This is a genomic window from Aquabacter albus (genome assembly GCF_040049275.1).
Taxonomy (GTDB): Bacteria; Pseudomonadota; Alphaproteobacteria; order Rhizobiales; family Xanthobacteraceae; genus Aquabacter.
Map to the genome: position 1 here is coordinate 669,694 of NZ_JBDZDT010000002.1, position 51,585 is coordinate 721,278.

Consider the following 51,585-nt stretch of genomic DNA (forward strand, 5'->3'; position numbering starts at 1 on the left):
ACTCTTCATCCGAGACCGAGAGGTGGATGCGGCGGTTCGGGATGTCGATCTCGATGGTGTCGCCTTCTTCCACGAGGCCGATGGCCCCGCCCTCGGCGGCTTCCGGCGAGATATGGCCGATGGAGAGGCCGGAAGAGCCGCCGGAGAAGCGCCCGTCCGTGACCAGGGCGCACTGCTTCCCGAGGCCCTTCGACTTCAGATAGGACGTGGGATAGAGCATTTCCTGCATGCCGGGCCCGCCGCGCGGTCCCTCATAGCGGATCAGCACGATGTCGCCGGGCACGATCTTGCCGGTGGAGAGGATGGCCTCCACCGCCGCGTCCTGGCTCTCGAAGATGCGCGCCGGGCCGGTGAAGGTGAGGTTCGAGGCGTCCACCCCCGCCGTCTTCACGATGCAGCCCTCTTCGGCGACGTTGCCATAGAGCACGGCGAGGCCGCCATCCTTGGAATAAGCGTGCTCCACGTTGCGGATCACGCCCGCCTCGCGGTCGAGGTCGAGGTCATCCCAGCGGCGAGCCTGGCTGAAGGCCACCTGGGTGGGCACCCCGCCGGGGGCGGCGCGGTAGAAGGTCTGCACCGTGTCGCTCTTGGAGCGCACCACGTCCCAGCGATCCAGCGCCTCGGACATGGTGGCAGCATGGACGGTGGGCAGATCGTTATGGATCAGGCCGCCGCGGTCCAGCTCGCCGAGGATCGCCATGATGCCGCCGGCGCGGTGCACGTCCTCCATATGGATGTTGGCGACCGCGGGCGCGACCTTGCAGAGCACCGGCACCTTGCGGGAGAGCCGGTCGATGTCGGCCATGGTGAAGCCCACCTCGCCCTCGTTCGCAGCGGCGAGGAGATGCAGGACCGTGTTGGTGGAGCCGCCCATGGAGATGTCCAGCGTCATCGCGTTCTCGAACGCCTTGAAGCTCGCGATCTTGCGCGGCAGGACGCTTTCGTCCTCCTGCTCGTAATAGCGGCGGGCGAGATCGACGATGAGGTGCCCGGCTTCCACGAACAGGCGCTCGCGGTCCGCATGGGTGGCGAGCACCGAGCCATTGCCCGGCAGCGCGAGGCCCAGGGCCTCGGTCAGGCAGTTCATGGAATTGGCGGTGAACATGCCCGAGCAGGAGCCGCAGGTGGGGCACGCGGAGCGCTCCATCACCTTCACGTCTTCCTCGGAGACGCGGTCGTCGGCGGCGGCGACCATGGCGTCGATGAGATCCACCGACTTCTTCTCGCCGGTGGAGAGGATCACCTTGCCGGCCTCCATGGGGCCGCCCGAGACGAACACGGCCGGGATGTTGAGGCGCATGGCGGCCATCAGCATGCCGGGGGTGATCTTGTCGCAATTGGAGATGCAGACCATGGCGTCGGCGCAATGAGCGTTGACCATGTATTCCACGCTGTCGGCGATGATCTCGCGCGAGGGCAGGGAATAGAGCATGCCGTCATGGCCCATGGCGATGCCGTCATCCACCGCGATGGTGTTGAACTCCTTGGCGACGCCGCCCGCCTTCTCGATCTCGCGCGCGACCAGCTGGCCAAGGTCCTTCAGGTGCACGTGGCCCGGCACGAACTGGGTGAAGGAATTTACCACCGCGATGATGGGCTTGCCGAAATCGCCGTCCTTCATGCCGGTGGCACGCCAAAGGCCACGCGCGCCCGCCATGTTGCGGCCGTGGGTGGAGGTGCGGGAGCGATAGGCAGGCATGTCCTCTTGACCTTTTGTGTGCGGCGCAGGGGCTCCCTACGCAACTCTATTATCGCGCTCTTCTTAGAGCGAATTCAGGCAGAGTGAAATCTTTTCAAGGGAAGGGCTGGGGCGGAGGTTATGCGCTGGAGGCATTGCCCGTCGAGGTGAAGGAGCGGTCGTCATGGCCGGGCTTGTCCCGGCCATCCACGTGGCTCCGCCAAGTGTGAGCTTAGGGGGCGGGCGTGGATGCCCGGGTCAAGCCCGGGCATGACGACTGAGAGGAAGGGGGGCGCACGTACGCCAATTGCGCTTGCGTGAATGCAATGAAATCAGAATGGCGAAACGCCACTCCTTTCCCTAAATCAATCCCAAGCAAATTCTCTTCGCTTTGGAGGATTGAACCATGACCCACGGCATCCATCACGTCACCGCCATCTCCGGCCCCGCCCGGCGCAATGTCGAATTCTATCTCGACACGCTCGGCCTGCGCCTCGTGAAGAAGACGGTCAATTTCGACGATCCCGGCACCTACCACCTCTATTACGGCGATGAGGCCGGCCAGCCCGGCAGCATCCTCACTTTCTTCCCCTGGGAGCATGTGGCGCCCGGACGGCTCGGCGTCGGCGAGACGCAGGAGACCACGTTCCGCGTGCCGGCAGGCTCCATCGGCTACTGGACGCAGCGCCTCGTGGAGAAGGGCGTGAAGCATTCGACGCCCGTCCGCCGTTTCGGCGAAACGGTCCTCGCCTTCACGGACCCGGACGGCATGCGCCTCGCGCTCGTGGGCGTTCCCGGCGCCGATGCGGAACCGGCCTGGAGCGTGGGCGACATCCCGGCGGAGCACGCCATTCGCGGCTTCCATGGGGTGAGCCTCCTGGTGAAGGAAACCGCCCCCACGGGCGCCATCCTCACCGACGTGCTCGGTTTCACCGAGGCCGGGACCGAGGGCGCCTATGTGCGCTTCAGGTCCGGCGCGCCCATGGGCGGCTTCGTCGACCTGCGGGTCGCCGGCGACTTCCTCAGGGGCCGCCAGGGCGGGGGCAGCGTGCATCACGTGGCCTTCCGGGCGGCGGATGATGCGGCGGAAGCCGAGATGGTGCGCAAGCTCCAGGAGAACCACGGCATCCGCACCACGGAGCAGAAGGACCGCAACTATTTCCGGTCCGTCTATTTCCGCGAGCCCAATGGCGTCCTGTTCGAGATCGCCACCGACATCCCCGGCTTCGCCGTGGACGAGCCGGCGGCCACACTCGGAGAAGCCCTGAAGCTGCCGTCCTTCCTCGAAGGGCGCCGCGCCGAGATCGAACGCGTGCTGCCCGAACTTACCTGAAGCCGTCGCGCCGCCTTCCCAGGCGGCGCGCCTTCGGAGATCAAGGAGACAATCATGACCGCTTTGACCGCACCTGCTTTCGTCCACCGCTACGAGCCCGCGACCGTGCCGGGCCTGACCCCTCTTCTGCTCCTTCACGGCACCGGCGGGGACGAGAACGATCTCCTGCCGCTCGGCCGCATGCTCTCGCCCGGCGCGGCGCTCATCTCGCCCCGCGGAATGGTGGACGAGCACGGCATGCCGCGCTTCTTCCGCCGCCTCGCGGAAGGCGTGTTCGATGAAGAGGACGTGCGCCGCCGCGCGGACGAGCTTGCCGACTTCATTACGGCCGCCCGCGCCACGTGCGGGCACCCGGCCCCCATCGCCGTGGGCTTCTCCAACGGCGCCAACATCGCGGCGGCGGTGCTCTATCGCCGGCCCGAGGCGTTGTCCGGGGCCGTGCTGATACGGGCCATGGTGCCGCTTGAGGAGGCGCCCGCCGTTGATCTCACCGGCAAGCCGGTGCTGATCCTGTCCGGCAATGCGGATCCCATCATGCCGGCCGAGAACCCGGCCCGTCTGGCGGCGCGGCTGAAGGCGGCGGGGGCGGATGTGGAGCATCGTATCCTGCGGGCCGGGCATGGGCTCACGGAGAATGACGTGGCGCTCGCAAGGGCTTGGATTGCCGGCAAATAAAACCCCTGTCGCATCGCCGATGCGATCGCGGCATAGTCTCCGCCGGGGGACAGGCGCGGGTGGATCGCCCGCGCCTGTCGATATCCAACCCAGCAAGAGGAATGCGTCATGTCCACTTTCGGCTCTGCGGTCTGGTCCGGCGGCATCAAGGATGGCAAGGGCGCCATCTCCACCAAGAGCGGCGCGCTCGACGCTTACCCCTATGGCTTCGCCAGCCGCTTCGAAGGCAAGCCCGGCACCAATCCGGAAGAACTGATCGGCGCCGCCCATGCGGGCTGCTTCACCATGGCGCTCTCGCTCATCCTGGGCGAAGCGGGCTTCACCGCCGAGCACATGGAGACCAAGGCCGACGTCACCCTGGTCAAGCAGGCCGACGGCTTCGCCATCACGGCGGTGGCCCTGACCCTGCGCGCCAAGATCCCCGGTGTGGACGATGCCAAGTTCCAGGAACTGGCCGGCATGGCGAAGGCCGGCTGCCCGGTTTCCAAGCTGCTGAAGGCGGACATCACGCTGGACGCCGCTTTGGTGTGAGCCCTGGCGGGGATGTGTCCTCTCCGCAGCGCGGTTGCGAAATACTGATCGCCGCGCTGCGGGGAACTTCGCGGAGGCCCGGCTGTTCTTCACCGGAGGGGCCATTTACACGAAGGATATGTCCCATGGGCAGCACCGGCGACAAGATCAAGGGCACTGCGAACGAAGCCGTTGGCAACGCGAAGCAGGGCTTCGGCAAGGCGGTCGGCAATGAGCGCCTGCAGGCCGAGGGCAAGATGCAGGAATTGAAGGGCGAGGGTCAGAAGACCATGGGCAAGGCCAAGGATGCGGTGAAGGACACCGTCAACCGCAACCTCTGATCCGGTCTTCCATCATCGGGATAAGCCGCCCTTTTCGGGCGGCTTTTTCGTGTCGATGGGCCACGGTACCCGGCCGGCTTCACCTCATCGGGCTCGTTGAGGGCAACCCGTCGCAGATCGCCTTCCAGGCCGCTTCCCGCTGCGCCCTCTGTGCCGGCGTGCCCTGGATCAGCTCGTGGACGAACTGCAGCTTTTCCACCGCCGGCTGGGACAGGATGAAGGGGTAGAGGTCCGGTTGGCCCATGCTGCGGTTGACGCTGTTGAGCGCGACCGTCAGCGGTACCCAGGCTTCCACCAGATCCTCCGCGTCGCGGGCGCGATAGGGGTCGAAATCCACCTCCACTTCCAGGTCAGCCGCCTTGCGCACCCGCGGGCGGACCCGGATGCCGAAGGAGGCGGCGGTCTCCAGCGCATCGGCCATGTGGAAATAGTGCGCCCAGGTCTCGGCGAAATCCTCCCAGGGGTGGGCCGTGGCGTAGGAGGAGATGAAGCTGTTCTGCCAGCCGGGCGGCGGGCCATTCTGGTAATGGCGCTGGAGCGCCGCGCCGTAATCGGCCCGCTCGTCGCCGAACAGCGCGCGGCAGCGATCAAGTGGGCCGCCATTGGCCACCAGCAGGTCCCAGAAATAATGCCCGAGCTCATGGCGGAAATGGCCGACGAGGGTGCGATAAGGCTCGTTCATGGAGGTGCGGCGCTTCTCGCGCTCGGCATCGTCCGCTTCTGCGATGTTGAGGGTGATGAGGCCGTTATTGTGCCCGGTCAGGATATTGGGCGCGGTGTAGGTATCGGCGAGAAAGTCGAAGGCGAGGCCGTGCTGGGGGTCCTCGATGCGGTCGTGCACGGGCAGCTTCCACATGAGGATGGAGTAGAAGACGTGGCGCTTGGCCTGCTCCACGCGCCGCCAGAGGTCCATCTTGTCCAGCCAGGAGATGTCCGGCACCGTGTGATTGTGGCGGCAGGCGGGGCAGAAGGCGTTGCCGCCCTCCGGCACCAGCCAGTTGCACACGTCGTGCTCGGCATTGACGCAGAAGACGTAGGGCCTGGATCGGTCGGCCAGCGCCATGAAGGCGAGGCCCACCGGCTCCAGCGCGCTCATGCGACATTGTTCCGGCAGAAAGCCCAGGCGATAGCCGCAGTTCAGGCACGTGCCATTGTCGAAATGGATGGGGTTTCTGCAGTTCTGGCATTCAAAGAGTTTCATGGCCGGCTCATCCTGGCTGTGCGCGCACGGCAAGAATCGCGGCGGACACGACAGTTTCCATCAAAAGACGCTTATTGCGCGGCTATGGTTTCAGGCAGGGCCAGATAATCGGCCTGGGTGTTGCGGGAGTGGGAGCGCAGCAGGCTCTGCAGAGCCTCGGTCTTTCCCTCCCGCGCCAGCTTCAGCATGGTGCGGTGCTCGGTGAGCGAGCGGGCGTTCAGCACCTGGTCGCGGGAGAGGCGCGCGCGCAGCGCCTGGATGCGTAGCGAGATGAGGGAATAGGCGCTCACCAGATAATCATTGCCCGAGAGCGAGACCATGAGCTGGTGATAGGCGGCGTCCAGCGTGCGGTAGCCGACGATGTCGCCGCGGGCGAACGCATCCTCCATCTCCGCGAGGCCCTTCGCCATGCCGGTAAGAAGGCGCTTGCGGTTGCGCTCCAGCGCCAGCTCGATGGCGGCCACCTCCAGCACGGCGCGCAGTTCCGAGATGGCGACCACCTGGTCCGGCGCGAGGGAGAAGACGAAGGAGCCGCGCTGGGGCTGCACATCCACCAGCCCCTCGGTGCGCAGCTGCATCAGCGCCTCGCGCACGGGGGTCTTGGAGATGCCGAGATCGTCCGCGAGCGCATTCTCGGACAGCGCCTCGCCCAGCGCGACGCGGCCGTCGACGATGCGCTGGCGCAGTTCGTCGACCACCATTTCCTTCAGCGACTTGGGACGGACGAGGACCATCGGACTTCCTGGAAAACGCGTGCCCCCAGTGGGCGACTCGGGGGATGCCGTCAAGCTTCCCTTGCGTCTCACATCTCATATCTGATATTCCAGTTGATAGGGATGTCGCAAGAAGCATCCCATCGTGCGGTCGATGCGCCGCGCTCAGGGAGGATCGGAACATGAAGATTGCCATGGCGCTTGCCGCGGCCGGCCTTGTGCTGGGCCTCGGCGCGGGCGGAGCAGTCGCCCAGCAGAGCATGACGCTGAAATCCGCCGACGTGCACCCCAAGGGCTATCCGACGGTGGAAGCCGTCGAGAACATGAGCAAGAAGCTGGAGCAGGCCACCAATGGCCGCCTGAAGGTCCAGGTGTTCCCCTCCATGCAGCTCGGCGGTGAGAAGGAGTTCCTGGAGCAGGCCCAGGTCGGCGCGCTGGCCATGGCCCGGGTCTCGGGCGGCGTGATGGGCCCGGTGGTGCCCGAGATCAACGTGCTGAACCTGCCCTACATGTTCCGCGACAGCGAGCACATGTACAAGGTGGTGGACGGCCCCATCGGCGACGAACTGCTCCAGAAGATCACCGACAATCCCAATATCGGCCTCATCGGTATCGCCTGGATGGATGGTGGCGCGCGCAACATCTATGACCGCGTGCGCCCCGTGGCCAAGATGGAGGATCTGAAGGGCCTCAAGATCCGCGTCATCGGCAACCCGGTCTTCGTGGACATGATGAACGCCATGGGCGCGAACGGCGTCGCCATGGGCTACGACCAGCTCATCAACGGCCTTCAGACCGGCGTGGTGGATGGCGCGGAGAACAATTATCCGAGCTACGCCACAGGCCAGCACTACAATTACGCCAAGTATTACTCGACCACCCAGCACCTGATGGTGCCGGAGATCCTGGTCTTCTCGAAGCGGGTCTGGAACCAGCTCTCGCCCGACGACCAGAAGCTCATCATGAAGGTGGCGAAGGAAGCCCAGCAGGAGCAGCGCAAGCTCTGGCAGGCCATGGAGAAGAAGTCCCTCGACATCATGAAGGAGAACAACGTGGTCCTCACGGAGGTCTCCGCGGCCGAGAAGGCGCGCTTCAAGGACGCCATGAAGCCGGTCTGGGACAAATACGGCGCTGCCAACCAGGCGATGATCGACCGCATCCAGAAGGTGCAGTGAGGGCGGACTAGGTGCAACCAGCCCCCTCTCCCGCTTGCGGGGGAGGGTGGGGGAGGGGGCGGACGCCAGCCTCTCCATTTCCCCGCGCTTCCGGCCTTCGGCCGGCCCCCCTCCCTAGCCCTCTCCCGCAAGCGGGAGAGGGAATCCCGCAAAGGTATTGTTCCGCGAAAGGCGCGACATGCTTTCCTATGTGCGTGCGATGGATGGATTGCAGCGCCTCTGCATGATCGTGGCGGGCGCGTGCCTCGTGGTGATCACCCTCATCATCCCCTACGGCGTCTTCATGCGCTATGTGCTCTCCACCGCCTCGTCCTGGCCGGAGCCCATGGCGGTGATCCTGATGATCTGGTTCTCCTTCCTCTCGGCGGCCATCTGCTATCGCGAGAACCTGCACATCGCCGTCAACGTCTTGCCCGCCATGCTCACCGGGACGGCGCGAACCGCTCTCGGCTGGGTCATCGAGCTGTGCATGGCCGGCACCAACCTGTTCATGCTCATCTATGGCACCAAGCTGGTCCAGACCACCTGGTACCAGTCGGTGGCCGAGTTCCCCGGCCTCTCCGTCGGCATCACCTATCTCCCCATCCCCATCGGCGGCCTCGTCACGACCCTGTTCGTGATCGAGCGCCTGTGGACCGGCAAATTGTTCGCGGACCCGCCCGGCGACGAGCTCGCCCCCATCAGCACCGAATAAGCGGGCCGCCATATGGATCTCGCCATTCTCCTCGGGAGCTTCACGCTCCTCTGCCTCGTCGGCATGCCGGTGGCCTATGCGCTGGGGCTCGCCGCCATCTTCGCCGCGCTCTGGATGGACCTGCCGCTGGAAGCGGTGATGCTGAAGGTGTCGGACGGGACCGACGATTTCGCCCTCCTCGCCATTCCCTTCTTCATCCTCGCCGGCGGCATCATGGCCGAGGGCGGCATGGCCGAGCGGCTCGTCAATCTCGCGAAGATCTTCGTGGGCTGGATCCGGGGCGGGCTGGCGCTGGTGAACATCCTCGCCTCCACCTTTTTCGGCTGCATTTCCGGCTCGTCGGTGGCGGACACCGCCTCCATCGGCTCGGTGATGATCCCGCAGATGATCAAGGAGGGCTATCCGCGCCTGTTCGCGGTGAACGTGACAGTCTCCGGCTCGCTGCAACCCCTTCTGATCCCGCCCTCCCACAATGCGGTGATCTATTCGCTGGCGGCGGGCGGCTCCATCTCCATCGCCGACCTGTTCCTGGCCGGCGCCATTCCGGGCTTCCTGCTCGGCTTGAGTCTGATGGTGCTGGTGCTCGTCATCGCCCGGCGCCAGAATTTTCCGAAGGGCGAGGTGATCGGCCCGCGCCGGGCGGCGAAGATCGTGGTGGAGGCGTTCTGGGGCCTGCTCACCGTCTTCATCATCCTCGGCGGCATATTGGGCGGCGTCTTCACCCCCACGGAATCGGCGGCGGTCGCCTGCGTCTATTCCTTCATCATCACCATGTTCGTCTATCGCGACTACAAATGGAGCGAGCTGCACATACTGGTGGGCCGGGTGGTGCGCACGGTCGGCATGGTGATGCTGATGATCGGCTTCTCGGTGGCCTTCGGCTACATGATGGCGCTGATGCAAGTGCCCATGCGGGCGGCGGAATTCTTCCTCGCCGTGGCGGACAACAAATATACCCTGCTGCTGGTCATCAACATCGTGCTCCTGGTGCTGGGCACCTTCATGGACCTCGCGCCCATGCTGCTGATCTGCACGCCCATCTTCCTGCCCATCGTGAAGCAGTTCGGCATCGATCCGGTGCAGTTCGGCATCATCATGATCCTCAATCTCGGCATTGGCCTCCTCACGCCTCCGGTGGGTCCTACTTTGGCGGTGGGCTGCGCCATCGGCCGGGTGTCCATGGAGGCGGTGTCGAAAAGCATCATGGTGTTCTACATCCCCATGCTGGTGGTCCTCGCTTTGGTCACCTATTGGCCGCCGCTCACCCTGTGGCTGCCCCAGGCATTCAAGTGAACCTTATTCGGAGCGTTTCATGACCGGTCTCGACAGCCTCCCGACCTTCCCCGACCTCGCCGGCAAGGCGGTGCTCGTCACCGGCGCCTCCACGGGCATCGGCGCCGCGGTGGCGGAAGGCTTCGCCCATTCCGGCGCGAAGGTGGGGGTGCATTTCAATGCCAGCCGCGAGAAGGCGGAAGAGGTGGCCGGCCGAATCCGCGCGGCGGGCGGGGAGGCCGTGCTGATCGGCGGGGACGTGACGCAGGCGCGCCAGCCCAAGGCCATCGTGGAAGCCATGGTGGAGGCGTTCGGCGGGCTCGACGTGCTGGTGAACAATGCCGGCGGCCTCGTGAAGCGCGTGATGATCGCCGATTATGACGACGCCTTTCTCGATCAGGTGATCGATCTCAACATCCGCCAGGTGGCCCATTTCATGCGCGAGGGCGCGGCCCACATGAAGGGGCGGGGCGGCTCCATCATCAATGTCTCCTCCATCGCCGCCCGCAATGGCGGGGGCAACGGGGCGGTGATGTATGCTTCCGCCAAGGGCTTCATCTCCACCGCCACGCGCGGCTGGGCGAAGGAACTGGCGAAGGACAATATCCGCGTGAATGCCGTCTCCCCCGGCACCATCGCCACGCCCTTCCACGAGCGCTTCTCCACCGCCGACATGCTGAAGGCCGCGCAGGCCACCATTCCGCAGAACCGCATCGGCGTGCCGGAGGAGTGCGTGGGCACCTTCCTCTACCTCGCCTCGGAAGCGGCCTCCGGCTACGTGACGGGGCAGATCATCGAGGTGAATGGCGGCCAGTACATGCCCTGAGCGGGCGGACCTTCTTCAATACGGGATTGTCTCATGCACCATATTGCCATCGTCGGGCTCGGAATGGCCCATAAGCCCCATCTCGCCAGCCTGCGCGATCTGTCAAAGCGCGTCTCCATCGCCGCCTGCTATGCCCCGAGCGCGGAGCGGCGCGCGGCCTTCGCCGCCGCCAATCGCGACCTCAACGTCACGGACGATCTGGACGGCATCCTCGATGATCCCGGCATCGGCATGCTGCTGCTGCTGACCCCGCCGCGCACCCATCTCGATCTCATTGAGCGCTGCGCCAAGGCGGGCAAGCATGTGCTGCTGGAAAAGCCGGTAGAGGTGGACCTTCATCGCTCGGTGAAGGTGGTGGAAGCCATGGAGAAGGCGGACAGAAAGCTCGCCATCATGCTTCAGCACCGCTTCCGGCCCACCTCGCTGAAGGTGGCGCGGATGCTGAAGGAAGGGGCTTTCGGCGCGCTCATCTCCGGCTCCGCCTCCATCCGCTGGTGGCGGCCGCCGGAGTATTTTGCGCAGCCTGGACGCGGGACGCTCGCGCGCGACGGCGGCGGCGTGCTGCTGACGCAGGCGATCCATACGCTGGACCTGTTCCTGAGCCTCACCGGCCCGGTGAAGCGGGTCGCCGCCATCACCGGCACCTCGCCGCTCCGGGCCATCGACACGGAGGATGTGGCCGCTGCGGCGGTTCAGTTCGAGAACGGCGCCATCGGTACCATCGATGCGACCACGGTGGCCTATCCCGGCTTTCCCGAGCGCCTCGACCTCGCCTGCGAGAAGGCCACCGTCATCATCGCCGCCGACACGCTTGATATCTTTTGGAAGGACGGCCGGCACGTGCACGAGGAGGGCGCGCAGGGCGGCGGCGGCGGGGCGGATCCCATGGCCTTCTCCCATGAGGCGCACAAGGCGCTGCTGGCGGATTTCCTCGATGCGGTGGACGAGGGCCGCGAGCCCATGGTGAGCGGGCGCTCGGCGCTGCGCGTGCAGGCGCTCATCGACGCCATCATCGCCTCCTCCGCCCAGGGCGTTCCCGTCGAGCTGAAGGCGGCCTGACATGACCACCACCCCGCGCCTCACCGCGCCGCCCGATGCGGTGGACACCAACATCCACATCTTCGACAAAAGGTTTCCGCTCGCGCCCACCGCCCTCATGCAGCCGCCGGATGCGAGCGTGGGCGAATATCGCATGGTGATGCAGACGCTCGGCATCGCGCGCGCGGTGGTGGTCCAGCCCACTGCCTACGGCACCGACAACCGCTGCACCACGGACGCGGTGGCGGCCTTCGGGCTCGACGTGGCGCGGGGCGTGGGCGTGGTGGATGCCTCGGTCTCCGATGGGGAGCTGGAGCGGCTGTCGAAGGCCGGCATCGTCGGCACCCGCTTCCACCTCATGCCCGGCGGCGCGGTGCCGCTGGAGCAGTTCGACACCATCGCCGCAAGGGCCCATGAGGTGGGATGGCACATCCAGTTCCAGACCGACGGGCGGCGCCTGCCGGAATTTGCGGCGCAGATTAAGTCGTGGCCCGGCACCATCGTCATCGACCATGTGGGCAAGTTCCTGGAGCCGGTGACGCCGGAGCACGAGGCCTTCCTCGCCTTGCTGGACCTCGTGGAGACCGGCCGCGTCTTCGTGAAGCTCTCGGCGCCCTACGAGGTCTCAAAGGCCGGGCCGCCCTTCTATGACGATGTGGGCACGCTCGCCAAAGCCCTGGTGAAGGCGGCGCCCGATCGCCTCGTCTGGGCCACCAACTGGCCGCACCTCGCGCTGAAGGAGAAGCCGGACGACGCGCATCTCCTCGACCTTCTTTTGGACTGGGCGAGGGACGAGGGCGTGATCCGCCGCATCCTGGCGGACAATGCCGCCGACCTCTACCGCTTTTGAGGAGATGACATGGGACGTCTCGACGGATTGCGGGCCCTCATCACCGGGGGCGGACGCGGCATCGGCGCGGCCACGGCGCGCCGCTTCGCCCGCGAGGGGGCGTGGGTCGCCATCATGGGCAAGGGCGAGGCGAGCCTCGCCGGCAGCCGGGCGCTGGCCGCCGACGAGGGGCTGGAACTGGAGACCTTTGTCGGCGACGTGACCCGCGAGGACGATGTCAAGCGGGTGATCGATCAGGTGGTGGAGCATTTCGGCGGGCTGGACATCCTCGTCAACAATGCCGGGGCCAGCCATTCCAAGCCCTTCGAGGAAAAGACTCGCGCCGACGTGCTGGAGACGCTGGAGACCAACTTCGTGAGCGTGTTCCTGTGCTGCCAGAAGGCGGCGCCGCATCTTTTGGCATCCGGGCACGGGGCCATCGTCAACATCACGTCCGTGCGCGCGCTGGAGCAGTGCGGGCGGGAAGGGGTGATGGATTATTCCGCCGCCAAGGCCGGCGTGGTCAGCCTCACCAAGACGCTGGCGAAGCAGCTCGCGCCCAAGGTGCGGGTGAATGCGGTGGCGCCGGGCCATACCAACACCGACATCCTGCGGGGGCTCCCCCAGGAGGTGCGCGACCGCATGCTGGCCGGAACCTATCTCCAGCGCTTCGCCGAGCCGGACGACATCGCGGCGGCGGCCCTGTACCTCGCCTCGCCCGAGGCGTCGTTCGTGACGGGGCAGCAGATCGTGGTGGACGGGGGCTTCTCGCTGAAGGCGGGTTAGCCGGCTGGATGGACCCGTCTCCCGCTTGCGGGGGAGGGCTGGGGAGGGGGAAGGGCGCTTTCCGCGGGGGCGCGCCGCTCTCTCGCTTCGCTCACCCCCTCCCAACCCTCCCCCGCAAGCGGGAGAGGGCTTTGAGTCAGAAGCGAATCACACCGCCTGTGCGGCTGCCAGGACCTCTTCCGCATGGCCGGCGACCTTCACATTGGGCCAGGCCTTCGCCACCTTTCCGTTGCGGCCGATGAGCAGGGTCGCCCGCCGTATCCCCATGAATTTTCGCCCGTACATGCTCTTTTCGACCCACACGCCATAGGCTTCCAGCATTGCCTGGGTTTCGTCGGAGGCGAGCGGGAAGGCCAAGTCGTACTTGGCCTTGAACCTGTCCTGTGCTTTGACCGGATCGGCAGATACACCAAGAATCGCCGTATCCGCGGCCTCGAAAGCGCCCCGCAAGGCATTGAACGCCATAGCTTCCTTGGTGCAGCCTTCGGTATTGGCCTTCGGGTAGAAGTACAGGACCAGCTTGCGCCCTTTGAAATCCTTCAGCGACACTTCACCGCCGCCGTCGCGAGGCAGCGAAAAAGGCGGAGGTTTCGATCCTTCGGTGGGAAATTCGGCCATCTGCCTTCCTTTCGACGTGTCTGCGTCATACCGGCAGGGGTCACGGCCCTTGCCTGATGGCAGGGATGGTACATTCTGCACCGCTTGCAAACCCGGCGCGGGGGCGCCTCGGCGGAGCCAGAGGATCGGGTGAGGATGAAGGACGATACGGCTGAGCTCAAGCCGACGGGGCGGCATGTCCGCAGAGGGCGCCTGCAGGGGATTGCAGGCGCGCTGGTTCCCCGTGGGCGCGTCGCGCGCATCGCCGTGTGGTCCCTCGTCTCCCTCGTGGCGCTGGCCGGCATCACCGCGCTCGCGCTCTATGGCCTGATCTCCACTGGCATCGTCAACGCCAACCTCGCGACCCCCTATATCGAGCGCGCCATCGAGGAGCGCCTGGGCGGCAAGTATGACGTCCAGATCGGCTCCACCACGGTGGAGACCATGAGCCACGGCGCCACCGCCGTGATCGTCCACGACATCCGCGTCCTCGGGCCGGGCGACGAGCTCATCGCCGCCGCCCCGAGCGCCGAGGTGGAATTGGAGGGCAGCCTCCTCACCTTGTCGCCCAAGGCACGCCGCATCGACCTCGTGGGCGCGGAGATGACGGTGAAGATTGCCGCCTCCGGCGTCGTCGCGGTCGCGACCGGCAAGGGCGCGAAGCCGCTCACCTCCACCCCCGTGCCCCAGTCGCCGGCCGATGCCGCGCCCGCGCCCGGCGTCACCTCGGACGCCGCAGCCGTCGCCGCGCAGGCGGCGAGCCGCACCAACCCCTTGGAACTGCGCGCCCTTGCGGGTGTGCTGAACGATCTGGAGCGGGGCGGTCTAGGGGGCGGGGCCCTCCAGGATGTAGGCCTGAAGGACGGCACGGTCAGGGTCGAGAACGAATCCAGCGGTAGGAGCTTCACTTTCCAGCACCTGTCCATCCGCATGTCGCGCCCCGCGCAGGGCGGAGCGGTGCTGGACTTCGCTGTCCAGGGGCCGAGCGGCACCGCGACCTTGGTGGCCACCATCGGCGCCGTCCGGCAGCGCGAGCGCACCATCGACATGGTGCTGAAGGACGTGGCGACGCAGGATCTCGTGGGCGCCTTCAGCCAGGATTGGCGGCGCTTCTACATGGACATGCCCCTCGCGGCGACCATGCGCGCGCGCATGACCATCGACGGCGAGGTGCTGGCGGCCAAGGCGGAAGTCCAGTTCGGCGCCGGCCAGATCGGCAATGGCGAGGATGTGCTGGAGCGCTTCGTCCTCGACTACATGCGGCTTGGGCTGACCCTCGACCCGGCGCGCCGGGTCATTGTGATCGACCCGCTCGAAGCGGCGAAGAACGCCAACAAGGTGGCGCTCCAGGGCGAGATCAACATTCCCGCCCGGGCCGCTGAGGACTGGACCTACACGCTGCGCCAGCAGCAGGTGGTGCTGGCCGGGCCGGAAATGCCCGATCCGGCGCTTGTGATCGATCAGGTCAATATTTTCGGGCGCTACATTCCCGCCGATAAGCGGCTGACCTTCGAGAAGGGCACACTCCAGAGCGCCGCGGGGGGCCTCGCTTTCTCCGGCCAGGTGGACTTCGGCATCGCCCTTCCCGCCATCCGGCTCGATGCCACCGGCTCGAAGATGCCCGCCACCACCGTGCGGCGCTCCTGGCCGGTCTCCGTCGCCCCTCCGGCCCGCGACTACGTGCTCCAGAACGTGACCGGCGGCACGGTGGATGCGCTCAAGCTCAACGTGAACATGCCGCTGGAACTGATCGGGCAGAGGGAAGTGCCGCTGCCGGAGGATGCGGTGCATCTGGAGATCGCCGGCACCGGTTTCCAGCTCGTGGCCATGAAGGGGCTGCCGCCGATCCGCGATGCCCGGCTTTCAGTGGTAGTGACCGGGCGCAGCGTGCGCGCCGACATGCCCGAAGGCGTGGTGATCACGCCCCAGAACCGCAAGCTCACCATGGTCGATGGCACTTTCTTGATGCCGGACTATTTTCCACGCGAGCCCAGGGCCCAGATCCAGGTCAAGATCAACGGCCCCGCCGATGCCGGCATCGAAATCCTCGGCATGGAAGCCCTCAAGGGCCCGACCGGCACCGCCTATGATCCCTCCACCACGCGCGGCAAGCTTTCCGCTTTGGTGCAGATCAACATCCACTTCCGCAAGGTGCAGGACCCGAAGGACACCGACTATTCGGTGGAGGCCACCCTTACCGATTTCGGCGTCGACAACATCTTCTCCAACCAGCGGCTCGAGGGTTCGACGGTGACGGTGTTCGCGACGCCGGCCGGCATCCTGCTGCGCGGCGACGGCCGGATCGCCGGGGCGCCCGCCAGCTTCGAATACGAGAAGAAGAAGGACGTGGCGGACGCCAATGTCCGCGTCAACGCCACCCTGGACGACGCCTCCCGCGCCAAGCTCGGCATCAATCTGCCCGCGGTGATCGGCCCCGTTCTGGTGCGGCTTGTGGGCACCACCGACAACGTGATCACCAAGGCCAGCATCGAGCTCGATCTCACCGGCGCCCGCATCGCCGACCTCGTCCCCGGTCTCACGAAGCCGCCGGGCAAGCCGCTGAAAGCCCGGTTCACGTCGACCGACGCCGGCAAGACGGTGAAGATCAACGACCTGGTGCTGGAAGGTTCGGGTTCCGTCATCCGGGGCTCGCTGGAGCTTGCGGATTCCGGCGACGTCATAGCCGCCAATTTCCCCACCTTCCAGCTCAGCGACGGCGACAGGGCGAGCCTCTCCGCCATCCGCTCGGGCGACGTGCTGAAGGTGCGCATTTCCGGCGAGGTGGTGGATGCGCGCGGCATCATGAAGAGCCTCGTCGGGTCGTCCTCTTCCGCCCCGACACGGGGCCCGAAGCCGCACAACCAGGATGTGGACGTGGAGGCGACCGTCGGCGCGCTCACCGGCAACAATGGCGAAGTGCTCCGCCAGTTCGACCTCAGCGTGGGGCGGCGTGGCGTCGAGCTGCGCACCTTCACCTTGACCGCGCGGGCCGGCCGGGACGGCACCGTGATGGGCGACATCCGCCCCGTGAACGGGCGCAATTCCCTGGTCCTCACCACGACCGATGCCGGCGCGGTGCTCCGCTTCCTCGACATCTACCCCAAGATCGACGGGGGAGAGATGTCGGTGGTGGTGGATCCGCCGCGCGGGGACAGCTCACCCCAGGACGGCACCATCAACCTGCGTGACTTCGTGGTGCGCGGCGAGCCGGGCCTCGACATCCTGGCGGCGGCGGCGCGGGATTCCGCCGGCCGCGCCGAGCCCGGCACGGCCGCATTCCAGAAGGCGCAGACCAAGTTCACCCGCACGCCGGGCAGCGTGACCCTGCGCGACGGCGCCATCTATGGCCCCGTGGCCGGTGCAACGGTGGACGGGACCGTGGACTTCGCGGGGGAGCGCGTCGCCCTGCGCGGCACCTATGTGCCGGCCTACGGCCTCAACAATCTGTTTTCCAAACTTCCGATCATCGGCCTGCTGCTGGGTGGCGGGCCGAACGAGGGCCTCTTGGGGGTGACGTTCGAGATTGTCGGCCCCCTGAGCGGGCCGCGGCTCACGGTGAACCCGCTCTCGGTTGTGGCGCCGGGCTTCCTGCGCAAGATGTTCGAGTTCCGCGACACCTCGGTCGCCGCCCCGCCGCCGGCCCGGTGAAGCGGCCCGCGCCGCGCTCATCGGAACCTTCCGGGCCGCCGGCCGTTCTTCTGATATTCGCTTGAGTATCAGGAGTTTACAAAGATGCGCCGCACTCTGATCGCCCTCGCTGCCGTGTCCGCCGTGACGCTTCCGGTGGTTCCGGCTCTGGCGCAGACCGCCACCGCGACCGAAACCTTCCTCGCCGCAAAGCCCACCGACGTGCTGAGCTACAACCTCGTCGGCCTGGATGTGAAGAACCCCCAGAATGAGAGCATCGGCGAGATCAAGGATCTCATCCTCTCCCAGGGCTCCCTCGCCGGCTACATTGTCTCGGTGGGCGGCTTCCTCGGCATGGGAGAGCGCTACGTGATCGTGCGCCCGAACTCCATGAAGGTCGTCTATTCCGAGAACGACAAGAAATGGAGCGCGACCATGAACGCCACCAAGGACCAGCTCAAGGCTGCGCCCGAATTCAAGTATGAAGGCCGCTGGAAGCGCTGATAGCGCAGGCGCAAAAAGAAAGGGCTCCCCGCGGGGAGCCCTTTTTTGTTTCATGCGGGCGCGGTCACACCGGCCGCAGCAGGACGTGTTTTTTCTTGCCCAGCGATAGCTTCACCACCCCTTCCGGGGTGAGGTCGCGCGGGGTGAGGACGAGCTTCTCGTCGGTGACGGTGGCGTCGTTCACCTTCAGGCCGCCGCCCTTGATCTGCCGGCGTGCTTCGCCATTGGAGGCGACGAGCTTCGCCTTCTCCGAGAAGGCGTTGAGCACGCCGAGCCCGGCCTCAAGCTCGCCCGCGGCGATCTCGATGGTGGGCAGGTTCTCGGCGAGCGCGCCGTCCTCGAAGGTGGTACGGGCCGTGGCCTCGGCCGCCTCCGCCGCGTCGCGGCCGTGCAGCATGGCGGTGGCTTCCGTGGCGAGCACCTTCTTCGCCTCGTTGATCTCCTGGCCTTCCAGGGCCGCGAGGCGGGCGATCTCGTCGAGCGGCAATTCGGTGAACAGCTTCAGGAAGCGCTCCACGTCCCCATCGTCGCTGTTGCGCCAGTATTGCCAATACTCGTAGGGCGCCAGCAGGTCGGCATCGAGCCACACCGCGCCGCCGGCGGTCTTGCCCATCTTGGCACCGGACGAAGTGGTGAGCAGCGGCGTCGTCAGCGCGTGGAGGTCCGCGCCGTGCATGCGCCGGCCCAGCTCCATGCCATTGACAATGTTGCCCCACTGGTCCGAGCCGCCCATCTGCAAAATGCAGTTATGGCGCTTGTGCAGCTCCACGAAGTCGTAGGCCTGCAGGATCATGTAGTTGAATTCGAGGAAGGTGAGCGGCTGCTCGCGGTCCAGGCGCAGCTTCACCGAATCGAAGGTGAGCATGCGGTTGATGGTGAAGTGCGGCCCCACCTCCCGCAGAAGGGGGATGTATTTCAGCTCGTCGAGCCAGGACGCATTGTTCTCCATGACCGCGCCGGCGCCGAAATCGAGGAAGCGGCCGAACACGCGGCGGATCGAGGCGATATTGTCGTCGATCTGCTGATCGGTGAGCATCCGGCGGGCTTCGTCCTTGCCGGACGGGTCGCCGATCTTGGTGGTGCCCCCGCCCATGAGCGCGATGGGCCGGTGCCCGGTGCGCTGGAGCGTGCGCAGCATCATGATGGACAACAAATGCCCCGCATGTAGGCTGGATGCGGTCGCGTCGAAGCCGATATAAGCGGTGATCGGCCCGGCCAAAGCCTTGGCGTCCAAGCCTTCCGGATCGGAGCATTGGTGGATGTAGCCACGCTCCTGGAGCGTGCGCAGAAGGTCGGAACGGAACGAACTCATATCGGGCCCGGATGTCAAAGCTGGGGAGAGCGCTTGCTGACTAAGCCATTCGAGGATGTCCCGCCACGTTTATGTGTGTGGAGCATCGCCGTGTTCGCCCGCAACGAGCGCCCAACCCTGGTGTCCTGCCTCAAGCACATCGCCCGCGCCGCCAGGGGTCGGGATGCTTATGTCACGGTCATCCTGAACGGAAATTCGGATGGCTCGGCGCAGGCGCTCAAGGCCGCTGCATCGGAAATCGAGATCCCCTTCAGCGTCTACGACATCCCTTACCCCGACAAGTCCAATGCCATCAACCAGGTGATCCATCGCCTCAGGACCACGGCGGAGACCTGCTTCTTCGTCGATGCCTACGCCATGATCAGCGAGAACGCGCTCGCGGACCTCGCCGCCGCCCTGGCCGCCAACCTCCGTGCCCTCGCCGCCGCCGCGGTACCGAGCGTCGGGCGCAGCGCTGAGGCCATGCGGGCGGAGATGATGGTCAATCCCGGCCTCCACGGCTCGCTGTTCGCGCTCCGCGGCGACTTCGTGGCGCGCATGGCCGCCAGCGGTTTCCGCCTGCCGGTGGGGCTTTATCGCGGCGACGGGCTCTTCGGCTCGGCCATCATGCATGACCTGGACGCCATCGGCACGCCCTGGACCAAGGAACACATGGCCGTGGCGCCCACGGCCACCTGGACCTTCCGCCCCCTATCGCCCTGGAAGCGCGCCGACCGCCAGCGCCAGTGGAACCGCCTGCTCCGTCAGGGGCGGGGGGAACTGGAGGACATGGCCATCAAGCGCATCATCTATCAGGGCAATTACGCGGCCCTGCCGGAATTCGCGAGCGCGCTGGTCCGGTATCTGGTGACGCAGGACCGGCCCGAAATGCTGCGCTGCCTCAGGCGCCGGCCGCTGGGCTTCTTCGCCATCTGCGAAGCTTTTGGCACGCGCGAGCCTGCCGAGGAGGAGCTTGTCCCGCGCCTTGCCGTTTCATCCGAGAGCGTCGGGGCCTGACATGCGCGCCCTTGGCCTCATGAGCGGCACGTCCATGGACGGCATCGACGCCGCGCTCATCGACACGGATGGGGAGAGCGTGGAGTGGCTCGGCCCGGCCGCGACCTTTCCCTTCGATGCCGCCATGCGCCGGCTTCTCGTTGCGGCCATGGAGGATGCGCGGGGCCTCAATTCCCGCGATGCGCGGCCGGGCAGGCTCGCCGAGGCGGAGCGGCGCATCACCGACCTCCATGCGGAGGCGGTGCGCCTGCTCCTGGCCCAGATGCGGCTTTCGCCCTCCGACCTCGACGTGGTGGGCTTTCACGGCCAGACCGTGTTCCACCGGCCGGATGCCGGCCTCACCGTGCAGATCGGGCTCGGCGCGGAGCTCGCTCGTGCGCTCGGCACGCGGGTGGTGGCGGATCTCCGGGCCGCCGATGTGGCGGCGGGCGGAGAGGGGGCGCCGCTGGTGCCGGTCTTCCATCAGGCGCTTGCCCGGCGCCTCGACTTGCCACGCCCGCTGGCGGTGCTGAATGTGGGCGGTGTCGCGAACGTCACCGTGCTCGGGGCGGGAGCGGACCCCATCGCCTGCGACACCGGGCCGGGCAACGCGCTGATCGACGATTTCGTCATGGCCCGCACCGGCGTGCCCTTCGATGAGGACGGAGCGCTGGCAGCAGCGGGCAGGGTGGACATGGACGGCGTTGCGGCCGCCCTCGACCATCCCTTCTTCCGCACGCCATTGCCGAAATCCCTCGACCGCAATGCCTTTCGGCTTCACGTGGCCGAGCGCCTCAGGCCTGAGCGCCTGTCCACCGAAGACGGCGCAGCGACGCTCACGGCGCTGACCGCCGCGACCGTCGCCGCTGTCGTGCCCCTGCTGCCGCAGCGCCCGGAAACCTGGGTGGTGGCGGGCGGTGGCGCGCGCAACGGGACGTTGCTGCGCATGCTGGGCGAAGTCCTGTCGCGGCCGGTCCTGCCGGCGGATGCGGTGGGGTGGTCCGGCGATGCGCTGGAGGCCCATGCATTCGGATTCCTGGCGGTGCGTGCGGTCAGGGGACTACCGCTGACTTTTCCCACGACCACCCGTGCGCCGGTGCCGTTGACCGGAGGCGTGATTTTCGACGGCCCCTAGGGTGCAATTGGGATGCATGTCCAATCGGCTGGATAAATCCAGCCGGGACCGCTGCGGTGGGATCACGAGTGCCCCCAACGGAGGCAGATGGCCGGGTCAAGCCCGGCCATGACGCTATAGAGAAGGGCGTGTCAGGCCGCGCTGTCCTTGCGGGTGCCGGGCAGGCGCTTGTCGAGATAGGTGCCGACAATGCCCATCAGCTCGTCGACCTTGCCGTCGAAGAAGTGGTTCGCGCCGGGCAGGATCTGCTGCTCGATGACGATGCCCTTCTGGGTCTTCAGCTTCTCCACCAGGGTCGCCACCGCCGTGGTGGGCACCACCGCGTCCTTGTCGCCATGGACGAACAGGCCGGAGGAGGGGCAGGGGGCGAGGAAGGAGAAGTCGTAGAGGCTCGCGGGCGCGGCCACCGAGATGAAGCCTTCCACCTCGGGCCGGCGCATCAGGAGCTGCATGCCGATCCACGCGCCGAACGACACGCCGGCGATCCAGCACGCGCGCGCATCCGGGTTCACCGATTGGGCCCAGTCGAGCGCGGCGGCCGCGTCGGAGAGTTCGCCGGTGCCGTGGTCGAACGAGCCCTGGCTGCGGCCGACGCCCCGGAAATTGAACCGGAGCACCGAGAAGCCCCGGTTCACGAACTGGTAATAGAGGTTGTACACCACCGGATTGTTCATCGTCCCGCCGAACTGCGGGTGGGGATGAAGAATGATGGCGATGGGAGAATTGCGCGTCTTGGCGGGCTGATAGCGGCCCTCAAGCCGCCCCTTCTCGCCGGTGAAGATGACTTCAGGCATAGGACGTCCGCAACCTTCTGGGCGTCTCGGCGAAATCGGCGGGTGCAGCTCCGGCCAGGGGAGGCAAGCACCTGCGAGACGTCCACCCGGAGACGTCTTGACTTGGCCGGAGGGTCCGCCTATCTATTTAGAATAATTCTAATTTTCCCCGGCAGAGCGCGAAACGGTATCGTCGCTGCATGTCGCGGAACGGGTGAAGTCTGACGTATGACCGAGATCGGGCGCAATTGCAAGCCTTGGCTCGGGCGGGCGCTTGCGTGCCACGCCGGCCGGAGGATTGCGCCATGACCGCGCCGGTTTCTCCCCGTCCCGGCGCCCCTTCGCGGCGCGCCTTCCTGGACCACAACGCCACGTCTCCGCTGCGCCCGGAGGCGCGCGCGGCCATGCTGGACGCGCTAACCGAGCCCGGAAACGCGTCCTCCGTCCACACGGACGGCCGCGCTGCGCGGGCGCGCCTGGAGCAGGCGCGGACCGAGGTTGCGGGCCTTGCGGGGGCGCAGAAGACAGGCGTGGTCTTCACCTCCGGCGCCACCGAGGCCAACGCGCTTATCCTTCATCCCGAGCTGGACATTGCCGGCCGGCCCGTCACCTGCGACGTGCTCCTCATTAGCGCCGTCGAGCATCCCTCGATCCTGCGCGGCCACCGTTTCCCGGCGGACCGGGTGGAGGTGCTGCCGGTGGATGCGGCGGGCCGCATCGACCTCGACGCGCTCGATGAGGCCTTGACGCGACATGCCGGGCAGGGCCGCCGCGCCCTCCTGTCGCTGATGCTGGCAAACAACGAGACGGGCGTGATCCAGCCGGTGGCGGAAGCTGCACGGCGGGCGCAGGCCCATGGGGCGGTCGTGCACTGCGATGCGGTTCAGGCCGCGGGGCGGCTGCCGCTGGATATCTATGCGCTGGGCGTGGATTTCCTCACCTTCTCTTCCCACAAGATCGGCGGGCCCCAGGGCGCGGGCGCGCTGGTGGCGCGCCACGCGGACAGCCGCGCGCGCATCGCGCTCATCGGTGGCGGCGGGCAGGAGCGGGGCCGGCGTGCCGGCACGGAAAATATCGCCGCGGTGGCGGGTTATGGGGCCGCAGCCCGTGCGTCGGGCGCGGATCTGGCCCGCGAATCCGTCCGGTTGAAGGGGTTGCGCGATCGGCTCGAACAAGAGATTGTGCGGCAACTCCAGGGCACGCAGATCGTGGGCGCGGATGCTGAGCGTCTGCCCAACACGTCCTGCGTGATTTTTGCCGGTGTAAAGGCCGAAACCCTGGTGATTGCGCTCGATCTTGCCCATGTATCGGTAAGCGCCGGGTCCGCCTGCTCCTCTGGCAAGGTCGGACCCTCGCATGTGCTCGCTGCCATGGGATATGCGGGCGATGCGGCGAGCGGGGCGATCCGCCTCTCGCTCGGCTGGTCGAGCAGCGAAGAGGATGTGGATCTGGCGCTCGCGGCCTTGGGCCGCGCGGTGCCGCAGCTTCAAAACCGTCCGGTACGGGCGGCCTAAGGGACTTGACCGGCGGGCCTTGACCCCGCGCGGGAGAGGAGACGAGAAGATGCCTGCTGTCCAGGAGACGGTCGAACGCGTTCGGTCGATCGACGTCGACCAGTATAAGTACGGGTTCGTTACCGATATCGAGAGCGAGAAGGCCCCGAAGGGCCTGAACGAGGATACCGTCCGCTACATCTCGGCGAAGAAGAACGAGCCGGAATGGATGCTGGAATGGCGCCTCGACGCGTTCCGGCGGTGGCTGACCATGGAAGAGCCCACCTGGGCGCGGGTGAGCTACCCGAAGATCGACTTCCAGGACTATTATTATTATTCCGCGCCGAAGAAGAAGGACGGCCCGAAGTCGCTCGACGAGATCGACCCAGAAATCCTTGCCACCTATGAGAAACTGGGCATTCCGCTGCGCGAGCGCGAGATCCTGCTCGGCATCGAGAACCCGTCCTCGCGCGTTGCGGTGGATGCGGTGTTCGACAGCGTCTCGGTGGCCACCACCTTCAAGGCGGAGCTGGCCAAGGCCGGCGTGATCTTCTGCTCCATCTCGGAAGCCATCCGCGAGCATCCCGATCTGGTGCGCCAGTATCTCGGCTCCGTGGTACCGGTCTCCGACAATTTCTACGCGACGCTCAACACGGCGGTCTTCTCGGACGGCTCGTTCGTCTACATCCCCAAGGGCGTGCGCTGCCCCATGGAGCTGTCCACCTATTTCCGCATCAACGAGCGCAATACCGGCCAGTTCGAGCGCACCCTCATCATCGCCGATGAAGGCGCCTATGTGAGCTATCTGGAAGGCTGCACCGCCCCCCAGCGCGACGAGAACCAGCTTCACGCCGCCGTGGTCGAGCTGGTGGCGCTGAAGGATGCCGAGATCAAGTACTCCACCGTCCAGAACTGGTATCCCGGCGACAAGGACGGCAAGGGCGGCATCTACAATTTCGTCACCAAGCGCGGCGACTGCCGGGGTGATAATTCCAAGATCTCCTGGACCCAGGTGGAGACCGGCTCGGCCATCACCTGGAAGTATCCGAGCTGCATCCTGCGTGGCGACAACAGCCAGGGCGAGTTCTATTCCATCGCCATTTCCAACGGCTACCAGCAGGTGGATTCGGGCACCAAGATGATCCATCTCGGCAAGAACACGTCGAGCCGCATCATCTCCAAGGGCATCGCCGCCGGTCGCTCGGAGAACACCTATCGCGGCCAGGTGACGGCGCACCGCCGGGCCACCAATGCCCGCAACTTCACGAACTGCGATTCGCTGCTCATCGGCGACAAGTGCGGCGCGCACACCGTGCCGTATATCGAGGCGAAGAATTCCAGCGCGGTCTTCGAGCACGAGGCGACCACCTCGAAAATCTCCGAGGACCAGATGTTCTACTGCCTCCAGCGCGGCCTCTCCTCCGAGGAGGCGGTGGCGCTGATCGTCAACGGCTTCGTGAAGGACGTGCTCCAGCAACTCCCCATGGAGTTCGCCGTGGAGGCGCAGAAGCTGATCTCCGTGAGCCTCGAAGGCTCGGTGGGCTGATCGCACGATTGGGATAGGGATGGCCGGGTCGAGCCCGGCCATGACGCAAACGGACAGCGCCTCTCATCATCATGCCCGGCTTGAACCCGGGCATCTGCGAGACGGCCGCGCCAGACAGAACGGAAACGGAAATGGCTCTGCTTGAGATCAAGAACCTGCACGCCCAGATCGAGGACAACCAGATCCTGCGCGGCCTCGACCTCTCGGTGAATGCCGGTGAGGTGCACGCCATCATGGGGCCGAACGGCTCTGGCAAGTCCACGCTCTCCTACGTCCTCGCCGGCAAGCCGGACTATGAGGTGACCGAGGGCGAGGCGCTGCTGGACGGGCAGGACTTGCTGGAGATGGACCCGGACGCGCGCGCGGCCGCCGGCCTGTTCCTCGCGTTCCAATACCCCATCGAAATCCCGGGCGTCGCCACCATGACGTTCCTGCGCACCTCCATCAACGCGCAGCGCAAGGCGCGCGGCGAGGCGGAGCTGTCCACCCCCGATTTCCTTCGCCTCGTGAAGGAGAAGGCCGGCCATCTCGGCATCAGCCAGGAGATGCTCCGGCGCGGTGTGAATGTGGGCTTCTCCGGCGGCGAGAAGAAGCGCAACGAAATCCTCCAGATGACCCTGCTCCAGCCGAAGCTCTGCATCCTCGACGAGACCGATTCCGGCCTCGACATCGACGCGCTGAAGGTGGTGTCGGAAGGGGTGAATGCGCTGCGCGCGCCGGACCGGGCCATGGTGGTGATCACCCACTACCAGCGCCTGCTGGAATATATCGTGCCCGACGTGGTGCACGTGATGCACAAGGGCCGCATCGTCCGCTCGGGCGGCAAGGAGCTGGCCCTGGAACTGGAAGCCTCGGGCTACGCCGCCTACGGCCAGGACGCGGCGTGAGGACGAACCCATGAACGTCCAGAACCAGCCTTTGCGCACCGCCGCCGAGCAGGCGCTCCTGGCCCTGCTGGAGCAGCGCGTGGCGGACGATGCCCTCGAGGGGCCGCTCTCCGCGCGCATCGACGAGCTGCGCCGCTCAGCGCTCACCGCCTTCGCCGCCCACGGCCTGCCGCACCGGCGCGTGGAGGAATGGAAGTATACCGACCTGCGCGTCCTGATGCGCACTGCCGCGCCGCCCGCCGGCCCGCTCGACGCGGCGGCGGATGCTGAGGGGAATTTCCGCGCGGTCTCCTTCCCCGAGACGCGCCGCATCCTGTTCGTGAACGGCCAGCTCTGCCGCGCTCATTCGGACCTCGCCGCCCTTGAGCCGGGGCTGACCGTGGTGCCGCTCGCGAGCGCGCTCGCCGGCGGCCACGGCGCCGTGGAGAAGTTCGGCACCCTGGCGCCGCAGCGCTATGACGGCATTCTCGCCCTCAACACCGCCTATCTCGGCGAGGGGCTGGTGATCCAGGTGGCGGACGGCGCGAAGATCGCGCGGCCGCTGCACATCGCCCACGTCTTCACCGACAGCGACATCGCCGCCACCTTCACCCGCCGGGTGGTTGAGGTGGGCGCGGGCGCCGAGGTGACCCTGGTGGAGAGCTTCCAGGGCCGCGACGGCGTCGCCTACCAGACCAATGATGCCCTTGAGCTGTTCGTCGGCGACGAGAGCCATGTGGATTATGTGCGCCTCCAGGAGGAGAGCGAGACGGCGCTTCATTTCGCGACCGTCATGCTGGAGATCGGCCGCAACGCCAATTTCCACTCCTTTGGCCTCACCACCGGAGCCCAGGCCTCGCGCGTCAGCCTCTATGGGCGCTTCGCGGGCACCCACTCCCATGCCGGCATTCGAGGCGCGACCCTACTGAAGGATCGCCAGCATGCGGACGTGACGCTGCTGCTGGACCATGCGGTGGCCCATTGTGAGAGCCGCGAGCTGTTCAAGAGCGTGCTGGCGGACGAGGCCCATGGCGTGTTCCAGGGCAAGATCGTGGTGCGCCCCGACGCCCAGAAGACCGACGGGCGCATGATGAGCCAGGCGCTCCTCCTCGGCGAGACCGCCGAGATGGACAACAAGCCAGAGCTGGAAATCTTCGCAGACGACGTCCAGTGCGGCCACGGCGCCACGGCGGGCGATCTCGACGAGGACCTGCTGTTCTATCTCATGGCGCGCGGCATTCCCCCGAAGGAGGCCGAGGCGCTGCTGATCCAGGCCTTCGTGGGCGAGGCGCTGGAATTCGTGGAGAATGACGGCCTGCGGGATGCGCTGATCGCGCGGGCCGAAGGCTGGCTGAAGAAACGGGCCGGCTAGGCGCTAGGCGCGCCCGTCCCCGTCATGGCCGGGCTCGACCCGGCCATCTCTTGGGGTTCCGGGCGGCGCCTCGATGGAGGGAGATCCCCGGGTCGAGCCCGGGGATGACGGTCTCTAGAGTAATGGACATCATTCCATGACCAAGACGCATCCCGCCGTTGCCAACGGCACGTACGACCTCGACGCCGTCCGCGCGGATTTCCCGGCGCTGGCGCTGACCGTGAACGGCCATCCGCTCACCTATCTCGACAATGCCGCCTCCGCCCAGAAGCCGCGCCAGATGCTGGACCGCATGGTGAAGGCCTATGAGAGCGAATATTCCAACGTCCATCGCGGCCTGCACTATCTCGCCAATGCCGCGACCGAGGGCTTCGAGCAGGCGCGCGAGACCGTGCGCGCCTTCCTCAACGCCGCCTCGGTGGACGAGATCATCTTCACCCGCTCGGGCACCGGCGCCATCAATCTCGTCGCCAATTCGCTCGGCCAGTCCATCCAGGCGGGGGACGAGATCGTCCTCTCCATCATGGAGCACCATTCCAACATCGTGCCCTGGCACTTCCTGAGGGAGCGCAAGGGCGCGGTGATCAAATGGGCGCCGGTGAACGAGGACGGCTCGTTCGACCTCGACGCCTTCGAGGCGCTGCTGAGCCCTAAGACCAAGATCGTCGCCGTCACCCACATGTCCAACGTGCTCGGCACGGTGACGCCGGTGAAGGAGATCGCCCGTGCCGCCCATGCGGTGGGCGCCAAGGTGCTGGTGGACGGCTGCCAGGGCGCGGTCCACATGCCCGTCGACGTGCGCGACCTCGACGTGGATTTCTACGCCGTCACCGGCCACAAGCTCTATGGGCCGACTGGCATCGGCGCGCTCTACGGCAAGCTGGATCTCCTCGCCGAGATGCCTCCCTATGAGGGCGGCGGCGAGATGATCCGCGAGGTGAGCGAGGACCGCGTCACCTATGCGGCCCCGCCCCACCGCTTCGAGGCGGGGACGCCGGCCATTGTGGAAGCCATCGGCCTCGGCGCGGCGCTGGACTATATCAACAGCCTCGGCCGCGAGCGCATCGCCGCTCACGAGCACGAGCTGTCGCTCTATGCCCACGAGCGTCTCGGGGCCATGAATAGCCTGCGCATCATCGGCACGGCGGCGGGGAAGGGGGCCATCATCTCGTTCGAGATGAAGGGCGCCCATCCGCATGATGTGGCGACCGTGCTGGATCGTTATGGGGTTGCCGTTCGGGCAGGAACCCATTGCGCCCAGCCGCTTCTCGCACGATATGGGACGACGGCGACCTGCCGCGCATCACTATCACTCTATAATAGCCGCGCCGACGTGGACCGCCTTGCACAGGCCCTTCTGAAGGCGCAGGATTTGTTCTCATGACCGAGACCTTGACCGAAAACCCGAATACCCCGGCCATCTCCTCGAAGATTCCCGAGGCGGAGTTGACGCGGCTCACCGACGACATCGTCGCCGCGCTGAAGACCGTCTACGATCCGGAAATCCCGGTGGACATCTACGAGCTCGGCCTCATCTACAAGGTGGACATCGCCGACGACCGCTCGGTGGCCGTTGAGATGACGCTCACCACCCCCAACTGCCCGTCCGCCGCCGAGCTTCCCGGCATGATCGAGAATGCGGTGGCCTCCGTGGAGGGCATTGGCGGTGTGACCGTGGACGTGACCTTCGACCCGCCCTGGGACCAGGGGCGCATGTCGGAAGAGGCCCGGGCCACGCTCAATCTGTGGTGATTTCCTAGAGAGGCCTGTCATGCCCGGGCTTGACCCGGGCATCTCCCGGAGTGGAGAGAGATCCCCGGATCAAGTCCGGGGATGACGGCATCCAAGGTAACGCCCCTTTACACCCCCCACGCCTCCACCAGCCCCCGCATTTCCGCTTCCGGGTCCGCCGCCCGCATCACCCCGCCCATGACCGCGCCACCCGCCACCCCCGCAGCCTTGCAGCGGGGCAGCGTCGACGCATCGATGCCGCCCAGCGCCAGCAGCGGCACGCGGCAGGCGGATACGAGGCGCGCCAATCCCGCCTCCTCCAGCGCCGGCCCATAGCCGGGCTTCGACGCCGTCTCGAAGGCGGGGCCGGCCACCACATAATCGAGCACGGCCGGATCGGCGGCCGTCGCCTCCTCCACAGAATGGATGGATTGCCCCACGAGCGCCGCCTTGCCCAGCCGCGCGCGCGCCGCCGCTGCGTCCGCTCCGGCCGGCAGGTGCACGCCGTCCACCGCCGCATGCGCGGCAAGGTCGGCGCTGCCATGGAGGGTCACCAGCGCATCGAACGGCGCCGCCAGCACCCGAATGCCGGCGGCGAGCGCCGCTTGCTCCTCGTCCGGCAGGTCCTTCTCCCGCACGCTGATCCAGCGCACGCCCCCCGCCAGCGCCGCGCCGGCAACGGCCAAAAGCTCGCCCTTTGCCTGGGAGCGGTCGGTGATGAGGAGGAGGGGCGGGGAGGGGAGCATCGGGAAGGTCGCCGAACAGCCGGGAGCGGAACGCCGCCATAGTGCGGCAGGCCCTCCTTTCCGTCCATGCGGGTCAGCCATGCCGCGACTATGCTGGTGTCGTCGCGGCAGATCCGAGGTAAGGAGGGATGGCGGGGTGTCGGCGCCGGTGGCCGACCGTCATTGCGGGGAATTTCATCGTGGCCGATACCGTCTCGCTCGTCTCGCCGCCCGGCCCTGCTCCGGCCGGCGACCTGAAGGAAATGGTCCGCCAGTTCACGCCCAACTGGTTCGGCGCCACCATGGGCACGGGCGTGCTCGCCTTGGCCCTCAACCAGTTCCCGCTGGAGATCCCGGTTCTCCACGATGTGGGCCGCGCGCTGTGGCTGATGAATATCGCCCTCTTCATCCTGTTCAGCTGCATGTATGCGGCGCGCTGGATCTTCTTCTTCGACGGCGCGAGGCGCATCTTCCAGCACCCAGTGGTGTCCATGTTCTTCGGCACCATCCCCATGGGGCTCGCCACCATCATCAACGGCTTTGTCGCCTTCGGCATCCCCATGTGGGGAGACACGGCGCTGGAGATCGCCCATGTGCTGTGGTGGGCGGATGTGGCCATGGCGGTGGCCTGCGGCCTGCTGATCCCGTTCCTCATGTTCACCCGCCAGGAGCACAGCCTGGAGAAGATGACCGCGGTCTGGCTGCTGCCCATCGTGGCGGCGGAGGTGGCAGCGGCGAGCGGCGCGCTCCTCGTGTCCCATCTCGGCCCGGTCGAGGGCTACAACGTGCATATCATCAGCTATGCGCTGTGGGCCTTCTCGGTGCCCGTCGCCATGAGCATCCTGGTGATCCTGCTGCTGCGCCTCATCCTCTACAAGCTGCCGGCGCGCGAGATGGCGGCCTCCTCCTGGCTCGCCCTTGGCCCCATCGGCACCGGCGCGCTCGGCCTTCTGCTGTTCGGCTTCAACGCGCCCGCCATATTCACGGCGCAAGGCATGCCGGCCATGGGGGATGTGGGCCTGGGCATCGGCATCGTCGGCGGCACCATCCTGTGGGGCTATGGCGCCTGGTGGCTGATGCTGGCCGTGTTGAAGACGATCCGTTACGTGCGCGAGGGGATGCCGTTCAATATCGGCTGGTGGGCCTTCACCTTCCCGCTCGGCGTCTATTCGCTCGCCACCCTGGCGCTGGCGCGGGCGACCCATCTCCCGCTCTTTTCCGTGATAGGCGGCGTCCTCATCGTCTGCCTCGCCGCCTTCTGGCTCCTGGTGATGGTGCGCACCCTGCACGGCGCATGGCGCGGCTATCTCTTCTTCTCCCCGTGCCTCGTCTCCGGCGTCGCGCCCATCGAGCCGTTGCCGAAGCAGGTCTGATGGCCGCGCGGGGCGAGGTCAGGGACCCGTGGGGCACATGGCGAAGAGGGTGCCGTTGTAGAGCATCAGCGCCATCCCCTTCAGCTCGACCGTGACCTCTTTCCCGCCCGCCTTCGGCGCAGGGGTGCATGCGGCCATCCGGGCGGAGAAGCGCCCCGGGCCGGTCTGGGTCCAAGCCGGCATGTCGCACGCGATCTTGGCCTTGGGGGTGACCTCGCGGATCGTCGGCGGCGTCACCTCTATGTAAGTGCGAGGCGCCGCACACAGCTTTTTCAGCGCGTCGCCCGTGGGCGCCGTCCCGCCGGGCGCCATCACCCATCGGCCAAGCATCATGGGGGCGGGCACGGCCACAGCCTGCGCAAAGGCGCTCTGGGAAACTGCGAAGGCGGAGATAGCCGCAAAGGCCCATGCGAGGGCCGTTCTCACCATCATGTTTTCCGTTCCTCAGTCATTCCGTCCGGGGGCTTTCCTATCCGGCCCGGTCCAAGGGAGGATGACGCTCAGGTGCCCACCAGCCCGAATTCAGGGCTCGACGCCTCGGCGTGGAGCTTCTTCGGGATGCGCCCGGAGAGCCGCGCGAGGCGCCCGCCGTCCACCGCGTGCCGAAAGGCGGCGGCCATGCGCACGGGATCGTGCGCCCTGGACACCGCGGTATTGAGCAGCACCGCCGCGCAGCCCAGCTCCATGGCGAGCGCGGCGTCGGAAGCCGTGCCGATGCCCGCATCCAGCACCACCGGCACCGGGGAGCGGGCGCAGATCAATTCGATCATGTGCGGGTTGGCGATGCCGAGGCCCGAGCCGATCATGGAGCCAAGCGGCATCACGGTGGCGGCGCCGAGATCCGCCAGCTTCTGGCAGGTGACGGGGTCGTCATTGCAATAAGGCAGCACCACGAAGCCGCGATTGACCAGCTCCTCGGTGGCTTTGAGCAGCTCCTCCACATTGGGATAGAGCAGCTCGCGATCGCCGATCACCTCCAGCTTCACCCAGTTGGTCTCCAGCGCCTCGCGCGCCAGTTCGGCAGTGAGGACGGCGTCCTTGGCGGTCTGGCAGCCGGCGGTGTTGGGCAGGATGTGAACGCGGCCGGTGAGGAGGTCGGTCAGGCTCTCCTCATAGCTCGCAAGGCTGATACGGCGGATGGAGGCCGTGGCCATCTCGGAGCCGGACGCCTCCAGCGCGTCGAGGAACACCTTCTGGTTGGGGTAGCCGGCGGTGCCGAGGAAAAGCCGCGAAGTGAAGCTGCGGCCGGCGATGACGAGGGGATCGGAAAAGGAAGTCATGTCTTGTCTTTCAGCAGGGTCTCAACCGCCCTGCCTGGCCTGGATGATCTCGATGGTGTCGCCAGCGGCGAGTTGCTGCTCGGCCCAGCGGGCACGCGGCACCACGGCACCATTCAGCGCCACGGCGATGCCCTTGCGGGCGGGATCGACGCCCTTGGCGTCGAGAAGGTCGGCGATGGTGGCAACGTCCAGAGCTTCGGGCGCGCCGTTCACGCGCAGATCGAGGAGGGTGGTCTGCATGGCCTACTCCGCCGCGGCGCGCGGGCGGAACCGGTCCGCGCCGAAGGGGGCGGCCAGCGGGTCGAGCCGGCCTTCGAGGATAAGTTCGGCCATCACCTTCGCCGTCACCGGCAGAAGGAGGATGCCGTTGCGGTGGTGGCCGGTGGCATAGACGAGCCCCTCCACTTCGCTCGGGCCCAGGATGGGCGCATCGTCCCGGCTGCCGGGGCGGAAGCCCACCCATTGCTCGATGATGGGCAGCTCCTCGATGGTGGGCAGCGCCCGCCAGGCATGGGTGAGCAGCGCAAGCTGCCCGCCGGCGGTGAGCTGCGTGTCGAAGCCCTTCTCCTCCACGGTCGCGCCGATAATGAGACGACCGTCTCTCCGGGGAACCATATAGGTGCCCGGCCCCCACAGCACATGATCGAGGACCGGATTGGCCGGATCCATCTGGAGCGCCAGCATCTGGCCCTTGATGGGGCGCACGGGCAGAGGCGCCACGGGGGCGATGTCCACCCCGCGCGACCATGCGCCGGCGGCGAGCACGATGATGTCCGCCTTGTGCAGTTCGCCGCCCACCATGACCCCGCGGCGGCTGGAGGCGGTCTCGACCTTGGTGACCGGCGCATCCTCATGGAGCAGCACGCCGGCCTTCAGAGCGGCCGCCTTCAGGGCGGCGGCGACCTTTCGGTTGTCCACCTGATGGTCCTCGGGGCACCAGAGCGCGCCTGCAAGCTGGGTGGCGAGATGGGGCTCGCGGCGCCGCGCCTCGGCGGCGGTGAGCCATTCCACCGGCAGGCCCAGTTTCTTCTGGAAGGCGTGCTGGTGGCGGAGTTTTGCCGCATCGTCGGCGGTGAGGGCGACCACAAGGGTGCCGCTCTCCCGCAGGTCCACCTTGAGGCCCGAGGCCGCTTCCAGCTCGGCGGCGAAGGCGGGCCAGAGGCGCTGGCTCTCGCGGTTGAGGTCGAGCAGCGTCTCCTCGCCGGGCTCGGCCTCGGCGCAGGCGGCAAGCATGCCGGCGGCGGCATGGCTCGCGCCCATGCCGGCCTTGCCGGAATCAAAAATGTCCACCCGGCAGCCCGCTTCCGCGAGCCGCCAGCCGATGGCAAGGCCGACCACCCCCGCGCCGACAATGGCGATGGTGGGACGGGACTTCACAATAGATGGGGGCGATAAGCTCTCGCTCATCGGCTCCTCCCTACGCTGGCATGATCCAGACAGGTTCGATGGGTATGATCTCAGCCATGCATTATGCATGGCACCCCAGGCCGTCCAGTTATTATCGCCGCTCTCTTCTGAGACGGCAAGGGGAACCGCGCCAAAGGGCCGCCAAGCCCGTTGCCGTAGAGTAATGTTCTTGTTATGTTCCGATCTGTATTCAGGAGGAGATGCCGCGCATGAAACTCTATTGGGCCCCGCACACCCGCGCCTTCCGCACGCTCTGGATGATGGAGGAGGCCGGCATTCCCTATGAGCGCGAGTTGGTCGACATCAACGACGGGTCGCTGCAAACCGAGCGCTACCGCGCCATCAACCCCATGATGAAGGTGCCCGCGCTGGAGCATGGTGAGGCGAAGATGGCCGAAAGCGGGGCCATCTGCGCCTATGTGGCGGACCTCGCCCCCGAGGCGAATCTCGCCCCGCCCATCGGCGATCCCGCGCGCGGGCGCTATCTGCACTGGATGTTCTTCGACGCCGCCTGCCTGGAGGCCGCCTTCGTGGAGCGGATGGCGAAAGTGGAGATTCCCTCCCGCGCCGCCGGCTGGGGCTCATTCGACCGCGTGATGGATGTGGTGGAAAACCTTATCTCGCCCGGCCCCTGGGTGCTGGGAGATCGTTTCAGCGCGGCCGACGTGATGCTCGGCAGCGACATCTGGTACGGCATCGAGCTCCTGAAGGTGATCAAGGACCACCCCATCCTTGAGGATTATTCGGCACGATGCGTGGCGCGCCCCGCCTTTCAACGGGCCGAGGCCATCGAGGCCGAGGCGCTGGCCGCCAAAGGCTGATTTCGCCACGATGCGGAGGGTATAAGGGAGGCATGTTGCCCTTCCGCCCCCTTATTCGCCGTGTCACCCACGGCCTAACCCTCGGCGTCCGCACCATCGTCCTCGATGGGGACGAGCGCGTGCTTCTGGTCCGCCACGGCTACGCCCCCGGCTGGCATTTGCCGGGGGGCGGGGTCGATGTGGGCGAGACCACGGAGGATGCGGCGCGGCGCGAGCTGCTGGAGGAGACCAACGTCTCCGCCACCGGGCCGCTTCTGCTTCTCGGCCTCTATTTCAACGCCCGATTCGGCAAGCGCGACCATGTGGCCTGCTACCGGGTGACGGGTTTCGTCTGCGGGGAGGTGCCGAAGCCGAATTTCGAGATCGCGGAGATGGGCTTCTTCGCGCTCCGGGCCCTGCCGGACGGCGTCTCGCCCGGCACGGCGCGCCGGCTGGCTGAGCTGCGCGGCGAGGCGGAGATGTCGCCATTGTGGTGATTTAGGTTCTTCCGGAGCCGTCATGCCCGGACTTGATCCGGGCATCTTTGCGTTACGGCGGGAGATCCCCGGATCAAGTCCGGGGATGACAATCCGCTGGCAGGGGCGGCGTCGCCAACAACACCGATTGGCCCCCGTGCGCGAAGGTCGTAATGTGCCCGCCGACGCATCGGGCACGGCGCAAATGCCCGTATTGCATGGCAAAACGAACCTGGGAGCGCCCTCCTGTGCTGGATCTGACCCATGCCGCCAGCGTGGCCAAGGAAGCCCGTTCGCTCCTTGAGCGCCTCGGCGTGCCGGCGCAGGCTCTCGACGGCGGCAGCCTCTCCGCGCGCTCGCCGCTGACCGGGGAAGAGGTCGCGCGGCTCACGGAAACGCCCGACGTCACCGAGGCCATCGGCAAGGCCCATTCCGCTTTCCTGAAATGGCGCACTGTGCCCGCCCCGCGGCGGGGGGAGCTGGTGCGGCTGCTGGGCGAGGAATTGCGCGCCGCCAAGGCCGATCTCGGCCGGCTCGTCACGCTGGAAGCGGGCAAGATCCTCTCCGAGGGCCTCGGCGAGGTGCAGGAGATGATCGACATCTGCGATTTCGCCGCCGGCCTGTCGCGCCAGCTCCACGGCCTCACCATCTCCACCGAGCGCCCCGACCACCGCATGATGGAGACGTGGCATCCCGCCGGCGTAGTGGGCGTGATCAGCGCATTCAACTTTCCAGTGGCGGTCTGGTCCTGGAATGCGGCGCTTGCTTTCGTCTGCGGCGATGCGGTGGTGTGGAAGCCGTCCGAGAAGACCCCGCTGACGGCGCTCGCCGTGCAGGCCCTGTTCGCGCGCGCGGCGGCGCGCTTCGGCGATGCGCCGGAAGGCCTCTCCACACTGATCCTGGGCGGGCGCGGCGCTGGCGAGAAGATCGTCGCCGACCCCCGCATCCCCATCGTCTCCGCCACCGGCTCTACCGCCATGGGCCGCGCGGTGGCGCCGCGCCTTGCGGAGCGGTTCGCGAAAGCCATCCTGGAGCTGGGTGGGAATAATGGTGTCATCGTCTGCCCCTCGGCGGACCTCGATCTGACCCTGCGCGCCGTCGCCTTCGCCGCCATGGGCACCGCCGGCCAGCGCTGCACCACGCTGCGGCGGTTGATGGTCCATGACAGCGTTTATGAGACGATCGTCCCACGTTTGCGGCGGGCCTATGGCTCCGTGACGGTGGGCGATCCGCGCGCGGCAGGAACCCTGGTCGGCCCGCTGATCGACCGCGATGCCTTTGCCGGAATGGAGCGCGCGCTCCAGGCGGCCCGCGCCGATGGCGGCCATGTCACCGGCGGGGAGCGCGTGGGGGCGGACGCGGCGCCCAATGCCTATTATGTGCGGCCCGCCCTCGTGGAGATGCCCGGGCAGACCGACGTCGTGAAGGCTGAGACCTTCGCGCCCATCCTCTATGTGCTGCGCTACAGCACCCTTGAGGAGGCCATCGCGCTCCACAATGACGTGCCCCAGGGCCTCGCCTCCTCCATCTTCACCACCGACCTGCGCGAGGCCGAGCGGTTCCTCTCCGTCGCGGGGTCGGACTGCGGCATCGTCAACGTGAATATCGGCCCCTCCGGCGCCGAGATCGGCGGCGCTTTCGGCGGGGAGAAGGAGACCGGCGGCGGGCGCGAGGCAGGTTCCGACAGCTGGAAGGCCTATATGCGCCGCGCCACCAACACCATCAATTACGGCACAACGCTGCCGCTGGCCCAGGGCGTCTCGTTCGACGTCGGCTAGAACCTTCAAGAGGAGAAAAGATTATGGCCGAGCCCGCTAAGCTGGACGACGCCCGCGCCTCCAAGGCCGGCTTCGACTGGCAGGATCCCTTCGACCTCGAAAGCCAGCTCACCGAGGAAGAGCGCCTGGTGCGCGACACCGCGCGGAACTATGCGCAGGAAAAGCTGCTGCCGCGCGTGACCTCCGCCTATCTGGATGAGCGCTTCGACCGCGAGATCCTGAACGAGATGGGCGCCCTCGGCCTGCTCGGCCCCACCATTCCGGAAGCCTATGGCGGCGCCGGCCTCGGCTATGTCTCCTACGGCCTTGCGGCGCGCGAGGTGGAGCGGGTGGATTCGGGCTACCGCTCCACCATGAGCGTCCAGTCCTCCCTCGTCATGCACCCCATCTATGCCTATGGCGATGAGGCGCAGCGCAAGAAATACCTGCCCAAGCTCGCCTCCGGCGAATGGATCGGCTGCTTCGGCCTCACCGAGCCGGATGCGGGCTCCGACCCCGGCGGCATGCGCACCCGGGCCGAGAAGATCGATGGCGGCTACCGCCTCAACGGCGCGAAGATGTGGATCTCCAACGCTCCCGTGGCCGATGTGGCGGTGATCTGGGGCAAGTCCTCGGCCCATGGCGACCAGATCCGCGGCTTCCTGGTGGAGCGCGGCGCCAAGGGCTTCTCCACGCCGAAGATCGAGAAGAAGCTCTCGCTGCGGGCTTCCATCACCGGCGAGGTGGTGCTGGAAAATGTGGAGATTCCCGAAGAGAACCTTCTTCCCAACGTCTCCGGCCTGAAGGGGCCGTTCGGCTGCCTCAACCGGGCGCGCTACGGCATCGGCTGGGGCGCGCTGGGCGCGGCGGAAGCCTGCCTTGCCGCCGCCCGGCAATACACGCTGGACCGCAAGCAGTTCGGCCGGCCGCTCGCCGCCACCCAGCTGGTGCAGAAGAAGCTGGCGGACATGTCCACCGACATCGCCTTCGGCCTCCAGGCGTGCTTGCGCGCCGGTCGCCTCTTCGACGAGGGACGGCTTGCGCCGGAGACCATCTCCTACCTCAAGCGCAACAATTGCCAGAAGGCGCTGGAGATCGCCCGCATCGCCCGCGACATGCACGGCGGCAACGGCATTTCCGCCGAGTTCCACGTGATGCGCCACGCGGCGAACCTGGAGACGGTGAACACCTATGAAGGCACCAGCGATATCCATGCGCTGATCATCGGCCGGGCCATTACGGGCATCCAGGCGTTCTTCTGAGCAGCGACCCCTCCCGCGCCGTGTACTCCCTCTCCCCTGCAAGCGGGAGAGGGGATTCCGGTTGCGAAGAGGGCGTGCCCTCACAACGATCCATTGAAGAGAAATTTCCGAAATGTCCGCACCCCTTGCCGGCGTCCGCGTCCTTGAGCTTGCCCGCATCCTCGCCGGCCCCTGGGCGGGGCAGCTTCTTGCCGATCTCGGCGCGGAGGTGATCAAGGTGGAGCGGGCGGGGGCGGGGGACGATACGCGCGGCTGGGGTCCGCCCTTCGCCACGGGGGCGGACGGCGCACCCATCGGTGCCGCCTATTTCCACGCCACCAATCGCGGCAAGAAATCCATCGAGGTGGACTTCGACAGCGCGGAGGGGCAGGCCACCGTGCGCGCGCTGGCGGCGCGCAGCGACGTGCTGATCGAGAATTTCAAGGTGGGCGGCCTCGTCAAGTTCGGGCTCGATTATGAGAGCCTGAAAAAGGTCAATCCGCGCCTGATCTATTGCTCCGTCACCGGCTTCGGCCAGACCGGCCCCTACGCGCCGCGCGCCGGCTACGATTATCTCGTGCAGGGCATGGGCGGGCTCATGGACCTCAATGGCGAGGCCGAGGGCGAGCCGCAGAAGGTGGGCGTGGCCGTGGCCGACATCTTCACCGGCCTCTATTCCGTGACCGGCATCCTCGCCGCCTTGCACCGAAGGGGAGAGACCGGGGAGGGCGCGCGCATCGACATGGCGCTTTTGGACACGCAGGTGAGCGTGCTCGCCAACCAGGCGCTCAATTATCTCGTCTCCGGCGAGGTGCCTCACCGCATGGGCAATGCGCACCCCAACATCGTGCCCTATCAGGTCTTCCCCGCGGCCGACGGGCACCTCATCGTCGCCGTTGGCAATGACGGCCAGTTCGCCCGCTTCTGCGCCGTGCTCGGCGCCCCCGATATCGCGCTCGACCCGCGCCATCTCAACAATGCCGACCGCGTGCGCAACCGCGACACGCTGTGCGCGACGCTCGCCGACCTTACCGCAAAATTCGCCCGCGACGACCTCCTCGCGCGCCTGGAAGGGGTGGGGGTGCCGGCGGCGCCCATCAATTCCATCGACCAGGTGTTCGAGGATCGTCAGGTGATCCATCGCGGGCTGAAGACCATGCTTCCGGAGGCGGGCGGCGGCACCATGGCCAGCGTCGCCAGCCCCATCGTCATGGACGGCGTGCGCATGGTCGCCGCCAATGCCAGCCCGCGCCTCGGCGCGGACACGGATGCCATTCTTGCCTCGCTTGCCCAGGAAGCCGACGCATGACCCCTTCCTTGAAGCCCCGCACCGGCGGGCAGCTCATCGTCGATCAGCTCCTGGCCCAGGGGGTGGAGCGCATCACCTGCGTGCCCGGGGAGAGCTATCTGGCGGTGCTGGACGCGCTGCATGACGCATCCATCGACGTGCTGGTGTGCCGCAACGAGGGCGGTGCCGCCATGATGGCGGACGCCTATGGCAAGATGACCGGGCGGCCGGGCATCTGCTTCGTCACGCGCGGCCCCGGCGCCACCAATGCGAGCCCCGGTCTGCACATCGCCTCGCAGGATTCCACGCCGCTCATCCTGTTCGTGGGGCAGGTGGAGCGCGGCATGCGGGAGCGCGAGGCGTTCCAGGAGCTGAACTACAAGGCCGTGTTCGGCTCCATCGCCAAATGGGTGGTGGAGATCGAGGAGGCCGCGCGCATCCCCGAACTGGTGGCGCGCGCCTTCCGCGTCGCCCTGCAGGGCCGGCCCGGCCCCGTCGTGGTGGCACTGCCGGAAGACGTGCTCACCGACATGGCCGAAGTGGCGGACGCGCCCTATGTGGAGCCGGCCGAGCCCTATCCTTCGCCCGCCGCCATGGCGCAGTTCGCCGACATGCTGCGGGCGGCGGAGCGGCCGCTGGTAATCCTCGGCGGCACCCGCTGGACGCAAGAGGCGCGCGACCAACTTGCGGGCTTCGCCGCGCGCTGCGCGCTGCCCATCGCCACCTCATTCCGCCGGGCGGACCGCTTTCCCTCCGACCATCCCTGCTATGTGGGCGATGTGGGCATCGGCCCCAACCCCAAGCTCGCGGCGCGGGTGAAGGAGGCGGATCTCCTCGTGCTGCTGGGCGCCCGCATGTCGGAGATGCCCTCCTCCGCCTATACCCTCATCGACATCCCGAACCCGCGCCAGAAGCTGGTGCAGGTGCATTCCGGCGCGGAGGAATTGGGGCGGGTCTACCAACCCGCGCTCGCCATTGAGGCGACGCCGGGGGCGTTCGCGTCGGCGCTGGAGGCCCTGCCGTCCCCGCCCCGGGGCAAATGGGAGGAGGCGACCCGTGAGGCGCACGCGCAGTTCCTCGGCTGGACCGAGACGCCCGCTACGCTGCCGGGGGATTTCCAATATGGCGAGGTGGTCAAGGCGCTGCGCGAGCAGCTTCCTGCCGACACCATCATCTGCAACGGGGCGGGCAATTACGCCACCTGGCTGCACCGCTATTACCGCTTCCGGACCGGCGGTATCCAGCTTGCCCCTACGTCCGGCTCCATGGGCTACGGCATTCCGGCGGGCGTGATGGCGAAGCGCCAGTTTCCCGAGCGCACGGTGATCGCCTTCGCCGGCGACGGCTGCTACCTCATGAACGGGCAGGAATTCGCCACCGCCGTGCAATACGGCATCCCGGTCATCATGGTGGTGGTGGACAACGGCATGTACGGCACCATCCGCATGCACCAGGAGCGGGAATATCCTGGCCGGGTCTCCGCAAGCCGTCTCGTCAACCCCGACTTTGCCGCCTATGCCCGCGCCTTCGGCGGCCATGGCGAGACGGTGGTGAAGACGGAAGACTTCCTGCCCGCCTTCGAGCGGGCGCAGGCGAGCGGCCTGCCCGCCATCCTCCACTGCAAGCTCGACCCGGAGGCGATCACGCCCGCGCGGACCCTCACCGCGATCCGGGAAGAGGCGCAGGCGCGGGGGTGAGGGGCGCTGCCTGGCCCGTTCAGCCGCCATGTCGCTCAAACGAAACGCCCCGCTCCGGGGTCTGGAGCGGGGCGTGCGGCCAGTGTGCTGGCCAGCGCCGAACCTCGCATCGTGTTTCGTAAGTCCGAGGCGACGCCAGACTAGCCTGAGGGCACGCCGCGCGTCCCCGCCATGTCATTTTTTGGCTAACGCCGACATCCGCTTCACATGTTGGGGAAGAGCCGCCCCCGGAAGACGCCGCTTCCAGGGCTGTGCCGGCAGGGTCACGCGAAAGCGTCCGGATCTCAGCTCTCAGTGCCCAAAGCGTGCTCAGTGATAAGGCCGATCAATTGCACGAGCTGCCAGATGGTTGCGGCCGCAACGGCCCACTGGGCGGCGAAGCCCAGCATGCTTTCATGGGTGAGATGATCGCGAAGGGCGTTCACAAAAAGTCCGCCGAGAAGCCAGTCAAAGGCGGCAGCTATGACTACCGCCTTTGTGAATATATTCATGAAAAGAGCCATGTCCGTCCCCAGAGTCCCTTAGCAGAATGGGGCTGATATTGCGGCGCACCATTAGGGCATGAGCTTTGCCATGTCATCGTGGTCGACCGTATTTATTGTTGCGCTACGCGCATACCTGGATTGCAAGCCAAGGAGGTGAACCGGAATGCTGCAGCTCAAGCCCGGCGCATCATTTTTATCGCAGTGCACAATTCATGAGGAAATGCAGGGACTTCCTCTGCCTACCAATGGTTGATTTCGGCAGCTGTTTTGCGCCCTCGATCGATCGCCCGCGCGCATGAGGGTGGCCAGGCATCACAGCGCTCCTTGAGCCCGCGGAGTCCGATCCGAATTTTCCCCTTGGGAAGGCCTGCTTCTTGCACGTTAGTCGTCTAAAATGACGACGCGCGCCGGAGGCCGCTTATGCCCTTCACACATCGCATCGGCCCGAAAAGCTACGTCTTCGCCGATCTGAGGGATCTCATGGCGAAGGCGACGCCCCTGCGCTCGGGCGACATGCTGGCCGGAATTGCGGCATCCACGGCGGAAGAGAATGTCGCCGCCCGCATGTGCCTTGCCGAAGTGCCGCTGAAGATATTCCTCTCCGAAGCGCTCATCCCTTATGAGGCGGATGAGGTCACGCGCCTCATCCTCGATACCCACGATGCTGCCGCCTTCGCTCCCGTCTCCGCCATGACCGTGGGCGATTTCCGCGACTTCCTGCTCTCCCATGAGGCAACATCCGAAGTGCTCGCGAAGCTGGCGCCCGGCCTCATGCCGGAAATGGCGGCGGCGGTGTCCAAGATCATGCGGAACCAGGACCTCATCCTGGTGGCGCGCAAATGCCGGGTGGTGACCCGCTTCCGCAACACCATCGGCCTGCCCGGCACCATGGCCGTGCGGCTCCAGCCGAACCATCCCACAGACGATGCGGCCGGCGTCTCCGCCGCCATCCTGGACGGGCTGCTCTATGGCAGCGGCGATGCGGTCATCGGCATCAACCCCGCCTCCGACAGCCTGCCGGTGATTGACCGCCTCCTGCGGCTCATGGATCAGGTGATCACCCGCTTCGAGATCCCCACGCAGAGCTGCGTGCTCACACACGTCACCACCGCCATCGAGTTGATGAACCGGAGCGCGCCGGTGGACCTCGTCTTCCAGTCCATCGCCGGCACGCAAGGCGCCAACCGTTCCTTCGGCATCGACCTCTCGGTGCTGAAGGAGGGCCATGACGCCGCCCGCGCGCTGAAGCGCGGAACGGTGGGCCAGAACGCCATGTATTTCGAGACCGGCCAGGGCTCGGCGCTCTCCGCCGGCGCGCATCATGGCGTCGACCAGCAGACCTGCGAGGCGCGGGCCTATGGGGTGGCGCGGGTTTTCGAACCGCTGCTGGTGAACACGGTGGTCGGCTTCATCGGCCCGGAATATCTCTATGACGGCAAGCAGATCATCCGTGCCGGGCTGGAGGATCATTTCTGCGGCAAGCTCCTGGGCGTGCCGCTGGGCGTGGACGTCTGCTACACGAACCATGCCGAGGCCGACCAGGACGACATGGACAATCTGCTCACGTTGCTGGCGGCGGCGGGCGTGACCTATGTGATGGGTATTCCCGGCGCCGACGACGTGATGCTGAACTACCAGTCCACCTCGTTCCACGACGCGCTCTATGTGCGCGAGGTGTTCGGCCTGAAGCGCGCGCCGGAATTCGAGGCGTGGCTCGCGCGCATGGGCATCACCGGCGCGGATGGCCGCCTTTTGCCGGCGAGCGCCGGCCACCCGCTGCTCGGCTTCGTGGAGCGGGCGGCATGATCGCCCGCGATCCCTGGCTCGCCTTCGCCCGGCACACGCCGGCGCGCATCGCGCTGGGGCGCACGGGCGCGAGCCTTCCCACCGAGGAGGTGCTTCGCTTCGCTTTGGCCCATGCGCAGGCGCGCGATGCGGTGCACACGCCCTTCGATGCGGAGGCGGTGGCGGCGGGCATCGCCGCCTTGCGCTTCGACACAGCGCAGGTCTCCAGCGCGGCGCCGACACGCGATGTCTATCTGCGCCGTCCCGATCTCGGCCGCCGGCTCTGCGATGCGAGCCGTGCCGTGCTGGCGGAGGCCGCGCGGGCGCCAGTGGACCTCGCTCTCGTGGTGGCAGACGGCCTCTCCTCCTCCGCCGTCCATGCGCAGGCCATACCGTTCCTCGCGGCCTTGAAGGGCTGGATCGAGCGGGAGAAATGGAGCGTCGCACCGGTGGTGGTGGCCGGGCAGGCTCGGGTGGCCCTGGGCGATGAGGCGGGGGATTTGCTCAAGGCGCGGGCGGTGGCGGTGCTGATCGGCGAGCGGCCGGGCCTGTCCTCGCCGGACAGCCTCGGGGTCTATCTCACCTTCGGCCCGCGTCCCGGCCTCTCGGATGCCGAGCGCAACTGCATCTCCAACATCCGCGGCGAGGGCCTGCCTCATGCCGCCGCCGCCTTCAAGCTTGCCTGGCTGCTGAAGGAGGCGTTCCGCAGGAACCTGACCGGCATCGACTTGAAGGATGACAGCGACTCGGTGTTGGAAGGGGGCCTTCCGCCGGCTTACCTGAAGTGATGAGACGCGCCTCGGCGCACGCGGCACGGGAATTGCCTTTTGTTTTCTGGGTCATACCCCAGAGGGGCCTGAAAAAGGAGGCTGGTATGAGCACGCAGAAAACTTCAGGTGTCAGCTACACCGTGGTGGATGTCGCTTATTTCGAGCAGCGTGCCCTGAAACGGCATGCGCGGGTCTGGTCGCTCTGGGCGCTGGGCGTCGGCGCGGTGATCTCGGGCCATTTCTCGGGCTGGAACCTCGGCCTCGCCTCGGGCGGATGGGGCGGCATGCTGATTGCCGCCATCCTCATCGCCATCATGTATCTGGGGCTCACCTTCTGCATCGCCGAGATGTCGCCTGCGCTGCCGCACACGGGGGCCGCCTATTCCTTCGCCCGCACCACCATGGGGCCGTGGGGCGGCTTCATCACCGGCCTATGCGAGAACGTGGAGTACGTGATCACCCCCGCCGTGGTGGTGTCCTTCATCGGCTCCTATATGGGCTCGATCTTCGGCACGCCGCCGGAATTCCAGCCGGTCTACTGGATCTTTGGCTACATCATCTTCGTGGGCCTCAACGTGGTCGGCGTGGAGCTGTCCTTCAAGGTGACTTTGGTGGTGACGCTGGCCGCGCTCGCCTGCCTCGTGGCCTTCTGGGTCAGCGCCATCCCGGTCATGGATTTCTCTCGCTGGGCGCTGAATATCGGCGTCGGTCCGGACGGCAAGGCGGTGGAACTGCCCAATGGCGGCGGTCCGTTCCTGCCCTTCGGCATCGGCGGGGCGCTCGCGGCCATGCCGTTCGCGGTGTGGCTGTTCCTCGCCATCGAGCAGCTCCCGCTGGCGGCGGAGGAATCCGTGGACCCGAAGACCGACATGCCCAAGGGCATCATGGCCGGCATGGCGACGCTCATCGTCTCGGCCTTCATGATCCTGTGGCTGAATTCCTCCGTAGCGAACGGCGCCTTCGGCCTCTCCACCTCGCTGGAACCCTTGCTGGACGGCTTCAAGGCAATCTACGGCACCGGCATCGCCAGCCTTCTGGCGCTGGTGGCGGTGGTGGGGCTGATCGCCTCCTTCCACACCATCATCTATGCCCAGGGCCGGCAGATCTATTCGCTTTCCCGCGCCGGCTATTTCCCGCGCGGCCTCTCCGTCACCCATGGCGGGCGCAAGACCCCGCACGTGGCCATGATCGCGGGCGCGGTGGTGGGCCTCGCCATCATGCTGGCCATCTGGTTCACGCTGGGGGTGGAGGCGGGCGCCGCCGCCATTGGCGGCACGCTGCTCAACATGGCAGTGTTCGGCGCCATGCTGTCCTACGTGATGCAGGCTTTGTCCTTCATCCTCATGCGGCGGAATATGCCCAATATCGAGCGGCCCTATCGCTCGCCGTTCGGTATCACCGGCGCGGTGCTGACCATCCTCATCGCTTTGGTCACCATCTATTTCCAGCTCTCCGACCCCATCTATCGCAACGGGGTGCTGGGGGTGGCCATCTGGTTCGCCGTGGGCATCGCCTATTTCGCCGCCTTCGGCCGCCACAAGCTGGTGCTCTCCCCCGAGGAGGAGTTCGCCATGTCCAAGGGCACCGCCGAATATAAGAGCTACTGAGGCGGAGGGCGTCCCGCGCGCGGGACGCCCTTACACCGGCTCCACCGAGACGACGCGGAAGGTGTGCGCCTCATCGTCATCGCGCACGGAGACATATTCGCCGACCCTGAAGCGCTCGTCGCCGAAGCGGAAGCCGGCCTCGTCGTCGCCAGTGCCGGAAATATCGTAGCGGAACGCCCAGCTCCCGCCGGGGCGGCGCACAAGATGGCCCACCTCGTCATTCTCGTTCGGGCGGAAGCGCACCACCCGGCACAGGTCGCGGTGCTTGGACCAGATCGCGGCCTCGATATGGCCGTCTTCGTTCAGGGGCGCGATGAAGGAATAGCCGAAATTCCGCGCGCCTTCCGGGTGGTCCTTCTCGCGCGCCAGCTCCAGGCGGATCTCGCGGAAATTGAGGGGCAGATGGGCCATGGGCGTTCCTCCTTGCCGAAGCGTCCTCCCATGACATGGCGTGGCAGCCGTGCCTTCGCCATGTCCTGCATCAAAGCCTAAGCTCCGCCCACGACGTAAAATTTGATCTAGCTCATGCGGGAACGCAGGCGGCCCGTGCTATACTAAAGTTGGCCTCTTTAGGGAGATGGACCCCATGGATACTTTGCCCCCGTTCCAAGCATGGGCTCAAGCATGGCAAGGGGCGACGCCTCCCGCCGCATGGCCCATGTCGGTCGCTCGCACCGTCTGGATCGACCTGCCGGTGGAAGTCGCCTCGCGGCTCCAGCGCTTCGCCGCCGCCCAGGCGCAGGACCAGATGCGCGTTTTCTCCGAGATGTCGACCCCGGACGGCACCGGCCTTGGCAACCCGCTCATGCGGCAGGCCACTTTCCTCCAGCAGTCGAGCCTCGCCTGGGGCACGGAGATGCTGGAAATCATGGAATTGTGCCAGGAGAAGCTGCTTAATACCGGGCGCGCGCCCTCCGACGCGCCGATCCACTATCCGAAGGCGGCGGCCTGAGCGCCGTCACGGAACGATCTCCGGGCTCATCGCCCGGCGCTGCGCCGACAGGCTGCTGCCGGCGGAGGCGGCGATGATGAGCCCGATGGCGAGCCATTGGCTCACTGAAAGGTGCTCGCCCAGAAACAGAAGGCCGGACAAGGCACCGAGCGCGGGCTCGCCGCTCATGAGGATGCTGAAGGTCTGTGTCGGCAGGCGCTTCAGCGCGAGCATCTCCAGCGAATAGGGCAGGGCGCTCGACAGGATCGCGACGCCGATGGCGGCGGGCAGCAGCGCGGGCGAGAGCATGTCCGCGCCGGCTTGGCTGATGCCCACCGGCAGCACCACCGCACTCGCCACCAGCATGCCGATGGACGCCACGGCGCCGCCATGGGCCTCTGCACCACTCTTCTGCCCGAACACGATGTAGAGCGCCCAGCACGCGCCCGCCGCCAGCGCAAAGCCCGCGCCGACGATGTCGAGATGCGCCGCCGCCCCGTGGAACGGCAGCAGGATGACCACGCCCGCCACCGCCATGGCCACATAGAGCCAATCCAGGGCCCGGCGGGAGCTCGCGACCGCCACCGCTAAGGGCCCGGTGAATTCCAGCGCCACCGCCACCCCCAGCGGGATGCGCGCCAGCGACATATAAAAGAGCAGGTTCATGCCCCCCAGCGCCGCCCCATAGATGAGGATGGGCCGCCAAGCCGCGCCCACGGGCCAATGCCGCCACGGCCGCCAGACGATGGCGAGGATGATGCTGGCGAAGACGAGCCGCAGGGTGGTGGCGCCGGCGGGGCCCACAGCCGGGAACAATTGCTTGCCGAGGGCCGCGCCGGTCTGGATGGAGGCCATGGCGATGACGACGCTGAGCAAGGCCAGCGGCACGCCGGCCGTCGGCTTGTGAACCGGATCTGGCATTTGCGACCTGATGGATGTCGGACGGGGCAGGATTTCGCCGGTGGCCGGTTTCAGGCCAGACGAAGGGCTGGGTGGATTGGGTAATTATAGAGGCAAGACTGGCGCTCTGTGGAGCGGGGCGGGGCTTTTGCCCGCGGAATGGTCTCTCCGCCGCCCGGATCGAGACGGAGCGGGAGAGCGCTGTCCTCCGATGGAACCCGCCTGTACCATGGTGGCCATGGGCTGGTGGAGGGGCGGAATACCCCGCCATCGTTGCCGTGTCTCGAATGTCGATCCAACACCGCTCCGGCATATGGTGGACGCGTTCATGCCGGGCCGGCGGCCCACCGTCGAACCCTGCGTGGAGGCTTGAGCATGCGCGGCTTCGAGACCGGCCCGATGAGCGCGAACGCCTCCCGGGAGATGTTCGGACATCTCACGGATGGCACGCCGGTGGAGCTGATCCGGCTCTTTGGTGAACAGGGCTTCGAGGCCCGCATCATCACTTATGGCGCGGCCGTGTACGGGCTCATGGTGCCGGACCGCCACGGTGCCCTCGCCGATGTGCTGCTGGGGGAGGGCGACCTTGCCGCCTATGAAGCGAACCGGCGCTATTTCGGCGTCACAGTTGGGCGTTACGCCAACCGCATCGCTGGCGCCGCCTTCACGCTCGATGGCCGGCACCACCGGCTGGCGGCGAACAATGGGCCGAACGCGCTGCATGGCGGGATCGCCGGGTTCGACCGCCATGTCTGGCAGGTCGCGGCGCTCGGCATTGCGCCCGTCCCGTTTGTCACGCTGTCGCGCCTGAGCCCGGACGGCGAGGAGGGATATCCCGGCAACCTTGAGGTCGAGGTGACCTACGCTCTCACCGGCGGCACCGAGCTCTCCATCAGCTTCACGGCGACCACGGACCGGCCAACCCCGGTCAGCCTCACCAATCACGCCTTCTTCAACCTCGCCGGGGAGGGCAGGGGCGATATCCTCGGGCATGTGCTGACCATCGCTGCCCAGCATTACCTGCCCGTCGATGCCGGCTCGATCCCGCTGGGCGCGCCGGCGCCGGTTGCCGGCACGCCGTTCGATTTCCGCGAGCCCCAGCGTGTCGGCGCCCGCATCCGCGCGGGCCACGAACAGCTCCGCTTCGGCCGCGGCTATGACCACACGTATTGCCTCGCACGGGAGTATCAGGCGGAGCCGCGCTTCGCCGCCCGCCTCGAGGATCCGGGCTCCGGCCGGGTCCTGGACCTCCTCACCGACCAGCCCGGCCTGCAATTCTATTCCGGCAACTTCCTGGACGGCACCGCCATGGGAAAATCCGGCCGCCTCTACCGCCAGTCCGACGCCCTATGCCTTGAACCTCAGGCATGGCCGGACACGCCGAACCGGCCGGACTATCCGTCCGCCCGGCTGGACGTCGGCGAGACCTACCGCCATACCTCGATCTATCGTTTCTCAGTCGCCTGAGCCCGCGCGAAGGCTGTGCCGGCCTTCCTTTGGCCTGATGTCACTGGCCGACGGCGTCCTTGAGGCACTTGGTGGTGAAGCTCGTCTTGGCGGCGCCGGCCAGCTTCTTGTCCGCGGCCTGGGTGTCGCATGTGGCCTGGGCATCCTTCTGGCACTTCGTCATGAAGGATGTCTTGGCAGCGCCGGCGAGGTTTTTGGACGTCGCCGTGGTGGTGCAGCTGTCTGCCATGGCGCTCCCTGCCAAGGCCGAGAGAAACATGGCGATGATGATGGTTTTCATGGCGGCCTCCTTGAGCCGCTCTCATCATCCGCCCGAATCCTTAGCCGCGAAAGATGCCGAAAGGGGAGGCCGCACACGCGCCGGCGCGGGCTGTTGTGAACTTCAATGAATGACAATGTGGTGCGGACGGCGGGACTCGAACCCGCACGCCTTGCGGCGCAAGATTTTAAGTCTCGTGCGTCTACCTGTTCCGCCACGTCCGCTGAGATGCCGGGGACCTTAGTGGGTCATCGCCCCCGAGGGAAGCAGGCCGGCGTCGCACAACCTAGCCGCGCGCCTTCAGCCGGTGGCAGAGGATGGCGCAGACCATGAGGCCGCCGATGACGGTCACGTGCTCCACCACCACGTAGAATTCATGAAGGCCCTGGTCGCCCGTCATGGTCCAGAAGGGGTGGGCGATGGGGATGGTGAGCGCCACGAACACCGCGAGCGCCCCGCAGCCCAGCCACGCCGCCACATTGAAGATGACGAGGAGCGAGGCGACGAGGAGGGTCACCACGGTCGCCACCGCGAACACCGCCGGCGGGTTCAGGCCGAAATGGGTCATCTCCGCCACGTTGGCCTGGAAGTCGATCGCCTTGGCGAGGCCCGCGCTCCAGAACACGAAAGTGAACACGATGCGGGCGAAAACCCCGAAAATGCGGGATTCGAGAAGCGAAGCGATAAATGACGGCGTCATGATGGGCCCCCTTTGGGAGCACCGTCTGACGCCGCCTCACAATACAGTCAATGGTTGCGTAGACCCTAAGCGTGGCCGTCCACAGCATCCGCCTGAGCGGGCGTGATGGCCACCGATTCGCCGCAGCCGCAGGCCGAGGTCTGGTTCGGATTGTTGAAGACGAACTGAGCGGAGAGCTTGTCGGTCTTGTAATCCATCTCGGTGCCCAGGAGGAACAGCACCGCCTTGGGGTCGATGATCACCTTGACGCCCTTGTCCTCCACCACGTCGTCGCGGGGGCCGATCTCGGAGGCGTAGTCCATAGTGTAGGACATGCCGGCGCAGCCGCCATTCTTCACGCCCACGCGCACGGCGGCGGCGGGCGGGTCGCTGCGGGACATGATCTGGTGCAGGCGGGCGGCGGCGGCATCGGTGATGCGCATGACCGCCGGACGGGGACGCACAGTTGCGTTCATCGGCAAAAACTCCTGACCACACCGGTTCAAGGCCGGCGGATCTGCTCCCTAAAGATGGGGGATGTCGGCCCGTGGAGCAAGAGCCATGCCGATTGGCGGTGTTGCACCCCATGCAACCCTATGGCGCATCTGGCGTTCAGCTTGGCAATGGAGGCGACAGCCATGGCCAAGATGCCCCGCGCGCCGGCGGACCGGGCGACGCTGAAGGACAAGGACAAAGGCGGCGACCTCTCCGCCAAGGAGGACGAGGTCGTCGAGGAGCGGGTCAATCTGCGGCCGCTCGCGGTCTATGAGGTGATCCGCCGGGAGGGGGTGGAGGAGCTTCAGCGGCCATTCGTGAGCCTCTGGTGGTCGGGCATCGCGGCCGGGCTCTCCATCGGCTTCTCCATCGTGGCGGAGGGCGCGCTGCATGCGCACCTTCCGGAGGCCGGCTGGCGGGGGCTGGTGGAGAGCCTTGGCTATTCAGTGGGCTTTCTTATCGTCATCCTCGGCCGCTACCAGCTTTTCACCGAGATCACGCTGACCGCGGTGCTGCCGGTGCTGGCGGAGCCATCGCGGGGAAGCTTCCTGGCGCTGCTGCGCATCTGGGGCGTGGTGCTGGCGGCGAATCTTGTGGGCACGGCGCTGTTCGGGGCCATGCTGGCCTCCGGCCTGTTCCTGCCGCAGGACCATCAGGAAGGCATCCTCGCCATCGCCCGCGATCTTGCCACGCTCAGCCCCTTCGAGGCCCTGTGGCGCGGCATTCTCGGGGGCTGGCTGGTGGCGACTGTGGTCTGGCTGCTGCCCAGCGCGGAGCATTCGCGCTTTGCTGTCATCATGCTGCTCACCGCCATGATCTCGGCGCTGGAGCTCTCCCACGTCATTTCAGGCTCGGTGGAGGTGTTCCTGCTGCTGTTCTCCGGCGAGCTGGTGGCCGGCGCCGCCCTCGGGATCCTTTTGCCGCTGCTGGCCGGCAACGTCATCGGCGGTTCTGCGCTATTCGCGCTTCTGGCCTACGGGCAGGTGAAGGAGGAGATGGCTGAGCCGGGGGCGAGCAGGGAGGCGGCGGCGCCTTAGGGTCTGAACTCAATCGAGTTGCGGTTTGGTTGTGTTACTGATTCAAAGCTTCTGCTTGAGAGCGGAGGCTTGAATGGCGAAGGCTCTGACGTGGTTGAGCGATGCGGAGTGGGCTCGGATCGAA

Annotated in this window: 51 protein-coding genes, 1 tRNA gene and 1 riboswitch (1 of these 53 only partly in view); of the genes, 34 read left to right on the top strand and 18 right to left on the bottom strand. The window is 66.8% G+C overall.

The features are described from left to right. Positions 1–1,699 carry the 5' portion of a dihydroxy-acid dehydratase gene (gene ilvD, locus ABLE91_RS06270; RefSeq protein ID WP_348929456.1) on the bottom strand. Its footprint begins 158 nt before the window's first position, so 1,699 of the gene's 1,857 nt are visible here — the first part of the coding sequence; it begins with the start codon at positions 1,697–1,699; the stop codon falls past the left edge of the window. A gap of 385 nt (positions 1,700–2,084) precedes the next feature. Here ilvD and ABLE91_RS06275 point away from each other — a divergent pair, with 385 nt between their 5' ends. From ABLE91_RS06275 to ABLE91_RS06290, 4 genes are all read left to right on the top strand, one after another. Beyond that, positions 2,085–3,011 carry a ring-cleaving dioxygenase gene (locus tag ABLE91_RS06275; RefSeq protein ID WP_348929459.1) on the top strand — a complete coding sequence of 309 codons (927 nt, stop codon included), beginning with the start codon at positions 2,085–2,087 and terminating at the stop codon, positions 3,009–3,011. Positions 3,012–3,074: 63 nt separating this feature from the next. Beyond that, positions 3,075–3,686 (top strand): alpha/beta hydrolase, encoded by a 612-nt coding sequence (locus ABLE91_RS06280; RefSeq protein WP_348929613.1) that lies wholly within the window; start codon positions 3,075–3,077, stop codon positions 3,684–3,686. A 108-nt stretch (positions 3,687–3,794) separates the two neighbouring features. Further along, positions 3,795–4,217 (top strand): OsmC family protein, encoded by a 423-nt coding sequence (locus tag ABLE91_RS06285; RefSeq protein WP_348929461.1) that lies wholly within the window; start codon positions 3,795–3,797, stop codon positions 4,215–4,217. Positions 4,218–4,342: 125 nt separating this feature from the next. Then, entirely contained in the window at positions 4,343–4,537 is a 195-nt protein-coding gene (locus tag ABLE91_RS06290) for a CsbD family protein (protein WP_348929464.1), read from the top strand. Positions 4,538–4,616: 79 nt separating this feature from the next. Here the strand turns inward: ABLE91_RS06290 and ABLE91_RS06295 are convergent, their stop codons facing one another. Both ABLE91_RS06295 and ABLE91_RS06300 read right to left on the bottom strand, forming a co-directional pair. Continuing rightward, positions 4,617–5,738 carry a zinc-binding metallopeptidase family protein gene (locus tag ABLE91_RS06295; RefSeq protein WP_348929466.1) on the bottom strand — a complete coding sequence of 374 codons (1,122 nt, stop codon included), beginning with the start codon at positions 5,736–5,738 and terminating at the stop codon, positions 4,617–4,619. A 71-nt stretch (positions 5,739–5,809) separates the two neighbouring features. Then, on the bottom strand, positions 5,810–6,472 hold the full coding sequence (locus ABLE91_RS06300) for a GntR family transcriptional regulator (RefSeq protein ID WP_348929469.1): 663 nt from the start codon (positions 6,470–6,472) through the stop codon (positions 5,810–5,812). Between the two features lie 161 nt (positions 6,473–6,633). Between ABLE91_RS06300 and ABLE91_RS06305 the strand changes: the two genes are divergently transcribed. The 7 genes from ABLE91_RS06305 (at position 6,634) to ABLE91_RS06335 (ending at position 13,071) form a co-directional block, all read left to right on the top strand. Beyond that, complete coding sequence (locus ABLE91_RS06305; RefSeq protein ID WP_348929471.1) at positions 6,634–7,626, top strand: TRAP transporter substrate-binding protein; 993 nt, start codon at positions 6,634–6,636, stop codon at positions 7,624–7,626. 178 nt (positions 7,627–7,804) lie between these two features. Then, positions 7,805–8,320, top strand: a complete 516-nt coding sequence (locus ABLE91_RS06310; RefSeq protein ID WP_348929474.1) for a TRAP transporter small permease — start codon at positions 7,805–7,807, stop codon at positions 8,318–8,320. Between the two features lie 12 nt (positions 8,321–8,332). Beyond that, entirely contained in the window at positions 8,333–9,613 is a 1,281-nt protein-coding gene (locus tag ABLE91_RS06315; RefSeq protein WP_348929476.1) for a TRAP transporter large permease, read from the top strand. A 19-nt stretch (positions 9,614–9,632) separates the two neighbouring features. Further along, positions 9,633–10,418: an SDR family NAD(P)-dependent oxidoreductase gene (locus ABLE91_RS06320; protein WP_348929479.1), complete on the top strand. Its 786-nt coding sequence runs from the start codon at positions 9,633–9,635 to the stop codon at positions 10,416–10,418. A gap of 33 nt (positions 10,419–10,451) precedes the next feature. Further along, the gene (locus ABLE91_RS06325; RefSeq protein ID WP_348929481.1) at positions 10,452–11,477 is read left to right on the top strand and encodes a Gfo/Idh/MocA family protein; all 1,026 of its coding nucleotides are present in this window, start codon (positions 10,452–10,454) and stop codon (positions 11,475–11,477) included. Position 11,478: 1 nt separating this feature from the next. Beyond that, the gene (locus tag ABLE91_RS06330; protein ID WP_348929484.1) at positions 11,479–12,306 is read left to right on the top strand and encodes an amidohydrolase family protein; all 828 of its coding nucleotides are present in this window, start codon (positions 11,479–11,481) and stop codon (positions 12,304–12,306) included. A gap of 9 nt (positions 12,307–12,315) precedes the next feature. After that, a complete protein-coding gene (locus ABLE91_RS06335) occupies positions 12,316–13,071 on the top strand; it encodes an SDR family NAD(P)-dependent oxidoreductase (protein WP_348929486.1) in 756 nt (251 codons plus the stop codon). 147 nt (positions 13,072–13,218) lie between these two features. Here the strand turns inward: ABLE91_RS06335 and ABLE91_RS06340 are convergent, their stop codons facing one another. Then, on the bottom strand, positions 13,219–13,689 hold the full coding sequence (locus tag ABLE91_RS06340) for a peroxiredoxin (protein ID WP_348929489.1): 471 nt from the start codon (positions 13,687–13,689) through the stop codon (positions 13,219–13,221). Between the two features lie 135 nt (positions 13,690–13,824). Between ABLE91_RS06340 and ABLE91_RS06345 the strand changes: the two genes are divergently transcribed. After that, on the top strand, positions 13,825–17,316 hold the full coding sequence (locus tag ABLE91_RS06345; protein ID WP_348929492.1) for a YhdP family protein: 3,492 nt from the start codon (positions 13,825–13,827) through the stop codon (positions 17,314–17,316). Between the two features lie 84 nt (positions 17,317–17,400). Further along, positions 17,401–17,799 (top strand): PRC-barrel domain-containing protein, encoded by a 399-nt coding sequence (locus ABLE91_RS06350; protein WP_348929494.1) that lies wholly within the window; start codon positions 17,401–17,403, stop codon positions 17,797–17,799. Positions 17,800–17,863: 64 nt separating this feature from the next. Here the strand turns inward: ABLE91_RS06350 and tyrS are convergent, their stop codons facing one another. Next, complete coding sequence (gene tyrS, locus ABLE91_RS06355; protein WP_348929497.1) at positions 17,864–19,111, bottom strand: tyrosine--tRNA ligase; 1,248 nt, start codon at positions 19,109–19,111, stop codon at positions 17,864–17,866. Positions 19,112–19,201: 90 nt separating this feature from the next. On the opposite strand from tyrS, the gene ABLE91_RS06360 reads away from it, so the two are divergent. Beyond that, complete coding sequence (locus ABLE91_RS06360) at positions 19,202–20,107, top strand: glycosyltransferase family A protein (protein WP_348929500.1); 906 nt, start codon at positions 19,202–19,204, stop codon at positions 20,105–20,107. A 1-nt stretch (position 20,108) separates the two neighbouring features. Then, positions 20,109–21,221 (top strand): anhydro-N-acetylmuramic acid kinase, encoded by a 1,113-nt coding sequence (locus ABLE91_RS06365; protein WP_348929503.1) that lies wholly within the window; start codon positions 20,109–20,111, stop codon positions 21,219–21,221. 131 nt (positions 21,222–21,352) lie between these two features. On the opposite strand, the gene ABLE91_RS06370 is transcribed toward ABLE91_RS06365, so the two are convergent. Further along, entirely contained in the window at positions 21,353–22,015 is a 663-nt protein-coding gene (locus ABLE91_RS06370; RefSeq protein ID WP_348929506.1) for an alpha/beta hydrolase, read from the bottom strand. Positions 22,016–22,299: 284 nt separating this feature from the next. Between ABLE91_RS06370 and ABLE91_RS06375 the strand changes: the two genes are divergently transcribed. The 6 genes from ABLE91_RS06375 (at position 22,300) to ABLE91_RS06400 (ending at position 29,023) form a co-directional block, all read left to right on the top strand. Then, a complete protein-coding gene (locus tag ABLE91_RS06375; protein WP_348929508.1) occupies positions 22,300–23,508 on the top strand; it encodes a cysteine desulfurase family protein in 1,209 nt (402 codons plus the stop codon). A 49-nt stretch (positions 23,509–23,557) separates the two neighbouring features. Then, positions 23,558–25,033: a Fe-S cluster assembly protein SufB gene (gene sufB, locus ABLE91_RS06380; protein WP_348929509.1), complete on the top strand. Its 1,476-nt coding sequence runs from the start codon at positions 23,558–23,560 to the stop codon at positions 25,031–25,033. A gap of 131 nt (positions 25,034–25,164) precedes the next feature. After that, positions 25,165–25,920, top strand: coding sequence for a Fe-S cluster assembly ATPase SufC (gene sufC, locus ABLE91_RS06385; RefSeq protein ID WP_348929511.1), 756 nt, complete (start codon positions 25,165–25,167; stop codon positions 25,918–25,920). A 10-nt stretch (positions 25,921–25,930) separates the two neighbouring features. Further along, the gene (sufD, locus tag ABLE91_RS06390; protein ID WP_348929514.1) at positions 25,931–27,271 is read left to right on the top strand and encodes a Fe-S cluster assembly protein SufD; all 1,341 of its coding nucleotides are present in this window, start codon (positions 25,931–25,933) and stop codon (positions 27,269–27,271) included. 136 nt (positions 27,272–27,407) lie between these two features. Beyond that, positions 27,408–28,655, top strand: a complete 1,248-nt coding sequence (locus ABLE91_RS06395) for a cysteine desulfurase (RefSeq protein WP_348929516.1) — start codon at positions 27,408–27,410, stop codon at positions 28,653–28,655. Next, positions 28,652–29,023, top strand: a complete 372-nt coding sequence (locus ABLE91_RS06400) for an SUF system Fe-S cluster assembly protein (RefSeq protein WP_348929519.1) — start codon at positions 28,652–28,654, stop codon at positions 29,021–29,023. The genes ABLE91_RS06395 and ABLE91_RS06400 overlap by 4 nt, the downstream gene beginning before the upstream one ends. A 107-nt stretch (positions 29,024–29,130) precedes the next feature. Here ABLE91_RS06400 and ABLE91_RS06405 read toward each other — a convergent pair whose 3' ends face one another. Further along, positions 29,131–29,748: a thiamine phosphate synthase gene (locus tag ABLE91_RS06405; protein WP_348929521.1), complete on the bottom strand. Its 618-nt coding sequence runs from the start codon at positions 29,746–29,748 to the stop codon at positions 29,131–29,133. 179 nt (positions 29,749–29,927) lie between these two features. Between ABLE91_RS06405 and ABLE91_RS06410 the strand changes: the two genes are divergently transcribed. Further along, complete coding sequence (locus ABLE91_RS06410) at positions 29,928–31,100, top strand: TDT family transporter (RefSeq protein ID WP_510181905.1); 1,173 nt, start codon at positions 29,928–29,930, stop codon at positions 31,098–31,100. Between the two features lie 18 nt (positions 31,101–31,118). Here the strand turns inward: ABLE91_RS06410 and ABLE91_RS06415 are convergent, their stop codons facing one another. The 4 genes from ABLE91_RS06415 to thiO form a co-directional block, all read right to left on the bottom strand. Continuing rightward, a complete protein-coding gene (locus ABLE91_RS06415; RefSeq protein WP_348929523.1) occupies positions 31,119–31,532 on the bottom strand; it encodes a hypothetical protein in 414 nt (137 codons plus the stop codon). A gap of 68 nt (positions 31,533–31,600) precedes the next feature. Beyond that, the gene (locus tag ABLE91_RS06420; RefSeq protein ID WP_348929525.1) at positions 31,601–32,380 is read right to left on the bottom strand and encodes a thiazole synthase; all 780 of its coding nucleotides are present in this window, start codon (positions 32,378–32,380) and stop codon (positions 31,601–31,603) included. Positions 32,381–32,401: 21 nt separating this feature from the next. Next, positions 32,402–32,620, bottom strand: coding sequence for a sulfur carrier protein ThiS (thiS, locus tag ABLE91_RS06425; protein WP_348929526.1), 219 nt, complete (start codon positions 32,618–32,620; stop codon positions 32,402–32,404). A gap of 3 nt (positions 32,621–32,623) precedes the next feature. Next, entirely contained in the window at positions 32,624–33,787 is a 1,164-nt protein-coding gene (gene thiO / locus ABLE91_RS06430; protein WP_348929528.1) for a glycine oxidase ThiO, read from the bottom strand. Next, a riboswitch (TPP riboswitch) is annotated at positions 33,776–33,875 on the bottom strand. It overlaps the preceding gene by 12 nt. 121 nt (positions 33,876–33,996) lie before the next feature. Between thiO and ABLE91_RS06435 the strand changes: the two genes are divergently transcribed. From ABLE91_RS06435 to ABLE91_RS06460, 6 genes are all read left to right on the top strand, one after another. Next, positions 33,997–34,608, top strand: a complete 612-nt coding sequence (locus ABLE91_RS06435) for a glutathione S-transferase family protein (RefSeq protein ID WP_348929531.1) — start codon at positions 33,997–33,999, stop codon at positions 34,606–34,608. Positions 34,609–34,640: 32 nt separating this feature from the next. Continuing rightward, positions 34,641–35,084, top strand: coding sequence for an NUDIX domain-containing protein (locus ABLE91_RS06440; RefSeq protein WP_348929534.1), 444 nt, complete (start codon positions 34,641–34,643; stop codon positions 35,082–35,084). 254 nt (positions 35,085–35,338) lie between these two features. Beyond that, positions 35,339–36,841, top strand: a complete 1,503-nt coding sequence (gene amaB, locus ABLE91_RS06445) for an L-piperidine-6-carboxylate dehydrogenase (RefSeq protein ID WP_348929619.1) — start codon at positions 35,339–35,341, stop codon at positions 36,839–36,841. Positions 36,842–36,864: 23 nt separating this feature from the next. Next, a complete protein-coding gene (locus ABLE91_RS06450) occupies positions 36,865–38,082 on the top strand; it encodes an acyl-CoA dehydrogenase (RefSeq protein ID WP_348929536.1) in 1,218 nt (405 codons plus the stop codon). Positions 38,083–38,194: 112 nt separating this feature from the next. After that, positions 38,195–39,370, top strand: coding sequence for a CaiB/BaiF CoA transferase family protein (locus tag ABLE91_RS06455; protein WP_348929539.1), 1,176 nt, complete (start codon positions 38,195–38,197; stop codon positions 39,368–39,370). Beyond that, positions 39,367–41,046 carry a thiamine pyrophosphate-binding protein gene (locus ABLE91_RS06460; protein WP_348929542.1) on the top strand — a complete coding sequence of 560 codons (1,680 nt, stop codon included), beginning with the start codon at positions 39,367–39,369 and terminating at the stop codon, positions 41,044–41,046. Before ABLE91_RS06455 ends, ABLE91_RS06460 begins: the two co-directional genes overlap by 4 nt. Before the next feature lie 284 nt (positions 41,047–41,330). On the opposite strand, the gene ABLE91_RS06465 is transcribed toward ABLE91_RS06460, so the two are convergent. Continuing rightward, entirely contained in the window at positions 41,331–41,549 is a 219-nt protein-coding gene (locus ABLE91_RS06465) for a hypothetical protein (RefSeq protein WP_348929544.1), read from the bottom strand. 402 nt (positions 41,550–41,951) lie between these two features. On the opposite strand from ABLE91_RS06465, the gene ABLE91_RS06470 reads away from it, so the two are divergent. The 3 genes from ABLE91_RS06470 (at position 41,952) to ABLE91_RS06480 (ending at position 45,693) form a co-directional block, all read left to right on the top strand. Further along, positions 41,952–43,337, top strand: coding sequence for an ethanolamine ammonia-lyase subunit EutB (locus ABLE91_RS06470; RefSeq protein WP_348929546.1), 1,386 nt, complete (start codon positions 41,952–41,954; stop codon positions 43,335–43,337). Beyond that, positions 43,334–44,104: an ethanolamine ammonia-lyase subunit EutC gene (eutC, locus tag ABLE91_RS06475; protein ID WP_348929548.1), complete on the top strand. Its 771-nt coding sequence runs from the start codon at positions 43,334–43,336 to the stop codon at positions 44,102–44,104. Before ABLE91_RS06470 ends, eutC begins: the two co-directional genes overlap by 4 nt. Positions 44,105–44,190: 86 nt before the next feature. Continuing rightward, positions 44,191–45,693 carry an amino acid permease gene (locus tag ABLE91_RS06480; protein WP_348929550.1) on the top strand — a complete coding sequence of 501 codons (1,503 nt, stop codon included), beginning with the start codon at positions 44,191–44,193 and terminating at the stop codon, positions 45,691–45,693. Between the two features lie 30 nt (positions 45,694–45,723). On the opposite strand, the gene ABLE91_RS06485 is transcribed toward ABLE91_RS06480, so the two are convergent. Further along, on the bottom strand, positions 45,724–46,104 hold the full coding sequence (locus ABLE91_RS06485) for a hypothetical protein (protein ID WP_348929553.1): 381 nt from the start codon (positions 46,102–46,104) through the stop codon (positions 45,724–45,726). Positions 46,105–46,351: 247 nt separating this feature from the next. Between ABLE91_RS06485 and ABLE91_RS06490 the strand changes: the two genes are divergently transcribed. Beyond that, a complete protein-coding gene (locus ABLE91_RS06490; protein ID WP_348929556.1) occupies positions 46,352–46,645 on the top strand; it encodes a hypothetical protein in 294 nt (97 codons plus the stop codon). 6 nt (positions 46,646–46,651) lie between these two features. On the opposite strand, the gene ABLE91_RS06495 is transcribed toward ABLE91_RS06490, so the two are convergent. Beyond that, a complete protein-coding gene (locus tag ABLE91_RS06495) occupies positions 46,652–47,545 on the bottom strand; it encodes an EamA family transporter (RefSeq protein ID WP_348929559.1) in 894 nt (297 codons plus the stop codon). Between the two features lie 354 nt (positions 47,546–47,899). On the opposite strand from ABLE91_RS06495, the gene ABLE91_RS06500 reads away from it, so the two are divergent. Continuing rightward, positions 47,900–48,991 (top strand): aldose epimerase family protein, encoded by a 1,092-nt coding sequence (locus tag ABLE91_RS06500; RefSeq protein WP_348929562.1) that lies wholly within the window; start codon positions 47,900–47,902, stop codon positions 48,989–48,991. 40 nt (positions 48,992–49,031) lie between these two features. Here the strand turns inward: ABLE91_RS06500 and ABLE91_RS06505 are convergent, their stop codons facing one another. The 4 genes from ABLE91_RS06505 to ABLE91_RS06520 all read right to left on the bottom strand — a co-directional run bounded on the left by ABLE91_RS06505 (position 49,032) and on the right by ABLE91_RS06520 (position 50,405). After that, positions 49,032–49,271: a hypothetical protein gene (locus ABLE91_RS06505; RefSeq protein WP_348929563.1), complete on the bottom strand. Its 240-nt coding sequence runs from the start codon at positions 49,269–49,271 to the stop codon at positions 49,032–49,034. A gap of 118 nt (positions 49,272–49,389) precedes the next feature. Beyond that, positions 49,390–49,474 (bottom strand) — tRNA-Leu (locus ABLE91_RS06510). A gap of 62 nt (positions 49,475–49,536) precedes the next feature. Next, positions 49,537–49,950, bottom strand: coding sequence for a DoxX family protein (locus ABLE91_RS06515; protein WP_348929565.1), 414 nt, complete (start codon positions 49,948–49,950; stop codon positions 49,537–49,539). Between the two features lie 65 nt (positions 49,951–50,015). Then, the gene (locus ABLE91_RS06520) at positions 50,016–50,405 is read right to left on the bottom strand and encodes a HesB/IscA family protein (RefSeq protein ID WP_348929566.1); all 390 of its coding nucleotides are present in this window, start codon (positions 50,403–50,405) and stop codon (positions 50,016–50,018) included. A gap of 162 nt (positions 50,406–50,567) precedes the next feature. On the opposite strand from ABLE91_RS06520, the gene ABLE91_RS06525 reads away from it, so the two are divergent. Then, positions 50,568–51,461: a formate/nitrite transporter family protein gene (locus ABLE91_RS06525; RefSeq protein WP_348929568.1), complete on the top strand. Its 894-nt coding sequence runs from the start codon at positions 50,568–50,570 to the stop codon at positions 51,459–51,461. The last annotated feature ends 124 nt before the right edge of the window (positions 51,462–51,585 follow it).

Excerpts from the sequence above, each read along its gene's own strand:
- ABLE91_RS06525 (WP_348929568.1), top strand. The coding sequence starts at position 50,568 with ATGGCCAAGATGCCCCGCGCGCCGGCGGACCGGGCGACGCTGAAGGAC.
- ABLE91_RS06335 (WP_348929486.1), top strand. The coding sequence starts at position 12,316 with ATGGGACGTCTCGACGGATTGCGGGCCCTCATCACCGGGGGCGGACGC.
- ABLE91_RS06400 (WP_348929519.1), top strand. The coding sequence starts at position 28,652 with ATGACCGAGACCTTGACCGAAAACCCGAATACCCCGGCCATCTCCTCG.
- thiS (WP_348929526.1), bottom strand. The coding sequence starts at position 32,620 with ATGCAGACCACCCTCCTCGATCTGCGCGTGAACGGCGCGCCCGAAGCT.
- ABLE91_RS06415 (WP_348929523.1), bottom strand. The coding sequence starts at position 31,532 with ATGATGGTGAGAACGGCCCTCGCATGGGCCTTTGCGGCTATCTCCGCC.
- sufC (WP_348929511.1), top strand. The coding sequence starts at position 25,165 with ATGGCTCTGCTTGAGATCAAGAACCTGCACGCCCAGATCGAGGACAAC.
- ABLE91_RS06310 (WP_348929474.1), top strand. The coding sequence starts at position 7,805 with ATGCTTTCCTATGTGCGTGCGATGGATGGATTGCAGCGCCTCTGCATG.
- ABLE91_RS06315 (WP_348929476.1), top strand. The coding sequence starts at position 8,333 with ATGGATCTCGCCATTCTCCTCGGGAGCTTCACGCTCCTCTGCCTCGTC.
- ABLE91_RS06305 (WP_348929471.1), top strand. The coding sequence starts at position 6,634 with ATGAAGATTGCCATGGCGCTTGCCGCGGCCGGCCTTGTGCTGGGCCTC.
- ABLE91_RS06485 (WP_348929553.1), bottom strand. The coding sequence starts at position 46,104 with ATGGCCCATCTGCCCCTCAATTTCCGCGAGATCCGCCTGGAGCTGGCG.
- ABLE91_RS06350 (WP_348929494.1), top strand. The coding sequence starts at position 17,401 with ATGCGCCGCACTCTGATCGCCCTCGCTGCCGTGTCCGCCGTGACGCTT.
- ABLE91_RS06290 (WP_348929464.1), top strand. The coding sequence starts at position 4,343 with ATGGGCAGCACCGGCGACAAGATCAAGGGCACTGCGAACGAAGCCGTT.
- ABLE91_RS06480 (WP_348929550.1), top strand. The coding sequence starts at position 44,191 with ATGAGCACGCAGAAAACTTCAGGTGTCAGCTACACCGTGGTGGATGTC.
- ABLE91_RS06370 (WP_348929506.1), bottom strand. The coding sequence starts at position 22,015 with ATGCCTGAAGTCATCTTCACCGGCGAGAAGGGGCGGCTTGAGGGCCGC.
- sufD (WP_348929514.1), top strand. The coding sequence starts at position 25,931 with ATGAACGTCCAGAACCAGCCTTTGCGCACCGCCGCCGAGCAGGCGCTC.
- ABLE91_RS06295 (WP_348929466.1), bottom strand. The coding sequence starts at position 5,738 with ATGAAACTCTTTGAATGCCAGAACTGCAGAAACCCCATCCATTTCGAC.
- ABLE91_RS06520 (WP_348929566.1), bottom strand. The coding sequence starts at position 50,405 with ATGAACGCAACTGTGCGTCCCCGTCCGGCGGTCATGCGCATCACCGAT.
- ABLE91_RS06490 (WP_348929556.1), top strand. The coding sequence starts at position 46,352 with ATGTCGGTCGCTCGCACCGTCTGGATCGACCTGCCGGTGGAAGTCGCC.
- ABLE91_RS06470 (WP_348929546.1), top strand. The coding sequence starts at position 41,952 with ATGCCCTTCACACATCGCATCGGCCCGAAAAGCTACGTCTTCGCCGAT.
- ABLE91_RS06420 (WP_348929525.1), bottom strand. The coding sequence starts at position 32,380 with ATGACTTCCTTTTCCGATCCCCTCGTCATCGCCGGCCGCAGCTTCACT.
- tyrS (WP_348929497.1), bottom strand. The coding sequence starts at position 19,111 with ATGAGTTCGTTCCGTTCCGACCTTCTGCGCACGCTCCAGGAGCGTGGC.
- ABLE91_RS06365 (WP_348929503.1), top strand. The coding sequence starts at position 20,109 with ATGCGCGCCCTTGGCCTCATGAGCGGCACGTCCATGGACGGCATCGAC.
- ABLE91_RS06395 (WP_348929516.1), top strand. The coding sequence starts at position 27,408 with ATGACCAAGACGCATCCCGCCGTTGCCAACGGCACGTACGACCTCGAC.
- ABLE91_RS06375 (WP_348929508.1), top strand. The coding sequence starts at position 22,300 with ATGACCGCGCCGGTTTCTCCCCGTCCCGGCGCCCCTTCGCGGCGCGCC.
- ABLE91_RS06450 (WP_348929536.1), top strand. The coding sequence starts at position 36,865 with ATGGCCGAGCCCGCTAAGCTGGACGACGCCCGCGCCTCCAAGGCCGGC.
- ABLE91_RS06505 (WP_348929563.1), bottom strand. The coding sequence starts at position 49,271 with ATGAAAACCATCATCATCGCCATGTTTCTCTCGGCCTTGGCAGGGAGC.
- ABLE91_RS06300 (WP_348929469.1), bottom strand. The coding sequence starts at position 6,472 with ATGGTCCTCGTCCGTCCCAAGTCGCTGAAGGAAATGGTGGTCGACGAA.
- ABLE91_RS06285 (WP_348929461.1), top strand. The coding sequence starts at position 3,795 with ATGTCCACTTTCGGCTCTGCGGTCTGGTCCGGCGGCATCAAGGATGGC.
- ABLE91_RS06325 (WP_348929481.1), top strand. The coding sequence starts at position 10,452 with ATGCACCATATTGCCATCGTCGGGCTCGGAATGGCCCATAAGCCCCAT.
- ABLE91_RS06275 (WP_348929459.1), top strand. The coding sequence starts at position 2,085 with ATGACCCACGGCATCCATCACGTCACCGCCATCTCCGGCCCCGCCCGG.
- sufB (WP_348929509.1), top strand. The coding sequence starts at position 23,558 with ATGCCTGCTGTCCAGGAGACGGTCGAACGCGTTCGGTCGATCGACGTC.
- eutC (WP_348929548.1), top strand. The coding sequence starts at position 43,334 with ATGATCGCCCGCGATCCCTGGCTCGCCTTCGCCCGGCACACGCCGGCG.
- ABLE91_RS06320 (WP_348929479.1), top strand. The coding sequence starts at position 9,633 with ATGACCGGTCTCGACAGCCTCCCGACCTTCCCCGACCTCGCCGGCAAG.
- ABLE91_RS06405 (WP_348929521.1), bottom strand. The coding sequence starts at position 29,748 with ATGCTCCCCTCCCCGCCCCTCCTCCTCATCACCGACCGCTCCCAGGCA.
- ABLE91_RS06495 (WP_348929559.1), bottom strand. The coding sequence starts at position 47,545 with ATGCCAGATCCGGTTCACAAGCCGACGGCCGGCGTGCCGCTGGCCTTG.
- thiO (WP_348929528.1), bottom strand. The coding sequence starts at position 33,787 with ATGAGCGAGAGCTTATCGCCCCCATCTATTGTGAAGTCCCGTCCCACC.
- ABLE91_RS06515 (WP_348929565.1), bottom strand. The coding sequence starts at position 49,950 with ATGACGCCGTCATTTATCGCTTCGCTTCTCGAATCCCGCATTTTCGGG.
- ABLE91_RS06330 (WP_348929484.1), top strand. The coding sequence starts at position 11,479 with ATGACCACCACCCCGCGCCTCACCGCGCCGCCCGATGCGGTGGACACC.
- ABLE91_RS06345 (WP_348929492.1), top strand. The coding sequence starts at position 13,825 with ATGAAGGACGATACGGCTGAGCTCAAGCCGACGGGGCGGCATGTCCGC.
- ABLE91_RS06440 (WP_348929534.1), top strand. The coding sequence starts at position 34,641 with ATGTTGCCCTTCCGCCCCCTTATTCGCCGTGTCACCCACGGCCTAACC.
- ABLE91_RS06455 (WP_348929539.1), top strand. The coding sequence starts at position 38,195 with ATGTCCGCACCCCTTGCCGGCGTCCGCGTCCTTGAGCTTGCCCGCATC.
- ABLE91_RS06465 (WP_348929544.1), bottom strand. The coding sequence starts at position 41,549 with ATGGCTCTTTTCATGAATATATTCACAAAGGCGGTAGTCATAGCTGCC.
- ABLE91_RS06460 (WP_348929542.1), top strand. The coding sequence starts at position 39,367 with ATGACCCCTTCCTTGAAGCCCCGCACCGGCGGGCAGCTCATCGTCGAT.
- ABLE91_RS06500 (WP_348929562.1), top strand. The coding sequence starts at position 47,900 with ATGCGCGGCTTCGAGACCGGCCCGATGAGCGCGAACGCCTCCCGGGAG.
- ABLE91_RS06435 (WP_348929531.1), top strand. The coding sequence starts at position 33,997 with ATGAAACTCTATTGGGCCCCGCACACCCGCGCCTTCCGCACGCTCTGG.
- ABLE91_RS06340 (WP_348929489.1), bottom strand. The coding sequence starts at position 13,689 with ATGGCCGAATTTCCCACCGAAGGATCGAAACCTCCGCCTTTTTCGCTG.